This is a genomic window from Actinoplanes sp. NBC_00393, assembly GCF_036053395.1.
In the GTDB taxonomy this organism is placed as follows: Bacteria; Actinomycetota; Actinomycetes; order Mycobacteriales; family Micromonosporaceae; genus Actinoplanes.
The window spans coordinates 1600284-1656479 of record NZ_CP107942.1 but is presented as its reverse complement, the minus strand read 5'-3'; the positions used below and the strand labels follow the sequence as shown (position 1 = coordinate 1656479).

General features: G+C 71.2%; 53 protein-coding genes and 1 pseudogene (1 of these 54 cut by a window edge). 32 read left to right on the top strand and 22 right to left on the bottom strand.

Going from position 1 to position 56196, the window contains the following annotated elements; all coding sequences use genetic code 11:
• Positions 1 to 58: 58 nt before the first annotated feature.
• Entirely contained in the window at positions 59 to 694 is a 636-nt protein-coding gene (locus OHA21_RS07540; protein ID WP_328471564.1) for an FMN-dependent NADH-azoreductase, read from the bottom strand.
• Positions 695 to 787: 93 nt separating this feature from the next.
• On the opposite strand from OHA21_RS07540, the gene OHA21_RS07535 reads away from it, so the two are divergent.
• Positions 788 to 1276, top strand: coding sequence for a MarR family winged helix-turn-helix transcriptional regulator (locus OHA21_RS07535; RefSeq protein ID WP_328471562.1), 489 nt, complete (start codon positions 788 to 790; stop codon positions 1274 to 1276).
• 8 nt (positions 1277 to 1284) lie between these two features.
• Here OHA21_RS07535 and OHA21_RS07530 read toward each other — a convergent pair whose 3' ends face one another.
• A complete protein-coding gene (locus tag OHA21_RS07530) occupies positions 1285 to 1731 on the bottom strand; it encodes a hemerythrin domain-containing protein (RefSeq protein ID WP_328471560.1) in 447 nt (148 codons plus the stop codon).
• Positions 1724 to 2929 (bottom strand): MFS transporter, encoded by a 1206-nt coding sequence (locus OHA21_RS07525; protein ID WP_328471558.1) that lies wholly within the window; start codon positions 2927 to 2929, stop codon positions 1724 to 1726. Before OHA21_RS07525 ends, OHA21_RS07530 begins: the two co-directional genes overlap by 8 nt.
• Positions 2930 to 3136: 207 nt before the next feature.
• Between OHA21_RS07525 and OHA21_RS07520 the strand changes: the two genes are divergently transcribed.
• The 7 genes from OHA21_RS07520 (at position 3137) to OHA21_RS07490 (ending at position 12001) form a co-directional block, all read left to right on the top strand.
• The gene (locus OHA21_RS07520) at positions 3137 to 6757 is read left to right on the top strand and encodes a nitrate reductase subunit alpha (RefSeq protein WP_328471556.1); all 3621 of its coding nucleotides are present in this window, start codon (positions 3137 to 3139) and stop codon (positions 6755 to 6757) included.
• Positions 6757 to 8403 (top strand): nitrate reductase subunit beta, encoded by a 1647-nt coding sequence (narH, locus tag OHA21_RS07515; RefSeq protein ID WP_328471554.1) that lies wholly within the window; start codon positions 6757 to 6759, stop codon positions 8401 to 8403. Before OHA21_RS07520 ends, narH begins: the two co-directional genes overlap by 1 nt.
• Positions 8400 to 8987: a nitrate reductase molybdenum cofactor assembly chaperone gene (gene narJ / locus OHA21_RS07510; RefSeq protein WP_328471552.1), complete on the top strand. Its 588-nt coding sequence runs from the start codon at positions 8400 to 8402 to the stop codon at positions 8985 to 8987. Before narH ends, narJ begins: the two co-directional genes overlap by 4 nt.
• On the top strand, positions 8984 to 9724 hold the full coding sequence (gene narI / locus OHA21_RS07505) for a respiratory nitrate reductase subunit gamma (RefSeq protein WP_328471550.1): 741 nt from the start codon (positions 8984 to 8986) through the stop codon (positions 9722 to 9724). The genes narJ and narI overlap by 4 nt, the downstream gene beginning before the upstream one ends.
• 20 nt (positions 9725 to 9744) lie before the next feature.
• A complete protein-coding gene (locus OHA21_RS07500; protein ID WP_328471548.1) occupies positions 9745 to 10077 on the top strand; it encodes a cupin domain-containing protein in 333 nt (110 codons plus the stop codon).
• Positions 10078 to 10202: 125 nt separating this feature from the next.
• A complete protein-coding gene (locus OHA21_RS07495) occupies positions 10203 to 11069 on the top strand; it encodes a hypothetical protein (protein WP_328471546.1) in 867 nt (288 codons plus the stop codon).
• A complete protein-coding gene (locus tag OHA21_RS07490; RefSeq protein WP_328471544.1) occupies positions 11066 to 12001 on the top strand; it encodes a hypothetical protein in 936 nt (311 codons plus the stop codon). The genes OHA21_RS07495 and OHA21_RS07490 overlap by 4 nt, the downstream gene beginning before the upstream one ends.
• Here OHA21_RS07490 and OHA21_RS07485 read toward each other — a convergent pair.
• Positions 11987 to 12568 carry a TetR/AcrR family transcriptional regulator gene (locus OHA21_RS07485; protein ID WP_328471542.1) on the bottom strand — a complete coding sequence of 194 codons (582 nt, stop codon included), beginning with the start codon at positions 12566 to 12568 and terminating at the stop codon, positions 11987 to 11989. The two genes, OHA21_RS07490 and OHA21_RS07485, sit on opposite strands and share 15 nt — an antisense overlap.
• Positions 12569 to 12983: 415 nt before the next feature.
• Entirely contained in the window at positions 12984 to 13937 is a 954-nt protein-coding gene (locus OHA21_RS07480; RefSeq protein ID WP_328471540.1) for an ornithine cyclodeaminase family protein, read from the bottom strand.
• Between the two features lie 160 nt (positions 13938 to 14097).
• Between OHA21_RS07480 and OHA21_RS07475 the strand changes: the two genes are divergently transcribed.
• Positions 14098 to 14688: a hypothetical protein gene (locus OHA21_RS07475; protein WP_328471538.1), complete on the top strand. Its 591-nt coding sequence runs from the start codon at positions 14098 to 14100 to the stop codon at positions 14686 to 14688.
• 59 nt (positions 14689 to 14747) lie between these two features.
• On the top strand, positions 14748 to 16013 hold the full coding sequence (locus OHA21_RS07470) for a vanadium-dependent haloperoxidase (RefSeq protein ID WP_328471536.1): 1266 nt from the start codon (positions 14748 to 14750) through the stop codon (positions 16011 to 16013).
• Between the two features lie 309 nt (positions 16014 to 16322).
• On the opposite strand, the gene OHA21_RS07465 is transcribed toward OHA21_RS07470, so the two are convergent.
• The gene (locus OHA21_RS07465; RefSeq protein ID WP_328471534.1) at positions 16323 to 16946 is read right to left on the bottom strand and encodes a LysE family translocator; all 624 of its coding nucleotides are present in this window, start codon (positions 16944 to 16946) and stop codon (positions 16323 to 16325) included.
• Between the two features lie 69 nt (positions 16947 to 17015).
• Between OHA21_RS07465 and OHA21_RS07460 the strand changes: the two genes are divergently transcribed.
• From OHA21_RS07460 to OHA21_RS07420, 9 genes are all read left to right on the top strand, one after another.
• Entirely contained in the window at positions 17016 to 17930 is a 915-nt protein-coding gene (locus OHA21_RS07460) for a LysR family transcriptional regulator (RefSeq protein ID WP_328471532.1), read from the top strand.
• Between the two features lie 50 nt (positions 17931 to 17980).
• On the top strand, positions 17981 to 19402 hold the full coding sequence (locus tag OHA21_RS07455) for a GGDEF domain-containing protein (protein ID WP_328471530.1): 1422 nt from the start codon (positions 17981 to 17983) through the stop codon (positions 19400 to 19402).
• Positions 19403 to 19475: 73 nt separating this feature from the next.
• Entirely contained in the window at positions 19476 to 21695 is a 2220-nt protein-coding gene (locus OHA21_RS07450) for a putative bifunctional diguanylate cyclase/phosphodiesterase (RefSeq protein ID WP_328471528.1), read from the top strand.
• Positions 21696 to 21871: 176 nt separating this feature from the next.
• On the top strand, positions 21872 to 23086 hold the full coding sequence (locus OHA21_RS07445) for an acyl-CoA dehydrogenase family protein (RefSeq protein WP_328471526.1): 1215 nt from the start codon (positions 21872 to 21874) through the stop codon (positions 23084 to 23086).
• The gene (locus OHA21_RS07440) at positions 23083 to 23862 is read left to right on the top strand and encodes an SDR family NAD(P)-dependent oxidoreductase (RefSeq protein ID WP_328471524.1); all 780 of its coding nucleotides are present in this window, start codon (positions 23083 to 23085) and stop codon (positions 23860 to 23862) included. The genes OHA21_RS07445 and OHA21_RS07440 overlap by 4 nt, the downstream gene beginning before the upstream one ends.
• The gene (locus OHA21_RS07435) at positions 23859 to 24596 is read left to right on the top strand and encodes an SDR family oxidoreductase (RefSeq protein WP_328471522.1); all 738 of its coding nucleotides are present in this window, start codon (positions 23859 to 23861) and stop codon (positions 24594 to 24596) included. The genes OHA21_RS07440 and OHA21_RS07435 overlap by 4 nt, the downstream gene beginning before the upstream one ends.
• Complete coding sequence (locus tag OHA21_RS07430; protein WP_328471520.1) at positions 24593 to 25612, top strand: phosphotransferase family protein; 1020 nt, start codon at positions 24593 to 24595, stop codon at positions 25610 to 25612. The genes OHA21_RS07435 and OHA21_RS07430 overlap by 4 nt, the downstream gene beginning before the upstream one ends.
• A 2-nt stretch (positions 25613 to 25614) precedes the next feature.
• Positions 25615 to 26328, top strand: coding sequence for a histidine phosphatase family protein (locus OHA21_RS07425; RefSeq protein ID WP_328471518.1), 714 nt, complete (start codon positions 25615 to 25617; stop codon positions 26326 to 26328).
• A gap of 10 nt (positions 26329 to 26338) precedes the next feature.
• The gene (locus OHA21_RS07420; RefSeq protein WP_328471516.1) at positions 26339 to 27322 is read left to right on the top strand and encodes an SMP-30/gluconolactonase/LRE family protein; all 984 of its coding nucleotides are present in this window, start codon (positions 26339 to 26341) and stop codon (positions 27320 to 27322) included.
• A 51-nt stretch (positions 27323 to 27373) separates the two neighbouring features.
• Here the strand turns inward: OHA21_RS07420 and OHA21_RS07415 are convergent.
• From OHA21_RS07415 to OHA21_RS07395, 5 genes and pseudogenes are all read right to left on the bottom strand, one after another.
• Positions 27374 to 28261 (bottom strand): annotated as a pseudogene (locus tag OHA21_RS07415) (AraC family transcriptional regulator ligand-binding domain-containing protein); the annotation flags it as partial.
• A gap of 63 nt (positions 28262 to 28324) precedes the next feature.
• Positions 28325 to 29332, bottom strand: a complete 1008-nt coding sequence (locus OHA21_RS07410) for a GGDEF domain-containing protein (protein ID WP_328471515.1) — start codon at positions 29330 to 29332, stop codon at positions 28325 to 28327.
• A gap of 54 nt (positions 29333 to 29386) precedes the next feature.
• Positions 29387 to 30097, bottom strand: a complete 711-nt coding sequence (locus tag OHA21_RS07405) for a hypothetical protein (protein ID WP_328471513.1) — start codon at positions 30095 to 30097, stop codon at positions 29387 to 29389.
• Between the two features lie 17 nt (positions 30098 to 30114).
• Complete coding sequence (locus tag OHA21_RS07400; RefSeq protein WP_328471511.1) at positions 30115 to 32274, bottom strand: glycoside hydrolase family 3 C-terminal domain-containing protein; 2160 nt, start codon at positions 32272 to 32274, stop codon at positions 30115 to 30117.
• A gap of 112 nt (positions 32275 to 32386) precedes the next feature.
• Positions 32387 to 32575 (bottom strand): hypothetical protein, encoded by a 189-nt coding sequence (locus OHA21_RS07395; RefSeq protein WP_328471509.1) that lies wholly within the window; start codon positions 32573 to 32575, stop codon positions 32387 to 32389.
• Between the two features lie 239 nt (positions 32576 to 32814).
• Here OHA21_RS07395 and hppD point away from each other — a divergent pair, with 239 nt between their 5' ends.
• From hppD to fahA, 4 genes are read left to right on the top strand one after another with little or no spacing between them, the layout of a single operon-like run.
• Positions 32815 to 34020 (top strand): 4-hydroxyphenylpyruvate dioxygenase, encoded by a 1206-nt coding sequence (hppD, locus tag OHA21_RS07390; protein WP_328471507.1) that lies wholly within the window; start codon positions 32815 to 32817, stop codon positions 34018 to 34020.
• Positions 34021 to 34044: 24 nt separating this feature from the next.
• Complete coding sequence (locus OHA21_RS07385; protein WP_328471505.1) at positions 34045 to 35250, top strand: homogentisate 1,2-dioxygenase; 1206 nt, start codon at positions 34045 to 34047, stop codon at positions 35248 to 35250.
• Positions 35247 to 36005, top strand: coding sequence for a hypothetical protein (locus OHA21_RS07380; protein ID WP_328471503.1), 759 nt, complete (start codon positions 35247 to 35249; stop codon positions 36003 to 36005). Before OHA21_RS07385 ends, OHA21_RS07380 begins: the two co-directional genes overlap by 4 nt.
• The gene (gene fahA, locus OHA21_RS07375; protein WP_328471501.1) at positions 36002 to 37219 is read left to right on the top strand and encodes a fumarylacetoacetase; all 1218 of its coding nucleotides are present in this window, start codon (positions 36002 to 36004) and stop codon (positions 37217 to 37219) included. The genes OHA21_RS07380 and fahA overlap by 4 nt, the downstream gene beginning before the upstream one ends.
• Here the strand turns inward: fahA and OHA21_RS07370 are convergent.
• Positions 37197 to 39347 carry a tetratricopeptide repeat protein gene (locus OHA21_RS07370; protein WP_328471499.1) on the bottom strand — a complete coding sequence of 717 codons (2151 nt, stop codon included), beginning with the start codon at positions 39345 to 39347 and terminating at the stop codon, positions 37197 to 37199. The two genes, fahA and OHA21_RS07370, sit on opposite strands and share 23 nt — an antisense overlap.
• 132 nt (positions 39348 to 39479) lie before the next feature.
• Between OHA21_RS07370 and OHA21_RS07365 the strand changes: the two genes are divergently transcribed.
• Positions 39480 to 39881, top strand: a complete 402-nt coding sequence (locus tag OHA21_RS07365; protein ID WP_328471497.1) for a hypothetical protein — start codon at positions 39480 to 39482, stop codon at positions 39879 to 39881.
• Positions 39875 to 40486 (top strand): hypothetical protein, encoded by a 612-nt coding sequence (locus OHA21_RS07360; protein ID WP_328471495.1) that lies wholly within the window; start codon positions 39875 to 39877, stop codon positions 40484 to 40486. Before OHA21_RS07365 ends, OHA21_RS07360 begins: the two co-directional genes overlap by 7 nt.
• On the opposite strand, the gene OHA21_RS07355 is transcribed toward OHA21_RS07360, so the two are convergent.
• From OHA21_RS07355 to OHA21_RS07340, 4 genes are all read right to left on the bottom strand, one after another.
• Positions 40483 to 41628: an LCP family protein gene (locus tag OHA21_RS07355; protein WP_442875156.1), complete on the bottom strand. Its 1146-nt coding sequence runs from the start codon at positions 41626 to 41628 to the stop codon at positions 40483 to 40485. The two genes, OHA21_RS07360 and OHA21_RS07355, sit on opposite strands and share 4 nt — an antisense overlap.
• Positions 41629 to 42465: 837 nt before the next feature.
• Positions 42466 to 43059 carry a YdeI/OmpD-associated family protein gene (locus OHA21_RS07350; RefSeq protein WP_328471491.1) on the bottom strand — a complete coding sequence of 198 codons (594 nt, stop codon included), beginning with the start codon at positions 43057 to 43059 and terminating at the stop codon, positions 42466 to 42468.
• A 389-nt stretch (positions 43060 to 43448) separates the two neighbouring features.
• Positions 43449 to 45758: a rhamnogalacturonan lyase family protein gene (locus OHA21_RS07345; protein WP_328471489.1), complete on the bottom strand. Its 2310-nt coding sequence runs from the start codon at positions 45756 to 45758 to the stop codon at positions 43449 to 43451.
• 93 nt (positions 45759 to 45851) lie between these two features.
• Positions 45852 to 47189, bottom strand: a complete 1338-nt coding sequence (locus tag OHA21_RS07340) for a methionine--tRNA ligase (protein ID WP_328471487.1) — start codon at positions 47187 to 47189, stop codon at positions 45852 to 45854.
• Positions 47190 to 47375: 186 nt separating this feature from the next.
• Between OHA21_RS07340 and OHA21_RS07335 the strand changes: the two genes are divergently transcribed.
• The 5 genes from OHA21_RS07335 (at position 47376) to OHA21_RS07315 (ending at position 50783) form a co-directional block, all read left to right on the top strand.
• Positions 47376 to 47960 (top strand): hypothetical protein, encoded by a 585-nt coding sequence (locus OHA21_RS07335; RefSeq protein ID WP_328471485.1) that lies wholly within the window; start codon positions 47376 to 47378, stop codon positions 47958 to 47960.
• Between the two features lie 66 nt (positions 47961 to 48026).
• The gene (locus tag OHA21_RS07330; RefSeq protein ID WP_328471483.1) at positions 48027 to 48614 is read left to right on the top strand and encodes a dihydrofolate reductase family protein; all 588 of its coding nucleotides are present in this window, start codon (positions 48027 to 48029) and stop codon (positions 48612 to 48614) included.
• A gap of 49 nt (positions 48615 to 48663) precedes the next feature.
• Positions 48664 to 49656, top strand: coding sequence for an AraC family transcriptional regulator (locus tag OHA21_RS07325; protein ID WP_328471481.1), 993 nt, complete (start codon positions 48664 to 48666; stop codon positions 49654 to 49656).
• 105 nt (positions 49657 to 49761) lie between these two features.
• On the top strand, positions 49762 to 50142 hold the full coding sequence (locus OHA21_RS07320; RefSeq protein ID WP_328471479.1) for an STAS domain-containing protein: 381 nt from the start codon (positions 49762 to 49764) through the stop codon (positions 50140 to 50142).
• A 227-nt stretch (positions 50143 to 50369) separates the two neighbouring features.
• Complete coding sequence (locus tag OHA21_RS07315; RefSeq protein WP_328471477.1) at positions 50370 to 50783, top strand: GNAT family N-acetyltransferase; 414 nt, start codon at positions 50370 to 50372, stop codon at positions 50781 to 50783.
• 458 nt (positions 50784 to 51241) lie between these two features.
• On the opposite strand, the gene OHA21_RS07310 is transcribed toward OHA21_RS07315, so the two are convergent.
• The 5 genes from OHA21_RS07310 to rpmB all read right to left on the bottom strand — a co-directional run bounded on the left by OHA21_RS07310 (position 51242) and on the right by rpmB (position 53735).
• Positions 51242 to 52396 (bottom strand): lycopene cyclase family protein, encoded by a 1155-nt coding sequence (locus OHA21_RS07310; protein WP_328471475.1) that lies wholly within the window; start codon positions 52394 to 52396, stop codon positions 51242 to 51244.
• 15 nt (positions 52397 to 52411) lie between these two features.
• Positions 52412 to 52951: a dihydrofolate reductase family protein gene (locus OHA21_RS07305; protein ID WP_328471473.1), complete on the bottom strand. Its 540-nt coding sequence runs from the start codon at positions 52949 to 52951 to the stop codon at positions 52412 to 52414.
• Positions 52952 to 53029: 78 nt separating this feature from the next.
• Complete coding sequence (rpsN, locus tag OHA21_RS07300; RefSeq protein WP_328471471.1) at positions 53030 to 53335, bottom strand: 30S ribosomal protein S14; 306 nt, start codon at positions 53333 to 53335, stop codon at positions 53030 to 53032.
• Positions 53335 to 53502, bottom strand: a complete 168-nt coding sequence (gene rpmG, locus OHA21_RS07295; protein WP_328471469.1) for a 50S ribosomal protein L33 — start codon at positions 53500 to 53502, stop codon at positions 53335 to 53337. Before rpmG ends, rpsN begins: the two co-directional genes overlap by 1 nt.
• Positions 53502 to 53735 carry a 50S ribosomal protein L28 gene (gene rpmB, locus OHA21_RS07290; protein WP_328471467.1) on the bottom strand — a complete coding sequence of 78 codons (234 nt, stop codon included), beginning with the start codon at positions 53733 to 53735 and terminating at the stop codon, positions 53502 to 53504. Before rpmB ends, rpmG begins: the two co-directional genes overlap by 1 nt.
• Positions 53736 to 53780: 45 nt before the next feature.
• Between rpmB and OHA21_RS07285 the strand changes: the two genes are divergently transcribed.
• Complete coding sequence (locus OHA21_RS07285) at positions 53781 to 55013, top strand: CobW family GTP-binding protein (protein WP_328471465.1); 1233 nt, start codon at positions 53781 to 53783, stop codon at positions 55011 to 55013.
• Here the strand turns inward: OHA21_RS07285 and OHA21_RS07280 are convergent.
• On the bottom strand, positions 54997 to 55869 hold the full coding sequence (locus OHA21_RS07280; RefSeq protein ID WP_328471462.1) for an NAD(P)-dependent oxidoreductase: 873 nt from the start codon (positions 55867 to 55869) through the stop codon (positions 54997 to 54999). The two genes, OHA21_RS07285 and OHA21_RS07280, sit on opposite strands and share 17 nt — an antisense overlap.
• Before the next feature lie 196 nt (positions 55870 to 56065).
• Between OHA21_RS07280 and OHA21_RS07275 the strand changes: the two genes are divergently transcribed.
• Positions 56066 to 56196, top strand: partial view of a winged helix-turn-helix transcriptional regulator gene (locus OHA21_RS07275; RefSeq protein ID WP_328471460.1) — the 5' end (the start) only. It continues 235 nt past the right edge of the window; 131 of the gene's 366 nt are visible here — the first part of the coding sequence; the start codon lies at positions 56066 to 56068; its stop codon lies off the right edge, out of view.

Sequence of the window (56196 nt, the reverse complement as noted above, 5' to 3'; positions counted from 1 at the left end):
GCCGCCGGAGGGTACGGCCGGGTCCGCGACCGTAGGGGCCGCGGACCCGGCGGTGGGATCAGACGCGGGTCGCGAGGGTGCGGCCGACCGTCACGGCGGCCTCGTGAGCGGTCTTGCGCATCAGCGCGGCGGTCTCGGTGAAGGCGTCCAGCGCCGGGTTCACGCCGACCAGGGTGAACTCGCGCTCGATCAGGGTCAGCTCGGCGCCCCAGATGTCGGCGACGACGCGGCGCAGGTACGCGGTGTTGTGGTCCCAGCCGTCGCGGGGCGTGCCCGGCCCGTACGCGCCGCCGCGGGTGGTCAGCACCACGGCCGGCTTGCCGTCGAGCAGCTTCTCGCCGTTCTCGCCACCGGCCATGGCCAGGTCGATCCACACCTTGGCGTGCTGCGAGATGCCGTAGTTGTAGAGCGGCAGCGCCAGGATCACCGCGTCGGCGGCGCGCAGCTCCCCGGCCAGCTCGCCGGCGAGGTTCACCGCGCCGTGCTGGGCCTCGGTCCGCTGGTCGGCCGGCACGTAGCCGGCGTGGATCGCGTTCGCCCAGGCGTCGGCGGGCAGCGGCTCGGCGCCGAGGTGGCGGCGCTTGATCTCGGTGCCGGGGCGCGCGGCGGTCCATTCCTTCTCGACCAGGTCGGCGAGCTCGGTGCTCGCGGAGTTCGGTCCCAGGATGCTGGCGTCGATACGCAGGACGGCCATGGTTCTCCTCAGCTGGCAACTTGAATGTTCAACACGAGAGTGGCACGGTCTTGTTGAATGTTCAAGTACGCTGGTCAGGTATCGTGCTGACTCGTGAGCGATCCCACAGACGTCCCCTGGCTGTCCGACGGCGAACGGCATGCCTGGATGGCGCTCACGACCGTGCTGATGAGCCTGCCGCCGGCCATCGACGCGCAGCTCAAGCGGGACGCCGGGATCAACTTCTTCGAGTACCAGATCCTGTCCTCGCTGTCCCAGGCCGCCGACCGCTCGGTGCGGATGAGCCTGCTCGCCCACCTGGCCGGCGGCTCGCTCTCCCGGCTCTCGCACGCGGTCAGCCGCCTGGAGCGGCAGGGCTGGGTCGAGCGCCGCAACATGGACACCACCGAGGTTCGCTGCGTGGTCGCGGTCCTCACCGACGCCGGCCTGGCGATGGTCGAGCAGACAGCGCCGGGCCACGTACGCGAGGCCCGGCGCCTGGTGTTCGACGCGCTCACCGAGGAGCAGGTGGCGCAGCTGGAGAAGATCGGTCACCAGCTGATCGCGTCAGCGGCCCCGCATCTGATCTCCTGCCTGCGATAGCAGAAGCCTCAGACAGCGCTGCCCGCCCGGCGCCGGGCGGCGTCCACCGCGTCCCAGTCGTCGCCGCTCAGGGCGGTCAGGGCCGCCGGGAAGACGCCGTCCTGCTCCTTCAGAATGTGCTCGCGCAGCATCTCCAGGGCCGCCAGCAACTCCTCCGGCCAGCGCGGGTCGTCCGGGGAGCCGGCCAGCACCTTCTCCATCCGGCGGTGCTCGTCCTCCAGGGCGGCCACCTGATCGGGGAAGTCGCCGGAGAGCAGCGGGAACAGGCCGTGCTCCTCGACCTCGGTGTGCGGGCCGAGGATGGCGGCGATGCGCTCGGCGGTCCGGGCCATCGCGGGGACGTCGCCGCGGGCGTGGGCGGCACGGACGTCGCCGATCAGGTTGACCACGGCGTCGTGTTCGCGGGTGAGCTCGGCGATGGCCTCGACGTCCTGGCAGCCGCAGTACTCACACATGGGCCACACTGCCCGAGCGGTTCCGGCCGACCGAGAGGACGTCCAGCAGCAGGGCGGCGAGGGCGACCACGGCGAGCAGGGCGAGGCCGAGGGCGTACGACTGGAACTGGCCGTAGATGGTGCCCATCACCAGCGGCGGGACGAACCCGCCGAGTCCGCCGGCCGCGCCGACGACGCCGGTCACCGAACCCACCTGGTTGGCCGGGGCGTTCTGGGCGACCAGGGCGAAGGTGGCGCCGCTGCCCGCGCCGAGTGCGGCGGCCATGGCCAGGAACGCGATGGTGCCGATCGGGGCCAGGCCCGGGGTGAACGACTGCACGACAGCACCGGCGATGACCACGCTCAGCGAGACGGCCAGGACCCGGGTGGGCGCGACCTTGTCGGAGAGCCAGCCGCCGACCGGGCGCATGATCACGGCGAGCAGCACGAACCCGGCCATCCGGTTGGCGGCGTCGGCCTGGGTCAGGCCGTATGCGGTCTTGAGGTAGGCGGGCAGGTAGACCGAGAAGGCGACGTAGCCACCGAAGGCGACGGCGTACAGGGCGGAGGCCTGCCAGGTGATCTTCAGGCGCAGGGTGGCGGCAAGACGCTGGGACAGCGGCGCGGTGGGCACCGGACGGTCCGGGGCGTCGCGCAGGACCAGCCAGGCGACGACGGCGTAGACGGCGAGCACGGCGGCGGTCAGCAGGAACGGGGTGGCGGTGCTGCCCGCGTCGACCAGCTTGACCGTGGTGAGTGCGCTGACCGCGGTGCCGCCCATGCCGGCGCCGAAGACACCGACGGCGAAACCGCGCCGGTGCGGCGGGAACCAGGCGTTGACGAACGGGACGCCGACCGCGAAGGCCGTACCGCCGATGCCGAGGAAGAACCCGCCGATCAGCAGCGACGCCAGGGCGTTGTGGCCCCAGAGACCCAGGTAGAGCACCGGGACGATGGTGGCGAGGGAGACCAGCGGGAACATCACCCGGCCGCCGAACCTGTCGGTCAGGGCCCCGACCGGGATCCGGCCGACCGAGCCGACGACCACCGGCACCGCCACGAGCAGCGCCTGCTGGAACGAGGTCAGTCCCAGCTCGGTCGTGAACCGCACGGCCAAGGGGCTGAGCAGCGCCCAGGCCCAGAAGTTGACCACGAAGCCGACGGTGGCCAGGGCGAGCATGAGATTCGCGCGGCGAGGTGTCGCCGAGGGTGTGCTCATCAGATTCTCCGCTGTCGCACAGGATATTTCGTCATCACCAACGGTCCCGGACGGCGAGCCCGGCGGATAGGGACTTTGTACCCGCCCGAGGGGCCCACATTCCCGGAAAAGGCCAGGTCTTCGGACACCAAAACTGCCATTCGAGTTGCACGGACCACGAGGTCATACAAATGTGAGATCCGGGTCCTCAACCGGAAGGCGAGCGCGATGGCGAACGGAGCCGGGAAAGCGTTGTTGCAGGTCGGCGGGCTCCTACGCCGAGCCGAGGTGTCCGACGACAGTCGGGCGCTCTACCAGATCGGCGGACGCGAGGCGGACGCCTTCTACCGCGACCGATGGTCCTACGACAAGGTGGTCCGGTCCACGCACGGGGTGAACTGCACCGGCTCCTGCTCGTGGAAGGTCTACGTCCGCGACGGGATCATCACCTGGGAGCAGCAGCAGACCGACTACCCCAGCGTCGGTCCCGACAAGCCGGAGTACGAGCCGCGCGGTTGTCCCCGTGGAGCGGCGTTCTCCTGGTACACCTACTCGCCGACGCGCGTGCGGTACCCGTACGCCCGCGGTGTTCTTCTCGAGATGTTCCGGGAGGCGCGGCAGCGGCTCGGTGACCCGGTGGCCGCGTGGGCCGAGATCCAGGACGATCCGGTGAAGCGGCGCAGCTACCAGAAGGCCCGCGGCAAGGGTGGCCTGGTCCGGGTGACCTGGGACGAGGCCCTGGAGCTGGTCGCCGCCGCGCATGTGCACGCGATCAAGAAGTACGGGCCGGACCGGGTGGCCGGCTTCTCCCCCATTCCCGCGATGTCGATGGTGTCGCACGCGGTCGGGGCCCGGTTCATGAGCCTGATCGGCGGCACGATGCTGTCGTTCTACGACTGGTACGCGGACCTGCCGGTGGCCTCGCCGCAGGTGTTCGGCGATCAGACCGACGTGCCCGAGTCGGGCGACTGGTGGGATGCGTCGTACCTGATGATGTGGGGTTCGAACGTGCCGGTGACGCGCACGCCGGACGCGCATTGGATGGCCGAGGCCCGCTACCGGGGACAGAAGGTCGTGGTGGTCAGCCCGGACTTCGCCGACAACGTGAAGTTCGCCGACGAGTGGATGCCCGCCCAGCCCGGCACCGACGGCGCCCTGGCGATGGCGATGGGCCACGTGATCCTCAAGGAGTTCTTCGTCGACCGGCGCACCCCGCAGTTCGTCGACTACGTCCGCAAGTACACCGACCTGCCGTATCTGATCACCCTGGAGCCGTTCGAGGGCGGCTACCGGCCGGGCAAGTTCCTCACCGCCGCGGACGACGCCTTCAAGACCGTGCTCTGGGACTCGGCGACCAACGAACCGGCCGTCCCCCGCGGTTCGCTCGGGCACCGCTGGGGCGCCGAGGCCGGCCAGTGGAACCTCGACCTGGGCGACATCGAGCCGGCCCTGACCTGCCTGGGCGCGGGTGATCCGGTCGAGGTCAGCCTGCCGCGCTTCGACGGGGACAACCCTGGCGTGCTGCGCCGGGGCGTGCCCACCCGGACCGTCGACGGCAAGCTGGTGACCACCGTCTTCGACCTGATGCTGGCCCAGTACGGGGTGGCCCGCGACGGCCTGCCCGGCGACTGGCCGACCGGGTACGACGACGCCTCCAACCCGTACACACCGGCCTGGCAGGAGCCGCACACCGGAGTTCCGGCCGCGCAGGTGGCCCGGGTGGCCCGCGAGTTCGCCGACAACGCGGAACGCTCGGGTGGCCGGTCGATGATCCTGCTCGGGGCCGGCACCAACCACTGGTTCCACTCCGACACCACGTACCGGGCGATCCTCGCGCTGGTCACGCTGACCGGTTGCCAGGGTGTCAACGGTGGCGGCTGGGCACACTACGTCGGTCAGGAGAAGTGCCGCCCGGCCACCGGCTGGCAGCAGCTCGCGTCCGCGCTGGACTGGTCCCGGCCACCGCGGCAGATGATCGGCACCGCGTTCTGGTACACGCACACCGACCAGTGGCGCTACGACACGTACAGCGCCGACACGGTCTCCTCGCCGACCGGGGACGGGTTGTTCGCCGGCAAGCACACGATGGACCTGCTGGCCCAGTCGGTGCGTTCCGGCTGGATGCCGTCGATGCCGACCTTCGACCGCAACCCGCTCGACCTGGCCGACGAGGCCGGCGACGACCCGGCCGGCTACGTCGCGAACGCGCTGCACGAGAAGCGCCTCAAGTTCGCGTGCACCGATCCGGACGCGCCGCAGAACTGGCCGCGGGTGCTGACGGTGTGGCGGGCGAACCTGCTCGGCTCGTCGGCGAAGGGCAACGAGTACTTCCTGCGGCACCTGCTCGGCACGGACAGCAACCTGCGGGCCACCGAGGCGTCCCCCGAGCAGCGGCCGGACGACGTGGCCTGGCAGGAGCAGGCGCCGGAAGGCAAGCTGGATCTGCTGCTCAACATGGACTTCCGGATGACGTCGACGACGCTGCTCTCCGACGTGGTGCTACCGGCCGCCACCTGGTACGAGAAGCACGACCTCAACACCACCGACATGCACCCGTTCGTGCACGCGTTCACCCCGGCGATCAACCCGCCCTGGCAGACCCGGACAGACTTCGACATCTTCCACGGCCTGGCCCGCACGTTCTCCAAGCTCGCCCGCAAGCACCTCGGCATCCGCAAGGACGTGGTCGCCGCGCCGCTGCTGCACGACACCCCGGACGCGATGGCCACCCCGCACGGGCGGGTCCGCGACTGGCAGGCCGAGGGCGAGAAACCGGTGCCGGGCCGGACCATGCCGAAGATCGTGGTGGTGGAACGCGATTACGGCGCGGTCGCCGACAAGATGGCCGCGCTCGGCCCGCTGCTCGACACGCTCGGCACCACGATCAAGGGCTACTCGGTCGACGTCAGTCCCGAGATCGACTACCTGCGGCACAAGAACGGCGCGATCCGCGGCGGGGTCGCCGACGGCCGCCCGTCGCTGGCGAAGGACGTCCACGCCTGCGAGGCGATCCTCGCGCTCTCCGGCACCACGAACGGCCGGGTCGCCACCGAGGGCTTCCACGACGTGGAGAAACGCACCGGCGTGAAACTGGCCGACCTGTCCGCCGAGCACGAGGGCAAGCAGATCACCTTCGCCGACACCCAGTCCCGGCCGGTCCCGGTGATCACCAGCCCGGAGTGGTCCGGCAGCGAGACCGGCGGCCGCCGCTACTCGCCGTTCACCATCAACGTGGAGCGGCTCAAGCCGTGGCACACGCTGACCGGGCGGCAGCACTTCTTCCTCGACCACGACTGGATGCACGAGGCCGGCGAGGCGCTGCCGATCTTCCGGCCGCCGCTGGACATGCACAAACTGTTCGGCGAGCCGCGCCTGGGCCGCAACGGCGAACTCGAGATCACCCTGCGGTACCTCACGCCGCACTCGAAGTGGTCGATCCACTCCGAGTACCAGGACAACCTGATCATGCTGACGCTGTCCCGCGGTGGCCCGACCATGTGGATGAGCGAGGAGGACGCCGCCAAGATCAGCGTCAAGGACAACGACTGGATCGAGGCGGTCAACCGGAACGGCGTAGTGGTCTGCCGGGCCATCGTGAGCCACAAGATGCCCGAGGGCACGGTGTACATGTACCACGCCCAGGAACGGGTGATCGACGTGCCGAAGGCCGAGGTCAACGGCCGGCGCGGCGGCATCCACAACTCGCTGACCCGGCTGCTGGTCAAGCCCACCCACATCATCGGCGGGTACGCCCAGCTGGCGTTCGCGTTCAACTATCTCGGCCCGACCGGCAACCAGCGCGACGAGGTCACGGTCATCCGCCGCCGCTCGCAGGAGGTGCAGTACTGATGCGTGTGATGGCGCAGGTCGCGATGGTCATGAACCTGGACAAGTGCATCGGTTGCCACACCTGCTCGGTGACGTGCAAGCAGGCGTGGACCAACCGCTCCGGGGTCGAGTACGTGTGGTTCAACAACGTCGAGTCCCGGCCCGGGCTGGGCTACCCGCGCACCTACCAGGACCAGGACAGATGGCAGGGCGGCTGGGTGCGTACCGTGACCGGCGGCCTCAAACCGCGCGCCGGCGGCCGGGTGAAGAAGCTGCTCAGCATCTTCGCCAACCCGATCCTGCCGTCGATGCAGGACTACTACGAGCCGTGGACCTACGACTACGAGCACCTGCTCGCCGCCCCCGCCGGTGAGGACCTGCCGGTGGCCCGGCCGAAGTCGCTGCTCACCGGCGAGGACACCAAGGTGACCTGGTCGGCGAACTGGGACGACTCGCTGGGCGGCGGCAACGAGGTGCTGGCCGGCGACCCGATCCTGCAGCAGGTCTCCGACCAGGTCCGCCAGGAGTACGAGAAGGCGTTCCTGTTCTTCCTGCCGCGGATCTGCGAGCACTGCCTCAACCCGTCCTGTGCTGCTTCGTGTCCCTCGGGCGCGATCTACAAACGGGCCGAGGACGGCATCGTGCTCGTCGACCAGGACCGGTGCCGGGGCTGGCGGATGTGTGTGACGGGCTGCCCGTACAAGAAGGTGTATTTCAACCACCGCACCGGCAAGGCCGAGAAGTGCACGTTCTGCTTCCCGCGCATCGAGATCGGCCAGCCGACCATCTGCTCCGAGACCTGCGTGGGCCGGTTGCGCTACATCGGCGTGATGCTCTACGACGCCGACCGGGTGGCCAAGGCCGCGGCCACCAGATACGAGCATGATCTGTACGACGCCCAGCGCTCGGTCTTCCTCGACCCGAACGACCCGGCGGTGGTCCGCGCCGCGCTCAAGGCCGGCATCCCGGAGGACTGGCTCGACGCGGCCCGGCGCTCGCCGGTCTGGGATCTGATCATGAAGTACGAGGTGGCGCTGCCGCTGCATCCGGAGTACCGGACCATGCCGATGGTCTGGTACATCCCGCCGCTCTCCCCCGTCGTCGACGTGCTGCGCGACACCGGCCACGACGGCGAGGACCCGCACAACCTGTTCGGCGCGGTCGACGCCCTGCGCATCCCGGTCGAATACCTGGCCGGGCTGTTCACCGCCGGCGACACCGAACCGGTCCGGGCCGTGCTCAACCGGCTCGCCGCGATGCGCTCCTACCAGCGGCGGATCAACCTGGGTGAGAAGCCGGACGCCTCGATCCCGGCGGCGGTCGGGATGACCGCCGAGGAGATGGACGAGATGTACCGGCTGCTCGCCATCGCCAAGTACGAGCAGCGCTACGTCATCCCGACCGCGCACGCCGAGGACGCCCACCGCCTCGAACAGCTCGGCACCGAGTGCTCGCTGGACTATGACGGCGGGCCGGGCATGTACCAGACCGGGCCGTTCGGCGAGGCCTCCGGCACGCCGGTGCCGGTCCAGGTGGAGACGTTCCACATGCTGCGCGACCGGCAGACCGCGGACGAGCCACGGCGGCTCAACCTGCTCAACTGGGACGGCAAGGGTACGCCCGAAGGGCTCTTCCCCCCGCGGCGCGACTCCGGGGACCAGTCATGATCGCCGTCGCCGCCCGGGCCGCCTCGCTGCTGCTGCGCTACCCCGACGACGGCGTGATGGACGCCCTGCCGCTGGTGGTCGACGCGCTGCCCGGCATGCCGGCCGACGTCGCCGAGCAGTTGCGCCCGGTCGCCGAGCACCGGGCCGGCACCGAGATCGGCCGGCTGCGCCGCGAGTACGTCGACCTCTTCGACTTCCGCCGCCGCTGCTGCCTGCACCTGACCTACTACACCTGCGGCGACACCCGCAAACGCGGCGAGGCCCTGGCCGGCTTCGCCGGAACGTTCAAGGCCGCCGGCTTCGAGGTGGTCGGCGGGGAACTGCCCGACTACCTGCCCGCAGTCCTCGACCTCGCGGCCGCCGACGATTCCGGGTGGCGGCTGCTGCGGGACAACCGGGTCGGCCTCGACCTGCTCGTGCAGTCCCTGGACAGGGACCGGTCGGTGTACCGGCACGCGGTCGAGGCAGTCCGGCGGCTGCTCCCGGCGCCGAGTTCCCGCGATCTCTCCGCCGCCGCCCATCTGGCCCGCACCGGCCCGCCCGCCGAGCAGGTCGGCCTGCAACCTTTCGGGAGCGTCCGATGAACACCTTCCTCTGGGTGATCTTCCCGTACCTGGCTATCGCGGTCCTGATCGGCGGGACCGTCTGGCGATACCGCTACGACAAGTTCGGCTGGACCACCCGCTCCTCCCAGCTCTACGAGTCCAACTATCTGCGCTGGGGCAGCCCGATGTTCCACTTCGGGGTGCTGTTCGTGCTGATCGGGCACGTCATCGGGCTGCTCATCCCCAAGTCGTGGACCGAGGCGGTGGGGATCACCGAGCACGCATACCACCTGATGGCGGTCTTCGTCGGCACCGTGGCCGGGCTGTGCACCCTGATCGGCATGGCCATCCTCATCCTCCGGCGCCGGCTGACCGGCCCGGTCTTCGCTGCCACCACCAAGAATGACAAGGCGATGTACGTCGTACTGGCCGGCGTCATCCTCTGCGGCCTCTGGGCCACCGTGCGGGCGAATATCGCCGGGGACGGCTACGACTACCGCGAAACCGTCTCCCCGTGGCTGCGCTCGCTGTTCTACTTCCAGCCGGACGCCGAGCTGATGGCCGCGGTGCCGGCCACCTTCAAAATTCACATCATCGCGGCGTTCGTGCTGTTCGCCTTCTGGCCGTTCACCCGGCTCGTCCACGCCTTCAGCGCCCCGGTCGGCTATCTGACCCGCCCGTACGTCGTCTACCGCTACCGCGACACCCGCGGCGGCCTGCGCCCGGACCGCCCCGGCTGGGAAGGCCCGCCCCGGGCGCCCGCCTCGCGCCGCTGAGAACCCCCGGAAGGACGATCATGGAGAAGACCTCGCTCGCCGAACTGACCGAGCAGCACCTCGCCGCCGCCCGGACCGCATCCGGCGGGCGCAGCGCACACACCGTCCTCGGCGGGCACGCCGCCACCCTGCGCCAGACGCTGATCGCCCTGGCCGCCGGGCAGCAGCTCGACGAACACGAGAGCCCGGGCGAGGCGACCCTGCAGGTGCTGCGCGGCCGGGTCCGGCTGGTGGCCGGCGCCGACAGCGCCGACGCCTCGACCGGCGAACTGCTCGTCATCCCGGATGCCCGGCACAGTCTCGACGCCCTGCAGGACAGCGTCGTTCTGCTCACCGTCGCGAAGACGGCCTAGATCGGGGCCCGCTGGGCGGGTCGAACAGCCGATCGGTGGTACGCCGAAAACCCGGTTGGTGCCGGGCTGCCCCCGTGCTACCCAGAAAGTGACAGGACGCCCGGGCTTGACGAGAGGGGGCGGCCATGTTCGCGAATCGTCGGGTGCTGGTGGCCGTCGTGGCGGCGTTCGCCCTCATCTTCGCGCTGGGTGTGGGCTGGCTGGTGCGTACCGCGGCCGCCGACGACCCCACATCGACCAGCGCCGACACGTCAACGTCTTCCTCTTCATCCTCGTCTGACTCCGGTTCGGATACGGCCGACGGCAGTGTTCCGCAGGACGATCTCGCACTTCCTGACTCCGAGTCCGATACCGATACCGATACCGGGCAGCCGGACAGCGGTGAGGGTGGCGAGGAGCCCGGGACCACCGACGACAACAATGAGGCGCCCCGGCCGGCGAAGACGGTCCGGGTCAACGGGCCGCAGGGTGGCGGCGCGATGGAGGACTCCTGCCGGTTCTTCGTCAACCAGTTCAGCGTCACCATGAAGGTGAAGAAGGTCTTCCTGAACGGGGCCGACGACGGGTTGTATCGCGCGGCGGGACACTGTCCGCTGAGCACCAACCCCGAGCTGCCGTCCGGGTCGAAGCCGTGCTCGACGGCGACCCGGCTCGACACCAGCGAGGGCTGTTACACCGGTGTGCAGCTCGAGAAGGAGCTGCGGCGGGGCGACGGCGAGAACGAGGGCGAGCCCAAGAAGTACGAGGCGCGGGTGACGGTTGTGTTCGGCGGCGTCTGCGAGTCGGCGAACGGGGCGCCCTGCTCGGAGGAGAGCGTCGCCCGGGAGAAGCCGTCCGGGAGCCGGCCCGTGCCGGTCGAGTGGAAGGCGACGACCGAGGTGCTCGTCGTGTACGGCAAGTCGGAGGCGGAGAAGTCGTCGCCCTCCCCCTCGGCGTCCGCGTCGGTTTCCGCGTCCGCCTCGGCGTCGGCGTCTCCGTCACCCGAGACATGACCGCCCCGCCGGAGGATGCCGCTCCCGTGCAGCGCACCCTCGGCGCCCGCCTCGCCGAGATCGCCAACTTCCTGGCGCCGACCACGGTGATCACTGCGCTGCTGATCTACTTCGGGGCGGTCTACACCGACGGGCGGCTGGCGTACTACGGCATCCAGCTCGGACTCGCCGACCTCTCCACGCAGGACCTCGTCCTGTACGGCACCGAGGCGATCTTCGGCCCGCTCGCGGTGCTGCTGATCGCGGTCCTGCTGGTCCTGCTCGGCCACTCCACGGTCACCTGGTTGCTTGCCGACCCGTCCCGGGCACAGGCCGGATTGCTGACCGCCGCCGGGGTGACGCTCGTCGGGGTGCTGCTCACCGCCCGCGCGGTCCTGGGCCTGCTGTCGTCGCGGGTCTACGAGCGGGAGACGACGGCGACGACACCGCTCGCTCTGGCTGTGGGGCCGGCGCTGCTGGCGTACGCTGCCTGGATTGTCGCTCGTGTGCTCAGCCGCGACCCGGACAGCAGGCTGCATCGCTGGTATGCGGCCGATCATTCGGCCCGGCTGCGCCGGGCGATGATCGCCGCAGTCGTGGTGCTGGCGCTGGCCGGGCTGTTCTGGGCGACCAACCGGGTGGCATTCTTCCTCGGGCTGACCCGCAGCTACCAGGAGGCGACGGATCGCGGCGGCGCGTACGCCGTGGTCCTCGACACCCGGCAACGTCTCGCCGGGCTGCCGGCCGGCGTGGTCGAGGAGAAACTGCCGGATCCGGGCGAGGACGGGTACGCGTACCGCTACCGCGGCCTGCGCCTGGTCCTCGAATCCGGCGGCCGGCTGTTCCTGGTGCCGCAGCGGTGGACCCGTGACGGGCGCACCCTGGTCGTCGCCTACGACAGCGGCATCCGCCTCGAGGTGATCCCGCCGCCGAAGAACCTAGCCCCGCGCTGACCCCAACATCGCCTCGATCACCTTACGTAGCGGATCGGCGAGCTCCTCGGGGCCGGCGGCGGTGAGCGGCTGCAGCCCGGCCGAACGCAGAATCACGATGCCCAGCGCAGTCGAGAGCACGACCTGGGCGTTGAGCATGACGCTCTCGTCGTCGGGGCTGCTCCCGGCGGCCGTGGCGAGCCGGCGGGCCAGCGAGTTCAGGACGTCCAGGCGGATCCGGTCGGCGTTCGCTTCGCCGGAGGAGCGCAGCAGGAGCAGCAGTTGGTTCGGCTCCTTGGAGGGTTGGCCGGCCAGCCGCTCGGCGATCAGCCGGGGCGCATCGGCCAGCGGCATGTCCTCGAAGACGCTGCGCTTGAGCTCGTCGACGGTGCCACGCAGGCAGGCGCGGAACAGGCCCTCCTTGGACTCGAAGTAGCGGCTGATCAACGCCACGTTGACGCCGGCCTCGGTCGCGATGTCGCGCACCGAGGTGGCGGTGTAGCCGTCGGCGGCGAACCGGCGCCGGGCAGCGGTGAGCAGCGCCTGCCGGGTGGCGGCAGCATCGCGGCGGCGCGGTTCCACAGACATGCCCCCTACCTTAGCGATCACAGCACGTAACGTAAACAACCGTTTACTAACTCTGGCCGGCTGACGCACACGGCTGCATCCCGCGCCGCGAAGCAGCACTCGCTGTCAGCCCACCCGGCCGGCTGACGCGCACGGTTGCATCCCGGGCTTGGAGGCAGCACTGGCCGTCAGCTCGCCCGGTCGGCTGACGCGCACGGCTGCAACCCGGGCCGGGAGGCAGCACTGGCCGTCAGCTCGCCCGGCCGGCTGACGCGCACGGCTGCAACCCGGGCCGGGAGGCAGCACTGGCCGTCAGCTCGCCCGGCCGGCTGACGCGCACGGCTGTATTCCGGGCCGGGAGGCAGCGCTGGCCGTCAGCCTGTTTGGCCGGCTGACGCGCACGGCTGCATCCGGGGGCGGGAGGCAGCGCTGGGAGTCAGCTGCGTAGGGGGACCTGGGTGCCGATGCCGGCGGAGAGAGCGTTGCGCACGGCGGCGCGGGCGGCGAACAGGTCCTGTACTGCCAGGCCTACCGATTTGAACAGGGTGATGTCCGCCGGCGAAGTGCGCCCCGGGGTTCCGAGCAGCACCTCGCCCAGTGAGGCGGCGATCGGCGCCCGTTGGCCGCCGGAGATGATCAGGTCCTCGGCCTCCGCGAGAGCGGACTCGCGGCTGTCGACGATGATTCGGCAGCGCGCGACCAGGTCGGGTGACAGCTCGCGGGCACCCGGCCGACTGGCGCCGACGGCATTGATGTGGGCGCCGGGTCGGGCATCTGGCAGCACCGGTGACGGCGAGGCGGTCACCGTGCAGATGAGGTCGGCGTCGCCCGGGGAGGAGGCTGCGGTCACCGGCACGTCGAAGTGGCCGCTCGCCCACTGGACGAAATCGGTCACGCGGGAAGGCGTACGGCCGCAGATCCGTACCGCTGAGATCTGCCGGACCGCAAGCATCGCCTCCAGATGCGTGCGCGCCTGCGCGCCGGTGCCGATGATCGCCAGGGTGGCCGCGCCGGGGCGCGCCAGCGCGTCGGTGGCCACCGCCGAGACCGCCGCCGTGCGGATCTCGGTGATCACGGCCGCGTCCACGGCGGCCGCCGGCAGGCCGGTGTCACCGTCGAAGAGCAGCACGAGCCCGTTGTGCGTCGGCAGGCCGCGGGCCGGATTGCCGGGCTTCACCACGATCGTCTTGACGCCGAACAGCGCCTCCGCCGGGTCGGCCAGGCACACCGGCATGGCCCCGAGAAACCCGGCCTGACCAGCATCGATCACCGTACGCAACGGCTGGCGCAGGTGCTCACCGGCGGTCGCCCGCATGGCTTCGCGCGCGGCACCGATCGCTGCCGCCATCGGCAGCGCCGCCCGGGCGTCGGGCCCGTCCAGCACGATCATCAGCGCGCCTCCTTCCTCGCCGCATGCGGCGACATCAACCCCCAGCACGGTACGACGTGAGCCGCACCCCGCACGCGAGAGTGACCGCTGTCAGCGAGCCGACACAGACGGTGCTCGGGCGGGCGTACCGTCCTCGGCAGTCCGGCGTTCGGGAGGCGCAATGGCGGAACCGGTGACGTGGGCGGTGCTGGGCACGGTCGCGCTGACCCAGGGCATAGCCTTTCTCTACAACCAGGCGGGCGAGCTGATCAAAATCCGCCGCGAACGGAAGAAAGCGGCGGCGAAGGAGCCACTGCTCACGCCCGCGGTGTCCGACCCGGTGCTGGCCGGTCAGCTGCAACCGCTGCCGGTCGACGAGAAGGTCGTCGACGAGCGCAGCGAAGAGTTGATCACCCTCCAGGAGGGCCTGGTCTCGTACACCAACGGCAACCGCGAGGTCGATCCGGCCAGCGCCGAGCTGGTCGCCAAGGTTGAGGCGCTGCGCGGTCTGCTCGAGCTGGCCTATCAGCAGCGGATCACGTTCCGTGGAGAGGAGCGCGAGCCGTCCGGCAGCCAGGTGGACGTCGTCGCGACCGCGAAACGGGTCGAGGGACACCTGGTCGCGGCACGCATCGATCACGTGGGGGCCGGCGGCCGGGTCAACGTCGACCTCGATGTCGATGAGGTCACCGCCGGTGGCCGGGTGATCGGATTCGAGGGCAAGTCCATCGGTGGCGGACCGCCGCAACGGCCGGCGCCCGGACCACGCTGAAGCGTCCGATCAACGACCCATCGACAGCACCTGATGCCTAGCGGGCGCAGGGTGGGACGGTGAACAAACTGGTGTACGTCGCAGCACTGACGCTGATCGGCATGCCGGTGGTCACCGCCGAACCGGTCCGCGCCGACATCGACGCCGTACGGGTGTGGAACGGGTTCGCGCTCGACGCCGTGCGCACCGCCCGGGCCACCGACGCCGACGCCGCCCGTCTCTACGCGATGGTCAACGTCGCGATCTACGACGCCGTGAACGGACTGGCCGGCGGGCGGACCCACGCGCTGGTCCCAGGGCCGGGACCCCGGGGCGGCAATCCGCAGGCCGCCGCGGCCTCCGCCGCGCACGCGGTGCTGGTACGTCTCGTCCCGCCCCACACCGCCGACTACGACACCCGGCTTGCCACGGACCTGGCCCGCCTGCACGGCGGCGTGACCAGCGGCGCGGAGTGGGGCCGCGAAGTCGGCGAGTCGGTGGTCACGGCCCGGACCGGCGACGGCTCCACGCCGGTCGAGTCCCAGCCGGCCGGCACCGGGCCCGGAGTGTTCCGGGCGGCCTGGTCGGGCACGCAATACCGCAACGTACGCCCGTTCGCGGTGGCCGACCCGGCGCGATACATCCCCGGCCCACCTCCGGCGCTGACCAGCCTCCCCTACGCTGCCGCGTACGCCGAGGTCGCCGTCCTGGGCAACGCCGCACTGCCGGACGCCGAACTGCTCGCCACCTACCAGTACTGGTCGCTGCCCGCCGGTTCGGATCAGCCGCCCGGGGAATGGCTGCGCATCGGGTTGACCGTCGCGGCCGACCGGCACCTGCCGCTCGCCGAACAGGCCCGGCTCACCGCGCTGCTGTCCATGTCGCTCGCGGACACGACCGTGGCGACCGTGGGCACCAAGTACGCGTACCGTCACTGGCGCCCGACCACCGCGATCCGCGAGGGAGACACCGACGGCAACCCGGTCACCGTACCGGATCCGGCCTGGTCGGCGCGGGCCGGCAGCGTCGGCGGGACACCGGAGTACGTGTCCGGGCACAGTTCGTACAGCGGGGCCGGCGCGGCCGTGCTGGCCGGCTTCTTCTGCCGCGACGCGATCCCGTTCAGTCACGTCACCGACTCGGCGCCCGGCGGCGCGGCGCGCAGCTACCGGAGCTTCACGGCCGCGGCCGCGGAGACCGGCCGATCCCGGGTGTACGGCGGCCAGCACTTCGAATTCAGCAACCAGGCCGGGTTGAGCGTGGGCCGCGCCGTCGCCGACGAGGTCCTGGCAACCGAACTGCTGCGCCGCTCCGGCCCCACCCACTTCGGCGCCTGCCCGCGCTGACCCCTCCACTCGCTAACGCCCACCCGCGCCGGCCGATGATGCCCGCTCGCGCCGGCCAAACCGGACGGCCTGACCCGGTGCCAGCTGAGGGGGCCGCCGCCGGGGCGGTCACGTGATGGCTGGCCGGTTCGACGCCGCGGTTGTCAATCTTGGGCGCGCGACCACCCCTGAGCGTGGCAAATCGCCCAAGATCGCCACGGATGCAGCGGAGAAGGAGAACGGCAGGCACGGCAGGCGCGGCAGCTGGGACGCGGGAGGCAATTGCGCGGAAGAGGCAGGCCCCGCCGCGGGGCGCGGCAGCGCGAGGGGCTACTGGTCCAGGGCGAGGCGGAAGCCGAGGGCGATGAGGATGCCGCCGGTGGCGGTGTCGATGCGGCGGGCCAGGGTGCGGCGGTGGCGCAGCCACGTGCCGATGTGGCCGGCGAAGAGGCCCACCGAGCCGTCGATCAGGAACTCCAGGCTGATCAGGATGGCGCCGAGCACAGCGAACTGGAGCCCGACCGGCCCGAGGGACGGGTCGACGAACTGGGGCAGGAAGGCCACCGAGAAGGCGATCATCTTGGGGTTGGTGAGGTTGGTCAGAAAGCCCATCAGGTAGGCGCGCCGGTCGGACAGCGCCGGGGCTGCGATCAGCAGGGTGGCACCCCGGCGGCGGATCATCTGGATACCCAGGTAGGCGAGGTAGACCGCGCCCGCTACGCGCAGGACCGTGAAAGCCTGCGGGACCGCGGTGAACAACGCGGTCAGGCCGGCCGCGGCGACTGCGACGTGGACGACCTCGCTGGTGGCCAGGCCGGCGGTGGCGAGCAACCCGGACCGGGGGCCGCCGCGCATCCCGCAGCTCAGCACGAACAGCATGTCCGGACCGGGCGAGAGAGTGGCGATGACGGTGACCACGGTGAACGCGATGAGCAGATGCGGATCGAGAGGCACCGGCTCAGGCTGCCGCGCGCTCAGCGCAACAACAATGGGCCACAACAGCGCTGAGCGTAAGTTCAGCTTATGCTCGATTCTCGCCGCCTGAGCCTGCTCCGGGACGTAGCGATCACCGGAACCATCGCAGCCGCTGCAGCCCGGGCCGGGTGTACGGCCGCTGCCGCGTCGCAACAGCTGGCGGCGCTGGAACGCGAGCTCGGCGCCACGCTGCTGGAACGCTCAGCCCGCAGCGTCCGGCTCACCGAGGCCGGCCGGGTCCTCGCCGAGCACGCCGAACCCCTGCTGGCCTCGCTCGCCGAGGCGGAGCGGGCCGTCCGCGACGTCGCCGAGCTGCGCGGTGGCCGGGTCAGCGTCGCGGCCTTCGCCACGGCCGGCATCAGTTTCGTCATTCCGGCGCTGAACACGTTCCGGCGGCGGCACCCCGATGTCGAGCTGCACTTCGCCGAACTGGAGTCGAACGAGGCCCTCCCCCGGGTCCGCAGCGGCGAGATCGACCTTGCCGTCACCCACGAGTACACGCCGCTGTCCCGCCCCGACCTGCGGGGGTTCACCCAACGGCCGCTCTACCGGGAGCCGATGCTGCTCGCCGTACCCCGAAGTCTGATGCCGGCCGAACCGGCCCCGGTGGCCTTGACCGACTTCGCCGCCGCGGACTGGGTGGGCGCGCTGACCAGCACCGGCTTTCAGGCCGCGACCGAGATGGCGTGCCGCGCGGCCGGTTTCGAGCCGCGGATCAGCGTACGCGTGCACAGCTACCCGATGGTCCTGGCGATGGTCGCCGCCGGGTTCGGTGTCTCGCTGGTGCCGCAGCTCGCCGCCACCGCCCAGCGGGGCCTCGGCTACCTGCCGATCGACCGGCCGGGCGGGCTGGCCCGGCAGATCTACGCCACCACCCGCACCGGCGGCCGCTCCCCCGCCGTCCAGCAGCTGCTGCGGTGCCTGACCGAGGCGCTGGCCCGCAGGACGACTTCCCTCAGCTGACCGGCGGAACCGCCGATCAGAGCGGGTCGGAGTCGTGGGAGGGAGACCGCATGGGCCGGCTGCGTGCCACCGCCCCCGCCTGGGCCGTGCACGTCTTCTTCGTGGTCTGCGCGGTGGCCGCCACTCTCGCGTACCGGTGGGCCGGCCACACCGGTCAGCCGGTCGTGCAGACCCTGGTCGCCGCGACCCCCACGGTGACTTTCGTGCTGGCGCTGCGCTCCGGGAACCTGCCGCTGCGGCGCCCCTGGCTGATGGCCGTCGGCGGCCTGGCCCTGCTGCTGATCACCCAGCTGTGCTGGCCGGCCTGGGTCCGGGACGGGCATCTCGGCCGGGCCGAGGGTGACCTGCCGGACCTGATCCTGTCCAGCGCGCACGGCCTGTTCCTGTTCGGCGCCGCCCTCGGCCTGCGCCGTCGGATGGCCGAGGACGCCGGCGGCATCCTGGACGCCGCCCTGGTCGGCCTCTGCGCCGGCGGCCCGGTGTGGGTCTGGGGCATCCAGCCGCACCTGCCGGCCGGCGCCTCGACCACCGGCCAGGTCCTGATGCTGATCGACGTCCTGGTGCTGTGCGGGGTGGTCGGTTGCCTGATCCGGATGGTCCGCACGGCCGGCCCGGCCCGCGCTCCGCTCGCCTACCTGCTGGTAACCGCCACGATCACGCTGGTGGCGATCAGCAGCGGCTCGCCGCAGCCGGCCTTGGCGGCGCAGCTGTGGCCGCTCGCCTTCCTCACCCTGGCCGCCGCGTCCCTGCACCCGGGCGTCTTCGCCGTCACCGAACCGCAGCCCGGCGCCGCACCGGTCGGCAACGGCCGTCCGGATCTCGGCTGGCTGGCCGCCGCGCTGGCGATCAATCCGCTGCTCACCGCGGTGCAGACGTTCCGGGGCAACGACTCGGCCAACCTGCTGCTGCCGATCGGCACGCTGCTGGTCATCCCGCTGGTGCTGCTGCGCATCCACCGGCTCACCGTGCAGCGGGAGAACGCCGAACGGACCCTGGCCTACCAGGCCTCGCACGACGAGCTGACCGGTCTGTGCAACCGGCGGCAGGTGATGGCCGAGATCGACCGGGCGCTGGCCGGGGTGCATCGGGGCGAGTTGCCCGGCGTGACGGTCCTGCTCTGTGACCTGAACGGATTCAAGCCGATCAACGACCGGTACGGGCATCTGGTCGGCGACGAGGCGCTGAAGGTGGTCGCGCAGCGGCTGAAGGACGTCACCACCTGCGGTGACCTGGTGGCGCGGCTCGGCGGCGACGAGTTCCTGGTGGTCCGCCGGGAGGTGGACGGCGGCGATCTGGCCGAGTGGATTCAGGACGCGTTGCGCGTACCGATGCGGTTGTCGGTGGGTCCGGTCTCGGTCGGCGTGACCATCGGCGCCGCCCATGCGCGACCAGGCGACGCAGTCGACCGGGAGGCCCTGATCGCCCGGGCCGACGCCGCCATGTACGCGGGCAAGACCAGCCGTGCGGCCTGAGCTTCTCTCAACCCGGCGGATCGGTGGCCGATATACCGAACGCGCGTGGCGGATACGGGTCGAAGGAGACGGCATGAGGGTCGGTGCGGCCGCTGTGGCCGCCGCGGCGTCGATGCTGGCGGAGATCGGCCTCATCGCCCTCGGTACGCAGATCAGCCTGCCCAAGGTGCTGGTCTGGATCGTCGCCGCCTTCGGACTGATCGTCGCCTTCGTCATCTGCCGGCACGCCGCCCGGACCGTCGACGGACCGCTGCGCGCGTTCTGGAAGCGCTTCTCGCTGGCGGTGGCCGGCATGCTGGCCGCCGCGGTCAGCCAGACGATCGACGTGCTGACCCTGCCGAACACCGGTGTGCCGCCGGTCAGCGTCCGCACCATGGTGATCTACATGATCGCCTCGGCGGTGGCCGCCACCACGATGGTGCGCCTGCCCGCCGGCAAGCGGACCTGGCGGCAGCGGGCCACCGCGGTTCTGGACGTGGCCGTCGTCGCGCTGGCCGCTGGCATGGCCGCCTCGGAGTACCTCGCCTGGTTCGGCCGCCACCTCGCCGGCGAGCCGTCCGCGGTGCGCCTAAACATCGCGGTCCTGGCGATCACCGGCGCCGGCATGGTCATCGTGCTGAAGGCGATGATGTCGCGCAGCAACCCGATGCCGTGGCCGGCGCTGTGGTTCCTGAGCCCGATCGCCGTGGCGGCGCCGCTGTCGGTCATCCTCATCGAGGTCCTGCGGCCGTGGCCGTACCTCAACGGCAGCGCCGCCGTGCTCCCGGCCGCCGCACCGATGTGCGCCCTCGCCTGGGCTCTGACCAGTCGATCCTCGGCGCCGGCCGACCCGCAGCTCGCCTACCGGCGCGGCACCATCATGCCGCTGCTGGCCAGCGTCCTGGCCGGCGCGCTGGTGGTGACCGTCTTCGTCGTGACCGGGCGGATCGGCGGCCTGCTGGTGGGCGGCGCCGCGCTGATGCTGGTGCTGGTCGCCGCCCGCCAGGCGTTCGCGCTGGCGGACAACAACATCCTGCTCAACGCGGTGACCCACCGTGCCGAGCACGACGAGCTGACCGGCCTGCACAACCGGCGGCACCTGGCCGCGGCGATCAGCGACCGCACGGGCCCGCGGACGGTCGCGCTGATCGACCTGATCGGGTTCCGCTCGGTCAACGAGAGCCTCGGCACCACCGCCGGCGACATGCTGCTCTCCACGTTCGCGGCCCGGCTGACCGCGGTGGCCGGGACCGAGGCCGTGGTGGCCCGGGTCGGCGGCGACGAGTTCGGCCTGCTGCTGCCCGGCGCGGCGGAGCAGGACCAGATCGACCGGCTGCTCGCCCTGGGCCGCGAACCGCTGCACGTCGACGGGCAGGAGGTGCTGATCGACGTCGCGGTCGGCCTCGCCGACGGCCGCAGCGCCGAGGCGCCCGACCTGTACCGGCGGGCCGGCATCGCGCTGCGCGCCGCCATGGACGGGGTCGGTCCGGTCGCGGTCCGCTACGACGCCGCTTTGGAACAGCAGGTGACCCGGCACAGCCAGATGGCCGCCGACCTGCGCCGCGGCCTCGCCGACGGCGAGTTCCACCTGCTCTACCAGCCGATCGTGACGCTGCCCGGCGGGCAGATCTCCAGCGTGGAGGCGCTGATCCGGTGGACCCGGCGGGACGGCCGCACGGTGTCACCGGCCGAGTTCATCCCGGTCGCCGAGGACACCGGCGCCATCACCGACCTGGGCATGTGGATCCTGGAGACGGCGTGCGCGCAGGCCGCGGCCTGGCAGCGGCAGCACGGCCCGGCCGCGCCCCGGGTCGGTGTGAACGTCTCCGCCCGGCAGCTGCTCGACCCGCGCCTGCCCGCCACCGTGGCCGCGGTGCTGGCCCGGCACGACCTGCCGCCGGCCAGCCTGACGGTCGAGGTCACCGAGACCGCGGTCTTCGGCGGCGGCCACGCGCTGGCCACCGTCGCCGCGCTCTCCGCGCAGGGCATCACCATCGCCCTCGACGACTTCGGCACCGGGCACTCCTCGCTGGGCCTGCTGCGTACCTGCCCGGTCGACACCATCAAGGTCGACAAGTCGTTCGTGGACGGGCTCGGCGGCACCCCGCAGCAGGAGGCCATCGTCACGGCGCTGGCCGGCATCGCCGCGACCATGCGCCTGGACCTGGTGGCCGAGGGCGTGGAGACCGAGGAGCAGGCCCGGCGGCTGGTCGAGCTGGGCTATCCGCACGCGCAGGGCTTCCATTTCGCCCGGCCGATGCCGGCCGAGGCGATCGACGCGATGATCGATGCGGGTCACCGCCAGGCCGCATGACCAGCGGGGTACGCGCGACGAAGAGTCCCGCCCAGCCCATGCGACCGGCCACGGGGAGACGCCCCAGCGCCGCCGCCGCGCTCAGGCAGATGGTCACCCGGGGCGTGTCGCGCGGGATCAAATGCTTGTCGCTCCGGATCAAGTCCTCGTGGCCGTTGAGGCCCTAGCGTGAGCGCATGGATTTCACCCCGTCCGAGCGCGCGGCCGAGCTGACCGAGGCGGTCCGGGCCTTCGTCCGCGACGAGATCGAACCGGTCGAGCAGGAGCTGCGCCGTGCGCGCGGTGACCGCTGGCAGGTCCCCGAGCAGGTCCGCGAGCTGCAGCGCCGGGCCCGCGCCCAGGGCCTGTGGAACCTGTTCCTGCCGCACGACTACGACGGCCCGCACGGCACCGGCCTGACGAACGTCGAGTACGCGCCGATCGCCGAGGCCACCGGCTGGTCCCACCTCGCGCCGTACGTCTTCAACTGCAACGCCCCCGACACCGGCAACGCCGAGGTGCTGCTCCGCTACGGCTCCCCCGAGCAGCAGGAACAGTGGCTCGACCCGCTGCTGGACGGGCGGATCCGCAGCGCCTTCGCGATGACCGAGCCCGGCGTGGCCTCCTCCGACGCCACCAACATGGAGCTCACCGCGGTCGTCGACGGCGACGAGGTCGTTCTGGACGGCCGCAAGTGGTGGACCACCGGCGTCGGCCACCCGGACTGCAAGGTTTTGATCGTGATGGGCCTGACCGACCCGGAGGCCCACCGCTACGCCCGGCACTCGATGGTCCTGGTCCCGATCGACCACCCCGGCGTCCAGGTCGAACGGATGCTCGACACGATGGGCTTCTTCGACGAACCCTTCGGGCACGGCGAGGTGTCGTTCACCGGCGTACGCGTCCCCCTGTCGAACGTCATCGCCGGCCCCGGCCGCGCCTTCGAGATCGCGCAGGGCCGGCTCGGCCCGGGCCGCGTGCACCACGCCATGCGCCTGGTCGGGCTCGCCGAACGGGCCCTGCACCTGGCCTGCGAGCGCGGCCTGTCCCGGGTCGCCTTCGGCAAGCCTCTCGTGAACCTGGGCGGCAACCGGGAACGCATCGCCGAGGCCCGGATCGCCATCAACTCGCTGCGGCTGCTGATCATGCACGCCGCCTGGAAGCTCGACACCGAGGGCCCGCTCGCCTCGCTGTCGGAGGTCAGCCAGATCAAGGTGGCCGCGCCGCGGGTCGCCCAGGACGTCATCGACTTCGCCATGCAGATCCACGGCGGCGCCGGGCTGTCCAGTGACTTCCCGCTCGCGTCGGCGTGGACCGCGGCCCGGGCGATCCGGCTCGCCGACGGCCCGGACGAGGTGCACCGCGGTGTGATCGCCCGGATCGAGCTCGTCCAGCACGGAGCGAGCCGGTGAGGCGCGTATTGATCACCGGCGGCGCGTCCGGCCTGGGCGCCGCCCTCGCCGCCCGCTGCGCGGAACGCGGCGACCAGGTGCTGATCACGGACGTGAAGGAACCGGACGTCCTGCCGGACGGCGCGGTCTCGTTCCAGCCCCTCGACATCACCTCCGAGGCCGACTGGGCGGGCGCGTTGCTGCGGGTGCGTAAACAGTTCGAGGGCCTCGACCTGCTGGTCAACAACGCGGGCATCGCCGCCGGCGGCCGGATCGACCGGCTCGGCGCCGAGCACTGGCAACGGGTCCTGAACGTCAACGTGCTCGGCGCGGTCACCGGCTGCCGCACCTTCACCCCGCTGTTCAAGGAGCAGCGCGGCGGCCACATCGTGAACGTGGCCTCGGCCGCCGGGCTGGTGCACGCGCCCGCGATGAGCTCCTACAATGCGTCGAAAGCGGCGGTCGTCGCGCTCTCCGAGACGCTGCGGCACGAGCTGCATCCGTACGGCATAGGCGTCTCGGTCGTCTGCCCCACGTTCTTCCGCACCAACCTGGCGGCGTCGATGTCCGCCGACGACCCGATGATGGTGCAGGTCGCCACCCGACTGATCAACAAGGCGCCGCTGGGCGCGGACGAGATCGCCGCCCGGGTTCTGCAGGCCGTGGACGCCCGCAAGTTTCTGATCATGCCCGACCGCCCGGCCCGGATCGCCTTCTGGACCAAGCGGCTCGCGCGTGTCCTCTACGACCGCCGGATGTTCGCCACCGGCACGAAGATCATGGAGTCGAACGAATGAGCAAGGGCGTAGTCCTGATCACCGGTGCGAGCGCCGGGCTGGGCGAGGAGATGGCACGGCAGTTCGCCGCGCTCGGCTACGACCTGGCGCTGTGTGCGCGGCGCACCGATCGCCTCGAGAAACTGCGGGACGAACTGAGCGGGGTCCGGGTGAGTGTCCGGGCGCTCGACGTCACCGACGACGAGGCCGTGTTCCGGGTGTTCCGGGAGTTCGCGGCGGAGTTCGGCGCCATCGACCGGGTCGTCGTGAACGCCGGTCTCGGCAAGGGCGCTCCGCTCGGCAGTGGCCGGTGGGACGCCAACCGGGCCACCGCGATGGTCAACTTCGTGGGGGCGCTGGCCCAGACCGAGGCGGCTCTGGAGATCTTCCGGGCGCAGCAGCGCGGTCACCTCGTACTGATCTCCTCGATGTCGGCGCTGCGCGGTATGCGCAAGTCGATGACCACCTACGCGGCCACCAAGGCCGGCGTCGCCGCGATCGCCGAGGGGGTGCGCTCGGAACGGATCCGTGGCGTGGACGTGTCGGTGATCTACCCCGGGTACATCCGCTCGGAGATGAACGCGCACGTCCAGCAGAAGACGCCGTTCATGGTGGACACGCCGGTCGGTGTCCGCGCGATGGTCGCCGCCATCGAGAAGCGCAAGGTCAAGGCGTACGTCCCGGCCTGGCCCTGGGTTCCGATCGGTGTCGCCATGCGGGCGCTGCCGTTGTCGGTCGTGCGGAGAATGGCTTGACCGGCCCCCGGCCGGTCCGTGCGGAGGACGCCTTCGACGTCGCCGCGGTCGCCCGCTGGCTGGGCCTCGACGCGGTGCCGGAGGTCAAGCAGTTCACCGGTGGCGCCTCGAACCTCACCTACCAGCTCGGCGACGACCTGATCCTGCGCCGCCCGCCGGCCGGCACCAAGGCGGCGGGCGCCCACGACATGGGCCGCGAATACCGGATCCAGTCTGCGCTGGCGCCGGTCTTCGCGTACGTGCCGGAGATGGTCGCGTACTGCGAGGACGAGTCGGTGATCGGCTCGCCGTTCTACGTGATGAGGCGGGTCGCCGGCTTCATTCCCCGCAAGAACCTCGACCTGCCTCCGGACCAGGTGAGGCAGCTCTGCACCGGGGTCCTCGACCTGCTGGCCGATCTGCACTCGGTGGACCCGGAGGCCGCCGGTCTCGCCGATCTGGGCAAGGGCGCCGGTTACGTGTCCCGGCAGGTCGACGGCTGGAGTCGCCGCTATCGGGCGGCACGCACGCGCAACGTCGGCTCGTTCGAGAAGGTGATGGCCTGGCTGCGCGACAACCAGCCGGAGGACCGGGGCATCTGCCTGATCCACAACGATTTCCGCCTCGACAACGTGGTCTTCGACCCCTCGATGAAGCCGGTGGCCCTGCTCGACTGGGAGATGGCGACCCTCGGCGACCCGCTGATGGACCTCGGCGGCGCCCTCGCCTACTGGGTGCAGGCCGACGACGGGCCGCTGTTCCGGGCGTTCCGGCGCCAGCCCACGCACACGCCCGGCATGCTGACCCGCCGCGAGGTCGTCGACTACTACTGCGCCCGCCGCGGCTTCGAGCTCACCGACCGGGAGTGGGCGTTCTACGAGGTGTTCGGCCTGTTCCGGCTGGCCGTCATCGTGCAGCAGATCTACTACCGCTACCACCACCGGCAGACCACGAACCCCGCGTTCCGCTACTACTGGGTAGCCTGCCTCATGCTCGAAGCACGATGCCGGCGGATCATCCGCCGGGCGGGGAGGTAGGCGTGGGGCGGCTGCTGCTGGTCCGGCACGGTCAGGCGTCGTTCGGCGCGGACGACTACGACGCGCTGTCCGAGCTGGGCGGTGAGCAGGCCCGCGTGCTCGGCAAGTCGTTCGCCGAGCGCGGTCTGCGGCCGGATCTGGTGCTGTGCGGGTCGCTGCGCCGGCATCAGGGCACGGTCGGCGGGATCCTCGACGGACTCGGCGGGCCGGCCGTGCCGGTGCACACCGACCCGGGCTGGGACGAGTTCGACTTCCAGCACGTCGTGGAGGTTCATCGTCCGGCGTACCGGGATCGGGCGTACCTCGCGGCCGAACTGGCCGGCAGCGAACAGCCCGGCCGTGCGTTCCAGGAGATCTTCGAGGCGGCCACCGGCCGCTGGTGCTCCGGCGAGTTCGACACCGAGTACGCCGAGTCGTTCCCGGGTTTCCGGCAGCGGATCGCCGGCGCCCTGGAACGTGCCGGTGAGCTGCTGCGACAGCACCGCGACATCGTCGCGGTCAGCTCCGGCGGGCCGATCGCGCTGGCCGTCGCGACGCTGACCGCGGGCCGCGACGCGGACCCGGCCACGCTCGCCACCGTGTGGGCCGCGCTGAACCGGGTCGCCGTCAACACCGGCGTCACGAAACTGGTCTCCGGGCGGCGCGGGCTGTGGATGTCCACCTACAACGAGCACACCCACCTGGAATCAGATCCGCGCCTGCTCACCTACCGCTGAGGAGCCCCGCATGGCCCGTCGCCTGATCAGCCCGCGCCGCTGGGCGCCCCCGGCCATCGCCGACCGCGGACCGACCGGCCCGCTCAAGGTCTTACGCCGGCTGCCGGCCGGCGGGCACGGGCCCGAGGATGTGGTCTTCGACCACGCCGGGCGGATCATCGCGGGCACCGAGGACGGGCGCGTGGTCCGCATCGATCCGGCGAGCGGCGAGCGTACGGTCCTGGCCGAGACCGGCGGCCGCCCGCTGGGTCTGCACGCCCGCGCCGACGGCGGCGTCCTGGTCTGCGACCACGACAAAGGCCTCTTGGAGGTACGCCCGGACGGCACGATCGACGTCCTGGTGCAGACCCCGTTCCCCAGCAACGTCGTCCAGAGCCGCGACGACACCATCTGGTTCACCTCGTCCTCGCTGCGCTGGGACCTGGAGAACCACCTCGGCGACGTCTTCGAACACTCCTGCACCGGCCGGCTGCTGCGCCGCGACCCGGACGGCACGGTCACCACCCTGCTGGACGACCTGAAGTTCGGCAACGGCCTGGTCCTCGCCCCCGACGAATCCCACCTGATCTTCGCCGAAACGGCCGGCTACCGGATCCGCCGGCACTGGCTGACCGGCGCGAAAGCGGGCACCACCGAGGTGCTGGTGGACAACCTGCCCGGCTTCCCCGACAACATGTACCTGGGCAGCGACGGCCTGCTCTGGGTCGGCATCGTCGCACCCCGCAATCCGCTGCTCGACCGTCTGCTCCCGCTACCCGGCCTCCTGCGGGTGCTGGTCTGGAACCTGCCCGACGCGGTACGCCCCAAGGCCACCATCCTCGCCTGGGTGATGGCCTTCGACCTCTCCGGCAACCCGGTCCACGATCTGCGCGCCGACGACGGCTCCTACGGTTTCGTCACCTCGGTGGCCGAGCACGACGGCACGCTCGTCCTCGGCAGCCTCATCGAGAACGATGTGGCCGTCGTGGAACTGCCGGCGGGCGGCGGCGCGTAACGCCGACGGGCTCGTGCCCCACCACCGGCGGGCGCACCGGCTCAGCACCGCCTGCTCGGCGAAGCCCAGCAGGCGGCTCACCTGGGTCAGCGGCATGTCGGTCGTGGTCAGGTAGGCGCGGGCCCGGGACCGGCGCAGCCCGTCCAGAACGGCCGCGAACGTCTGCCCCTCGGCGGCGAGCTCACGCTGCAGGGTGCGCGGGTGCACGGCCAGCAGCCGGGCGACGTCGGCCAGCTCGGTCGACCCGGTGCCCAGCGCCTGCGCGAGCACCGCGCGGACCCGCGAGGCCATCGCTGTGCCCGCACCCGGCGCCTGCCGGGACAGGAACGCCAGGGCCAGGCCGCGCAGCGTGGCATCCACACCTTCCAGCGGCCGGTTGAGCAGGCTCGCCGGCACCCGCAGCAGCGCCTCCGGCCGCCCGAACCGGACCGCCGCGCCGAACGCCTCCGCATACCGTTCCCGCGGCGCGGCCGGCTCGTGCGGCAGGTCCACCGAGCGCAACCCGTACTGCCCGCCGACCAGGAACCGCACCGCCCGGTGCAGGAACAGCATGGTCATGTCGGTGGCCTGCGGCAGCGGCCGCACCCCGGCGCCGAACACGTACCGCACGCCGCGCACCCCCGCGACACCCTGCGGGTCGGCGATCAGCGCGATGTGCATGTCCCGCGCATGCACGAACATGTAGCGCGAGGTGCACTCCAGGGCGTCGCCGACCGAGGGCGAGTGCTGGATGGCCACGGCCAGCGGCCCGAGCAGGCTCAGATCCTGCGCCGCCGCCACCCGCAGCCCCAGGTCCGGACAACGCAGCGCCGCCGCCGCGATCTCCAGCACGGCCGCCAGCGCGGTGTCCTGAATCAGCAGGTCATCAGCATCCAGGGCGTCGACGGGCAGGCCGGCCTGCCGCGCGAAGAGCGCCGGATCGCCGCCCAGTCCCTCCACGGTCTCCCGGAACTTCTGCAGACCAGCGGAACGGACGAGCGACACGGTCGAAGGATATCGGTCTCAGGCGGCTCGGCGGCTGACCGGTTTGGCCTTCTTCGCGGTGTACATGGCGTGGTCGGCGGCAGCGATCAGGTCCTCGGCGTCCATGCCGGTGCCGACGGCGACGCCGACGCTGCCGTGCACCGGGGTGCCGTCGGCCGCGTGCAGCTGGTTGAGGCGGTGTTCGAGGTGGTCGGCTACGGCGCGGGCGGTGGGCAGGTCGGTGTTCGGCAGCAGCAGGACGAACTCGTCGCCGGCGAGGCGGCAGGGCAGGTCGGCGTACCCCGGGCGGGTGTGGGCCCGCAGCGCCGCGCTCACCTGGACCAGCACCTGGTCGCCGGCCGCATGGCCGAGGCGGTCGTTGATCTGCTTGAAGCCGTCCAGGTCGAGGAAGAGCACGGCGACCGGTTCGGGGCGGGCGCAGTGCTCGTGCAGGGCGCTGGTGAAGACTGTGCGGTTCGGCAGGCCGGTGAGCGGGTCCTGGTGGGCGAGCTGCTGCAGCCGGCGCTGGAGGCGGCGCATCCGCTCGGTGCGCCAGGCGAGGACCTCGCCGACGGCGAGGTAGATCGGCAGGGCGTAGCTGATCGAGGCGAGGTCGGCCGCCGACTTGCCGTCGGCCAGCAGCGGGCCGAGGTACGCGACCGCCAGGAACGGGCTCATCTTGAGGCTCAGACCGCGTGCCTCGCACAGGCCGGCCCAGAGAAACACCAGGAAGAAGAACATCGTGTAGCGGTAGGCGTCCTGGCCGGCGGCGATGTTGTGCAGAGCGATCACCGCCATCGCCGCCGGCCCGTTGGCGAGCCGCAGCAGGTGTGGGATCCGCGCCCAGGGCAGCACCATCGCGACCAGGCCCCAGACCAGCGCGACCACGGCGATCAGGGCCACCGACGCCGGCTGGAACCCGGCCGGGGTCGGAAGCAGCATCGTGACGAAGGTGTAGATTCCGGCCAGCGTGAACAACAGGCCCAGGGTGAAGCCGCTGACCACCGCGGGGTTGTCAGCGCGGCCGCCGGCTACCACGCGGCGCACGTACCTTCGGATCACCCCGTTGGAATCGGTCCCGGCGGAGGCGGTCTGAGCTTTTCAGCCGACGGTGACGGCCGTCTCGAAAGCGGCGCCGTCGCGCAGCCGGTCGATGAGGTCGAGGACGGCCGCCGGTCCGCCGTTGTCGTCGACCCACTTGGCGACCACGCACCCGGCCTGCAGGTAGTGGTGGTCGACGGCGCCGCCGGTCGGCGCCGACCAGTCGGTGGTGACGACCGGGAGGGCCTCGGCGAGCGGCAGGCGGCAGCGGGCCTCGCCGCGGCCGGCCTGCAGGTAGCGGGCGTCGTCGGAGACCAGGACGGCGAGCCCTTCGTCGAACCACTGCGGCACCCGGTCGCGGGCTGAGCCGAGTCGCTGGTGGAACTCGCCGTGGGAGAGCTCGTGGGTGGCGATGGTCTCGTTCGCCCCGTTCGGCGAGAGCAGCAGGGCCCAGGTCCGGATCGTGCGGCCCTTCTCGCCGCCGCCGCCGATCCGGCGGTAGCAGTCGCCGGTCGTGCAGATCAGGATCCGCGGCTGCACGGTGCGGCTGCCGTAGAAGGCGGCGATGCGCCGGTCCGCCGCGTCGAGCATCGGGCGGTGGGCGGGGTCGTCGCGGTCGCTGTACAGGCCGCCGCCGCGGGCGGTGAGGCCGTAGCACTGCGGGCAGGCAGCCGCGGTGACCGTGGGGGCAGCGAGGGCGGCGGTCGCCGTGGTGGCTCCGAGGAGCGCGGCCACGACGACCGCCGCGATGATCCATCGGCGTCGGCGCATCCGACGATGTTAAGGCGTCAGCGCACCCGGAACGTGCCGCTCTGGGCGGTCTCGGACGATCCGCCGACGTGCACCCGGTACGTGCCGGAAGCCGTCTTCCAGCCGCCCGCCCAGTATTCGAGCAGGTGCAGGTCCTTCAGATCGCCCCGGTCGAGCTTGATCTCGACGGTGCGCTGCTGACCCGGCGCGAGGGTCACCCGCTCCCAGCCGACCAGGCGCCGGAACGGCTCACCGGCGGCCGACGGCAGGGTCACGTAGGCCTGGGCGACCTCGGTGCCCGTACGCCGCCCGGTGTTGGACAGCTGGAACCTGATGCGCAGCTCGCTGCGCCCGTCCCCGCTGACGCGCACGTCGCGGTATTTGAACGTGGTGTAGGACAGGCCGTGGCCGAAGGCGAAGAGCGGGTCGATGCCCTGGGCCTGGTACCAGCGGTAGCCGACCTGAAGGCCCTCGCTGTAGGACACCTGCCGGATCGGGTCGCCCTCGGCGCGGATGCCGGGGTAGCGTGCCGGGTCGCCGGCGGTCGGGGTGTCGGCGAGCGAGCGCGGGAAGGTCATCGGCAGCCTGCCGGACGGGTTGGTGTCGCCGAAGAGCAGCGCGGCGATGGCCGGGCCCATCTGCTCGCCGCCGTACCAGCTCTCCAGCACCGCGGGCACCCGGGCGATCCAGGGCATCTCGACCGCGCTGCCGGTCTGCAGGACCACCACGGTACGCGGATTCGCCGCGGCCACCGCACTGATCAGCGCGTCCCCGTTGCCCTGCAGCCGCAGGTCGGGCAGGTCGTTGAACTCGCCGGCCCGCTGATATCCGAAGACCACCGCCACGTCGGCGTTCGCCGCTGCCGCAGCCGCTGCCGCCGGGTCGCTGCCGTTGTCGAAGGTGACCGTCGCACCGGCCCGGGCCGCCCGGTCGCGGATGCCGGTCTCCGGCGAGATCAGATCCTCGCACTGCAGGGTCTGCGGGTTGCCGAAGCGCCACGACAGGCTGCACACCGAGTTCGCGCTGATCCCGTCGGTGGGCGTGGACGACGCGGTCGGCCCGATCACCGCGATGGTGTCGCCGGCCTTCGGCCGCAGCGGCAGCAGCCTGTCGTTCTTCAGCAGCACCGAGCCCTGCTCGGCCACCTGCCGGGCGACGGCCTTGTGCGCGGCGGTGGAGGCGTCCGGCACCGGGGTGGCGGGCAGCGGGTGATCGAAGAGACCACCGCGGAGGTACGACCGAACCACCCGGAACGCCGCCGCATCGATCTGCCGCTGGGTGATCTCACCGGCCGCCAGGGCCGCGTCGAGGCGGGCCGGGGTGAACCAGATCGGCCGGTTCAGTTCCTGGTCGAGGCCGTTGACCAGGCTCGGCGCGGTGGAGTGCACCGAACCGAAGTCGGACATCACGTAGCCGTCGAAGCCGATGTCGCCCTTGAGCACCTCGTTCAGGCGTTCGTTCTCGCAGGCGTACACGCCGTTGATCTGGTTGTAGGAGCACATCACGCTCTCCGGCCGCCCCCGGTCGATGGCGATCTCGAAGGGCAGGTCGTAGATCTGGCGCAGGGTGCGCTCGTCGGCGTTCGACGAGCTGGTCTGCCGGTCGAGTTCCTGCTCGTTGGCGACGTAGTGCTTGAGCGTGGCGAGGACCCTGTCGTCCTTCTGGATGCCGCGGGTGCCGGCCGCCGCGATCAGGCCGGTGAGCAGCGGGTCCTCGCCGAGGTACTCGGGGGTGCGGCCGGAGAGCGGGGTGCGCCCGCTGGCCAGGCCGGGCGCGAGCAGCACGTTCTTGCCCTTGTCGAAGGCCTCGGCGCCCTGGGCGGCGCCCTTGGCGTAGGCGAGCGGCTGGTTCCAGGTCGCGGCGGTGGCGATGGTCGCCGGGAACGCGGTGACACCGGGCGTGAACCGTACGCCGTCCGGGCCGTCGGAGTAGACCACGGTCGGCGTGCACGGCACCTGGACGGGATAGACGACGTCGCCGGGCCAGGTCGTCTGTTGCGGGCTGTTGGCGGGCTGCTCGACCAGCCAGCGGTACTTCTGGTGCTGGGTGCTGGCCGCGAGCAGCGCCTGAGCGCGTTTCTCGGGCGATTTGCGGACGTCCATCCACGGGACAGTGGAGCAGTCGTCGGCGGCGTGGGCCGGCGTGGCCGGGACCACGATGAAGGTGAGTGGGAGCAGGAGCAGGCTGATACGTTTCATCACGGACGTCCTCCTTGACGGCCGACCGAGCACGGGATCGCTTCATCCTCAGCGCGCAGTGACGGTCACCGATAGGACGTCATGAACGAGAACTAGCACAGAACAGACCTGGTTACAGGTCGACTTCCTCCGTGGAAGTGAGAACCGGATCGATGGTGCCGCCGTCGTCGGGGACGACGTAGATCACCGGCGCCGGCCCGCGTTCCGGCTCGCACGCGAGGGAGGTATGGCCGACCGCGACCCCGGCCGCGACGGCGACACCGGCCGCCAGCAGACCCATCACCGTGGCGATGCGCATCATCGACTCCCCTCGCTGATGCCTAAGTCAAGCACGAATGCCGCCGGACCGGGGAAACCAGTCAGGCATCCGCCAACCTAGCCAACCGGGTCAACACTTGAGCAGATTGCTCAGTGTTCGCCGGTGTGACGTGGTGATTTTGAGCAAACTGCCCGCTCGAAACTGTGCTTGTTGTGCAGCTCACGGCGCTTCAGCAAGCTGGGACACGTCAGTCGGCCCAGTGCTCAAGGAGGCGCCGCACCATGTCCGTCCACGACACCCTCACCAACGAAGAGCGGCTCGCCGAGCTCGATCTCGGCACGCTCAAGCAGCTCGTCGGGCTGGTCGAGTACGACTCGGTCAACGACCCGTTCCCGGTGACCGGGTGGGACGCGATCGTCTGGGCGGTCGGCAACGCCACTCAGACCGCGCACTTCTTCCAGTCCGCGTTCGGCATGGAGCTGATCGCGTACTCCGGCCCCGAGACCGGCAACCGCGACCACATGTCGTTCGTGCTCAAGAGCGGCGCCATCCGCTTCGTGATCCAGGGCGGCGTGGACCCGGACAGCTGGATCATCGGCCACCACGCGCGGCACGGCGACGGCGTCACCGACATCGCGCTGCAGGTCCCCGACGTCGACAAGTGCATCGAGCACGCCCGCGCGCAGGGCGCCACCATCCTGGAGGAGCCCCACGACCTGTCCGACGAGTTCGGCACGGTCAGGATCGCCGCGATCGCCGCGTACGGTGAGACCCGCCACACGCTGATCAACCGGGATCACTACACCGGCCCGTACCTGCCGGGTTACGTCGCCCGCACCTCCACCTTCCAGAAGCGCGAGGGCGCCCCGAAGCGGGTCTTCCAAGCGCTGGACCACATCGTCGGCAACGTCGAGCTCGGCAACATGGACGAGTGGGTCGACTTCTACAACCGGGTCATGGGCTTCACCAACATGGCCGAGTTCATCGGCGACGACATCGCCACCGACTACTCGGCGCTGATGTCCAAGGTCGTCGCCTCCGGCAACCACCGGGTGAAGTTCCCGCTCAACGAGCCGGCGATGGGCAAGAAGAAGTCGCAGATCGACGAGTACCTGGAGTTCTACCGCGGCCCGGGCGCCCAGCACCTGGCGCTGGCCACCAACGACATCCTGCGCACCGTCGACGTGCTGCGCGCCGAGGGCATCGAGTTCCTCAGCACACCGGACTCGTACTACGAGGACCCCGAGCTGCGGGCCCGGATCGGCAACGTCCGGGTGCCGATCGAGGAGCTGCAGAAGCGCGGCATCCTGGTCGACCGGGACGAGGACGGCTACCTGCTGCAGATCTTCACCAAGCCGACCGGTGACCGGCCTACCGTGTTCTTCGAGTTCATCGAGCGGCACGGCTCGCTCGGCTTCGGGAAGGGCAACTTCAAGGCGCTGTTCGAGGCGATCGAGCGCGAGCAGGAGCGCCGGGGCAACTTCTAGAGGATCCGAGGGGAGGAGTTCGAGATGGCGCACTACCAGCGGGCCGGAAACATCCCGCCCAAGCGGCACACCCAGCACCGCGACCCCGACGGCCGCCTCTACTACGAGGAGCTGATGGGTGAGGAGGGCTTCTCCTCGGACTCCTCCCTGCTCTACCACCGGCACGTCCCGTCGGCGGTGGTCGGCGCCCGGATCTGGCAGCTGCCGGACCAGGCCACCACGTCCAACCAGCCGCTGCTGCCCCGGCACCTGAAGCTGCACGACCTGTTCCCCGGCGAGGAGTGGAAGTCCTGCGACGCGGTCCGGGACCGGCGGCTGGTCCTGGGCAACGCGGACGTGCGGATCAACTACGTGGTGTGCGGCACGGCGTCTCCGCTGTACCGCAACGCGACCGGCGACGAATGCGTCTACGTCGAGGCCGGCGAGGGCGTGGTGGAGACGGTCTTCGGTGACCTGGAGGTGGCCATCGGCGACTACGTGATCATCCCGCGGGCCACCACGCACCGATGGGTGCCGGGCGGTCACGAGCCGCTGCGGCTCTACGCGATCGAGGCGAACAGCCACATCGCCCCGCCGAAGCGCTACCTCTCCCGGTACGGGCAGTTCCTCGAGCACTCGCCGTACTGCGAGCGGGACCTGCGGCTGCCGAGCGCGCCGCAGCAGGTGAACGAGCGGGACGTCGAGGTCTACATCAAGCACCGCGGCGACGGGCCGGGTGGGCTCGCCGGCAGCGTGCACATCCTGCCGGACCACCCGTTCGACGTGGTCGGGTGGGACGGGTGCCTGTACCCGTACGCGTTCAACATCGCCGACTACGAGCCGATCACCGGCCGCATCCACCAGCCGCCGCCGGTGCACCAGGTCTTCGAGGGCAACAACTTCGTGATCTGCAACTTCGTGCCGCGCAAGGTCGACTACCACCCGCTCGCGGTGCCGGTCCCCTACTACCACTCGAACGTCGACAGCGACGAGGTGATGTTCTACGTCGGCGGCGACTACGAGGCCCGCAAGGGCTCCGGGATCAATGTCGGCTCGATCTCGCTGCACCCCGGCGGTTACCCGCACGGCCCGCAGCCGAGCGCGATCGAGGCCAGCCTGGGCGCGGAGCAGTTCGACGAGACCGCGGTCATGGTCGACACGTTCCGGCCGCTCGGCCTTGGCGAGGGTGGCAGCCTCAGCGACGACGGGAAGTACGCCTGGACCTGGGCCGGGCGGGGCCCGAAGTCGTGAACCCGCTGTTCCTGCGGCTGTTCGACGACGCCGCGATCTTCCCGCCCGGCAACGTGCCGATGGCTGCAGCGGTCGCGGCGCACCGCGAGCGTCGCGGGTCACCCCTGGAGCCGATGCTCGGCCCGTTCATCTGCTCCCTGGCCCGCTGGGACGAACTCGTCGCGGCGGCGGCGGGCGGACCCCCGCTCGCGGTCTCGCTGGTCACGACTTCGCCCGAGCTGCCGGCGGCGCCGGAGATCGACATCGTCGCCGTCGAGATGGTGGGCGCGACCGAGGCGGGAGCGGTCACCACGTACGCCGAGGTGCCGTGCGGGGAGATCACCGCGACGCGCGTCGCGGCCCTGCGGGATGCCGGCTTGCGCCTGAAGATCAGGACCGGTGGGGTACGCGCGGACGCGTTCCCCAGCGAGGCGGAGCTGGCCCGCGCGCTCTGGGCGGCGGTCCGCGGCGGCATCGCGTTCAAGCTGACCGCGGGCCTGCACGACCCGATCCGGCACCGCGACCCGGCCACCGGCTTCGAGCACCACGGCTACCTGAACGTCATCCTGGCCACCGCCCAGGCCCTGCAGGGCTACGACATCGAGCGGGCCCTCGCCGACCAGGACGCCGAACGGGTCGCCGCCGCGGTCGCCCGCATCGACGAGGTCCTCGCCAAGGCGGTCCGGCACCATTTCATCAGTTTCGGCACCTGCAGCATCAGCGAGCCGGTCGGCGGCCTGCTCAGTCTCGGACTTCTCCCGGAGGACCTTCGGTGACCTGGCTCGACGTTCCCGCTGACCACCCGTTCGGCGTCGCCACCCTGCCGTACGGGGTGTTCAGCACGCCTGCCGACCCGCACCCGCGGGTCGGTGTCGCGATCGGCGACCGGATCCTCGACCTGCCCGCGGCGATCCGCAACCTGGCCCCGGAACTCGCCGCTGCCGTCGCCGGTCCGTCGCTCGACGCGCTGCTCGCCGCCGGGCCGCGCACCTGGGCCGACGTGCGGGCCCGGATCACCACCTGGCTCACCGACGAGGTCTACCGGGAGCTGCTCGACGGCCATCTCGTGCCGGCCGGGGACGCACGGATGCATCTGCCGTTCACGGTCGCCGACTACGTCGACTTCTACGCCTCGGAGAACCACGCCACCAACCTGGGCCGGATGTTCCGGCCCGGCCAGGACCCGCTCACACCGAACTGGAAGCACCTGCCGATCGGATACCACGGCCGGGCCGGCACCGTCGTCGTCTCCGGCACCGAGGTGGTCCGCCCGTGCGGCCAGCGGCGCAGCCCGGACGGCGAGATCAGCTTCGGGCCGTCCCAGCGCCTCGACATCGAGGCCGAACTCGGCTTCGTCGTCGGCACCCCCTCAGCGCTGGGCCGGCCCGTCGAGCTGACCGCCTTCGACCAGCACGTCTTCGGCGTGTGCCTGGTCAACGACTGGTCGGCGCGTGACATCCAGGCCTGGGAGTACGTGCCGCTCGGCCCGTTCCTGGGCAAGTCGTTCGCCACCTCGATCTCGCCGTGGATCGTCCCGCTGGCCGCCCTCGACCGGGCCCGGGTCACCCCGCCGGCCCGGACCGTGCCACTGCTGCCCTACCTGGACGACGCGTCGACCGAACCCTGGGGCTTCGACATCCACCTGGAGGTCCGGCTCAACGGCCACATCGTGTCCCGGCCCGAGTTCGCCGGCATGTACTGGACCGGCGCCCAGATGCTGGCCCACCTGACCGCCAACGGCGCCTCGCTGCGCACCGGCGACCTGTACGCCTCCGGCACCATCAGCGGCGAGGACCCCGACCAGCGCGGCTCCCTGATCGAGCTGTCCTGGGGCGGCCAGGAGCCGGTCAAACTGCCGGACGGCGCCACCCGCACGTTTTTGGAGGACGGCGACGAGGTCGTGATCACCGCGACCGCGCCCGGCCCGGCCGGCGCCGTGATCGGCCTCGGCGAACTGCGCGGCCGGATCACCGCGGCGAACCGGGACTGAGCCGCCGCCGCAGGTCGTCCGCGGCGGGCACCTCGAGGTCGTCGAAGATCAGCAGCGCGGCGCGCCACGCCTCGACGGCGGCCGCCCGGTCCCCGGCGCCCATCCTGATGTCGCCCAGCCGGCTCAGCGTCTCGGCCTCGTGGTAGCGGTCCCCGGAAGCCCGGAACAGCCCGATCGCCTCCTCGGCAGCGGCCGTCGCCTCCTCGTTGTGGCCCAGACCGTCGTACGCGATGGCCAGGCTGTCCAGCGTGGCCGCCTGCCCGTTGCGGTCGCCGCGGGTGCGTTGCACCGCCAGCGCCGCCGAGCAGCAGGCGACCGCCTCGTCGAACTCCCCGGCCAGCGCGTGCAGCCAGCCGAGAGCGTTGAGGGAGCGGGCCTCGCCGTCGAGGTCACCGGTCTCGCGGCGCAACCGGACCGCCTCGAAGGCTGCCTCGATGGCCTCGGCGGAGCGGCCGGACATCTGCAGCACCTCGGTGAGGTTGTGCAGGACCTGCGCCTGCCCACCCGGATCGGCCAGCCGGCCGTACAGGTCGTGGGCGTCCCGCAGGTGCCGCTCGGCATCGGGCAGTCGGTTGCGGCGGATCTCGGCGCGGGCGAGCAATCGGCTGGCGGTCGCCGCCCCGGCGTCGTCGCCGGTGGCCCGGGACACCTCCAGGGCGAGCCGTTGCAGCACCTCGTGCGCTGCCCAGCGGCCGCTCGGGGCGTACCACGCCGCCAGGGCCCAGGCCAGCTGCCACGTGTAGCCGGCGGCGCAGCGCTCGGCGGCCTGGCGCACGACGGCGGCGAGCACCTGATGCTCGGCGTCGAAGTAGGCGCGGGCCTGCTCGGTGGACGGCAAGTGCTGCGGGCGCGGGATCGGGACCACCCACTGCGGCTGGTAGGCGACCGCGGCGGCGCCTGCCTCGGTGAGGTAGTGCCGGTACAGCCGCTCGTACCGCGACGGTTCCGGATCGGCGATCGCGGCGGCGTAGTCCCGGACCAGATCGTGCAGCAGGAAACGGCCCGGCCGGTGTTCGATGAGCAGATGCAGCCGGGCCAGCTCGGTCAGCCGCGGGGCGATCTCGGCCTCCGGCTCACCGGCGAGCGCGGCCGCCGCGGGCGCGGTCACGTCGGGACCCGGATGCGACCCGAGCGCCCGGAACAGCCGGGCCGTCGGCGGCGCAAGCGCTCGGTACGACCAGGAGAACACCCGCTGCAGATCAGCCGTGACGCCCAGGTCGTCGGCGAACGCGGCGAGCGGGAAGTCCGGGTGCACGGCGATCCGGGCGGCGACCATGGTCAGCGCCAGCGGCAGGCCGGCCGTGGCGCCGACGATCCGCGTCACCGCCTCCGGGTCGGCGACCAGCCGCGTCGTGCCGACCCGCGCGGCGAGCAACGTGTGCGCCTCGTGCCCGGTCAGCACGCCGAGCGTCAGCGGCTGCGCGCCGGCCGCCGCAATCAGCCCCGGGAGCTGGTCCCGGCTGGTCACCAGCACCCCGCTGGCGCCGGCGCCGGGCAGCAGGGGCAGCACCTGTTCCTCGTCGCGGGCGTTGTCCAGCACGACGAGCATCCGCCGGTCGCAGAGCAGCCCGCGGTAGAGGGCGGCGCGGGCGTCCGTACCGGCCGGGATGCGTGCGGCCGGCACGTCGAGGGCCTCCAGGAAGCCCCGCAGCACCTCGGCCGGGTCGGCGACCGACGGCGCCGGATCGAACCCGCGCAGGTTGGCGTAGAGCTGGCCGTCGGGGAACCGGCCGGCGCACCGGTGTGCCCAGTGCACGGCCAGCGCGGTCTTGCCTACCCCGGCGAGACCACCGACGGCCGCCAGCACGACTGTCGCCGCCGACTGCGCCAGCAGAGCGTCGAGGGCGGCGAGCTCGTCGTCGCGGCCGGAGAAGCCCGGCACGTCCAGCGGCAGCTGACGCGGCCCAGCAGCCGGCGGCGGATGCGCGGCCGCCAGGAACCGCTCCCGTTCCACGGCCGACAGCGCGAACGCGTCGGACAGCAGCTTCAGAGTGGACGGGCGCGGCCGGGCCACCCGGCCGGCCTCCAGGTCCCGGATGCTGCGCACGCTCAGACCGGTCCGCTCGGCCAGATCCTCCTGGGTGAGGTTGGCCCGCCGCCGATGTCCTGTGAGCATCTTCGCGAACACGCGGCCCACGATACGACCCGTCACCCAAGGTGATCTTCCGCTTAACTGCCGGGTAACTTCCTGGCCCGCACATATCGACCTGAGTCACCGTGTTCTCCAGGACGACAACGTCACTGAACTGGGGGGACAGTTTTGAGAACACGACGGATGCTGGTCGCGGCAGCCACCGCGGCCACCCTGCTCACCGGTGGTCTGGTGACCGCCACGAGCAGTCCGGCGGTCGCGGGGTGTGACGCGATCTCGGTCGGCAAGCCGTACAAGTCGGGGGCGTACGTGCGGGCACGTGCGTCGGCATGCCTACCCAAGTACTGGCACGCGCTCGCCGAGTTGCAGCGCTACAAGGGCCTCGGCTGGTGGCAGACCAAGAACAAGCGGGTCATCTACGGGGTGAAGGCCGGCAAGACCGTGCAGGGGCCGCTCGCCTGGAAGTGCAAGGGCACCGGCACCTACACGTACCGGGGGAAGATCTGGGCCACCAACAACATCATCAACGAGCCGCACGAGTACTCGGCGAAGCACCGGTTCAAGTGCTGACCCGTCCCTGGGGTGCGCGCCCGGTCCTCGTACCGGGCGCGCTTGCCGCTGTCCTGCTGGCCGGTTGCACCGCCGCCCCGGCGCCTTTCGACGTGGTCGACCCGGCCTGGAGCCGGGCCCGGGTGCTGGAGGTCTCCTGGGTGGCCGACCAGTCCGGCGAACCGGCCGCGCGGGTCCGGACCGTGCTGACCCTCGACGCCGACGGCAGGGTGAGCAGCATGGACACCGCCGAGGTCAGTGACGGCGTGGTCGCGTACCGCGGCGCCTGGAGCCGCGACGGCGGCACCAGCATCGCCGAAGCGCCCGGCTGCGCCGCCGAGACCGACGAAGTCGACGTCCCGGACCGCCTGCCGGCGCTGCTCGCCGAAGCGTTCGGCCCGGTGGACGCCGCCACCACCGACGGGTGGACCGTCACCGACGGCGTGGCCTCACGCCCCGGTCCCGGCGGCGACACCGTGGAGAGCGTGCCGCTGGCGCCGCTGCACGGCCGCGCCCTCACCGAGACCGAGAACGACACCGGCCGCGTGGTGGCCCGGACCCGCGACATCACCGTGCGAACCCTGGCCACCGCGCCCGCGTTGCCGGCCTGCGGCGCCGCGGCCTAGCCCTCCTTGTTGACGAACTCGGGGTGGTCGAGCAGGAACTCGCCCACCTCGTCCTTCGCCACCGCCTCGAAGAAGCCGTCGACCGAGTCGGCGAACTGCTCGCCCTTGTAGTTGCTGCCGGTGCCCAGGCCACCGCCGGGCAGGTTCACCGTGACCATGTCGTCGGTGTTCATGTCCTTGAGCTCGAGGGCCCAGTCGATGATGCTGTGGTCGCCGCCGGCGAAGGTCAGCGAGTCGCCGGCCGCGCCCATCACCTTGGTCAGCTTCGACGGGTTCGTCACCACGTCCTTGCTCATCGCCTGCTTCGCCATGGCCTTGATGAACTGCTGCTGGTGGCGCTGGCGGTCGTAGTCGGTGCGGGGCAGGCCGTAGCGCTGGCGCACGTAGTCGAGCGCCTCCCAGGCTTCCAGGTGCACCGGCTTGCTGCTCTTCTTGTACTCCTTCTGCGGCCCGGTGTACGGCCGGGAGCAGCGGTGGTGTCCCTGGCACTGCGGCAGCCGGTCGCGGCCGGTGCCGTCCGGCTTGAGGTGCTCGGACTTCACGTTCTGGTCGATCACCATGTTGACGCCGCCGAGCGCTTCGACGATCTTCTTGAAGCCGCCGAAGTTGATGATCGCGCCGGCGTCGAACTTCTTGATCCCGGTGTGGTTGCGGACCGTCTTGGAGAGCAGCTGGAAGCCGGAGGCCACGTCCGGCTTCTCCTTGCCGGTCTGGCTGCCCAGCGACATCGCCGCGTTGATCTTGGCGTGGTGGGACCGGACGTTGGCGGCCGGGAACTCGGGAATCTCCACATACAGGTCGCGGGGCATGGAGAACAGGTACGCCCGAGACCGGTCGGCGGGGATGTGTGCCACGATGATCGAGTCGGACAGCGGCGGGGTGGTCTCGTCCCGCGGGTCGATGCCGACGAGCAGAATGTTCAGCGCGCCCTTGAGATTGGTCTTGGGGACGGCGGCCTCGGCCGCCTGGTCCGTCAGGAGGCTGTTGTCGGTGACCGCGCCCGTGTACTTGGCGATCAGCGCCTGCCCGGTGACAGCGGTGCCCCCACTGGCCACCAGAACGACCGCACCGCCGGCCACACAGAGCCGAGCCCACAGCGGTGCGCGACGCTTCTTCGCGGTTTCAGCCACCCGTTCCCCCATTACCGGTCCGACCAACGACCCAGCATGATCGCATCACCAGGCAAACGCCGCGACAACACCCGGACAACAAGATCCATTCGTCCGGGTTGAGGCCTGATTGACAGAGGGTTGCTGATCCATCCTATGAGGACGGCCGCCCAGCCGCCGGGTAGAGGCCGATGCCCGTTTTCGCCACCGGCGGAGGTCATCGATTGGCGTCAATAGACTCTCCGGATATCCGTCTACGAGACCGCCCCGGCAGTCCTCGACCGCGCGGCACCCGCAGCCTCGCCATGGTGCAGGGCGAGGTGTACGACGCGATTGCCGGCAGCCCGTACGAGCCTTGTCTCGTCGCACCCCACGCCCGGCAGCGGGACTCGGCGGCGGTGGCTGGCGGGACAGAGGCGGGCCACGTCTCCTCCGGGTCGGGCCGGTTGAGCGCCCCAGAACCTGCCTTCGGCGCCACCCGGTGGGCAGGTACCGGGGGCCCGGCGACATATGGGTTCCCGAACGCCGGCACACCCGTAGCGGGTGTAGGTACACCCGCTACGGGTGTGGCCGCTGATCCGGAAGGTCTCCCCCGCAGAGAGCCGGCCGCCGCGCGCACGGTGCTCTGCCAGCCGGGGCGGGTCCGGCCGGCTCGAAAGCAGGGCGGGCTGGTGCGCGCGGTCGGCCGCCCAATGCAGGGATTGGGCGGCCACACGGGGCGGTCAGACGAGGTAGAACTGCTGCGCCCGGTTGCCGGCGACGCCCGGGACCCAGGTCGAGCAATCCCACACGCTGATTTCAGCGCCCGGCGCCGTCGTGAAGTTCGACAGGTCCATACATCGGCCATCGCGGCACCCGGCCCGGCGCAGGCTAAGGCTTGGCCTTCTGTGGGTAGATGGTCTCCTGCCGGGCCAGCATCGCGACGAACTCGCGGATCTTCCGCTCCCGGGTCTCGGCCCGCTTGACCGCGTTGAGGCGGTGGATCAGCGCGAACCGGTTGGCCTTGGTGAGCACGTCGAACATCGCCTGCGCTGCCGGATCGACGGCGATCGCCGCGGCCAGGTCGTCCGGAACCTCGGCCTCCGACGGCGGCGCATAGGCGGCTGCCCACCGCCCGTCCGCCTTCGCCGCCTCCACCGCCGCGCGGCCCGCCGGCTGCATCAGCCCCTGCTCCTCGAGCCTGGCCACGTGTCCGACGTTGCGCTGCGACCAGGAGCTGCGGGCCCGGCGCGGAGTGAACCGGATCCACGACGAAGCCTCGTCGCGCCGGCGGGCCTGGCCGTCGATCCAGCCGAAACACAGAGCCTGGTCCACCGCCTGCTGCCAAGTCAGCGTGGTGACGGCGCCGCCCTTCCTGGTGAGGGCGAGCCACACCCCGGGCGAGGTGGCATGGTGCTCCAGCATCCACCCGCGCAGCGCCGCGGCGTCGGCGACGATCAGTTCCTCGAGCTCCGCAGTCCCCATAGCGGGCAGGCTATCGAGTGGGTACGGCCTGCGAAATCCCAGGCGAACACCATCAACGCGTGCGCTCCACGTTCCCCACGCGCCGAGGGCACGTCGGCGGTCGCGGCGCGGAGGCGCCCAACCTCGTCCAGCCGCAGCCGTTATCCGCCTCGTCGGCGCGCTCCCGGCCGAACGCCCGGCCGGGCTCGCCCACCTCAGCCGGCCGCGCCCACCCACTACAGGCAGCACTCAGCGACAGCCGAGCAACACAGCTGACGCCCAGCGTCGCCTCCCCGCCCCAGAGGCAGCACTCGGCGTCAGCCGGGGTGCGCGGCCGACGGCCAGCGTCGCCTTTCAGGTGCGAGGCAGCGCTGAACGTCAGCCGCGGGTGCGGGGCCCAGCCCCAGGGGTCAGCGGACGTAGATGGCGGGCTGGGGCGGCGTGGTCATGCCGTTGCCCAGGAAGAACGACGGGTGCGGCGGCTGGTTGTAGGCGGTGTTCTGCCAGGCCACAGCCACCCGGTACTGGGAGTCGTGCATCAGCGTCGTGATGCGCCGGTCGGTGACCGTCGGGGTGCTGTAGATGCGCAACGCCGACGAGTCGGACAAGCGCCAGACGATCTCCTCGCGCCAGTCGCCGAACAGGTCGCCGGAGACCGCCGGTGTCTGCTTGGTGCTGTTGTTGGAGGCCACCCCGGAGCCGGTGAGCAGGCGGGTGTCGCCGCTGGTGCCGTACTTGTCGACGCGGGTGGCGTCGACGAGTTCGCGGACCGGGTCGGCGTCCCACCAGGCCAGGAAGTTGGTCGAGGACGGCTTGCGGCCGATGTTGGCGCCGCTAGTGTTGGACAGGCCGTCGACCGACGAGGACCAGGCTTCGGCGCCGGCGCTTCCGGCGTACACGTCGCCGGCAACCGCCCGGCCGTTGTCGCAGCCGCAGGCCGCGTGCGACCAGATGATCGCGCCGGTCTTGGCGTCGAGCATGGCGTCGGTGCGCTGGGTGGTGCTCTCCGACGGGCGGTAGACCTCCAGGCCGGCGCGGGACGGGATGAAGTCGCCGACGTGCAGGGCGTCGCCGTGGCCGAGGCCGCTGCGCCACAGCAGCTTGCCGTCGTCGTTGATCGCCGCGGCGCCGTACATGATCTCGTCCTTGCCGTCCTGATCCGCATCCGCGATGGACAGCTGGTGGTTGCCCTGCCCGTAGGCGCCGGTGTTGCTGGTGCCCGAGTCGTAGACCCAGCGCTGGGTCAGCGTGCCGTTGCGAAAGTCCCAGGCGGCCACCACCGCGCGGGTGTAGTAGCCGCGGGCCATGATCAGGCTGGGCCGCTGGCCGTCCAGGTACGCGGTGCCGGCCAGGAACCGGTCGACCCGGTTGCCGTACGAGTCACCCCACGACGAAACCGTCCCCCGGGCCGGCGTGTAGTTGACCGTCGACATCGCGGCCCCGGTCTGCCCGTTGAACATGGTCAGGTATTCCGGCCCGCTCAGGACGTAGCCCGACGAGTTGCGGTAGTCGGCGGAAGACGACCCGATCACCACGCCGGTGCCGGACTTCGTGCCGTCCGCGGTCTTCATGGCGACTTCGGCCTTGCCGTCGCCGTCATAGTCGTACACCTGGAACTGGGTGTAATGCGCCCCGGCCCGGATGTTGCGGCCCAGGTCGATGCGCCACAGCCGGGTGCCGTCCAGCCGGTACGCGTCGACGAACACGTTCCCGGTGACCCCGGACTGCGAGTTGTCCTTGGCGTTCGACGGATCCCACTTCAGCACGATCTCGTAGTCGCCGTCGCCGTCCAGGTCACCGACCGACGCGTCGTTGGCCGAGTAGGTGTAGTCGCTGCCCGCCGGCGGCACCTGCAGTTTCACGTCCAGGTAGCCGTTGGCGAAGGTCAGCGACGCCGGCGAGTCGGCCTGCTCGGCGCCGTTCACCACCGCCCGGACCGTGTACGACGCGTTCGCCGCCGCACCCGAGTCCAGGTAGTTCGTCGAGTTCGTGATCGGCGAGGAGTTCAGCTTCGTCCCGGACCGGTAGACGTTGAACCCGGTCGACGCGGCTTCGGTGCCGAGCAGGCGCCACGACACGAGGTTCGCGCTTCCCGAGCGTACGCTGATCAGCCCTCGGTCCAGGTCTTCCATCTGGCGGCCGTTGGCCGGCGGCGCAGAGGTGGGCGCTGTGGTCGGCCCGGAGACGTAGCTGAAGGACCACTGCATGCGGGAGATGTCCGAACAGGTCTCCTGCACGATCGGGTTGTTGCCGGCCGTCGACCCGTCCTTGTTGCTGATGCACAACCCGGTCGCCACGCTTTTGACCAGGTATTTCCCGGACGCCGCCGACGACGCGGTGAAGGTCCACTGCTGGTTCGTCTTCAGTCCGTCGCCGCAGCCGTACTGCTGCAGCTGCGTGCCGGAGACCGTCGAGGCACTGGGCACGTCGATGCACCGGCCGCTGTTGACGTTGGCCAGATTGAACTGGGCGCTGACCTTCCACTGCTGGTCGGTGGCGGCCGCGTTGCAGGCGACCTGGACGAGCAGGGCCGAGTTGGCAGTGGACGCGCCGGTGACGTCGACGCACTTGCCGCTCGCTCCCGACGCCAGCGTGTAGACGCCGCCCGCGACCGGGGCCACCGCGGCGGCCGCCGGCATCATCGAGATCGCCACCATGCCGACCGGCACGGCCACGACGACCGCGCCGGCGGCGATCATCATCTTCGTTCTCTTGAGCATGAAGCTCCTTCCGAGGGGATGTGCCCCGGCCGGGGAAAGCCGGAGGTCCGCAGCAGTAGATGCCGCCGCCGGCGCGCGACAACAGAAATGTCGCTACCGGATCCGGGGGAAGAACTGCCGGGCGGCGCCGGTGGGAAGGAACGGCGCCACCTCGCGGGTGAGCAGCCGGCAGGTCGCGTCGAGCCGGGCCAGGACCGGGCCGGGGTCGGCGAGTTTCCACGGCTGCTCGCGCTCGGCGTACCGGTTGGCCTCGGTGACGACATCGACGATCGCGCCGGTCGCGGCCCGGAAGTCGAAGGCCGCCAGCGCCCGGTCGATCCGCTCCGGCAGGTCCGGCCCGAGCGGTTCACCAGGAACAACGGAAGAAGATCGAGAGACCAGAGCGAGCGTACGCCGTAACAGGTTCCCGAGTCCGTTGGCCAGATCCTGGTGATACCGGGTGAGCAGGCGCTCCTCGGTGAAGTCGGTGTCGCCCACCCGCGCGACGTCGCGGAGCAGCCACCAGCGCAGGGCGTCGTCGCCGTACCTCTCCGCCAACTGCCCCGGATCGACGGCGTTGCCGGCGCTCTTCGAGATCTTCGCCCCGTCCACGGTCAGGTAGTCGTGCACGAAGATCGCGGTGGGCAACGGGTGACCGGTGGAGAGCAGCAGCGCCGGCCAGTACACAGCGTGGAACCGGACGATGCCCTTGCCGATGACGTGCACGCGTTCGGCCGCCCCGGCCCACCGCTGCGGATCGGCGGTCAGATAGTTGGCCAGCGCGTCCCACCAGACGTACACGACCTGTTCCGGATCGTCCGGCACCGGGATCCCCCAGCCACCGGACCGTGCGGCCGGCCGGGAGACGCTGATGTCGGTCAGGCCGGCCCGAACGAACGACAGCACCTCGTTGCGGCGGGCGGCCGGCTCGACGCGGATCCGCCCCGATTCCAGCGCGTCGAGGACGGCGCCGGCATAGCGGGACAGCCGGAAGAACCAGTTCGTCTCGGTCACCTGCTCCAGAGCCGCACCGTGCTCCGGGCAGCGCCCGGCGGCGTCGTAGAACTGCTCGCAGCCGGTGCAGTACCAGCCTTCGTAGCTGCGCCGGTCGAAGTCGCCGCGGGCAGCGCTGGCCCGCCACAGCGCCTGCACACCTTCGCGGTGCCGCGGGTCGCTGCTGGTCCGGATGAAGTCGTCGAAGGACAGCGACAGCGGGCCGGCCAGCGCGGCGAACCGGGCGGCGTTCGCTGCGACGAACGAGGCGACGTCCCGAGAACCGGCCGCGGTCACGTTCTTCGAAGCGTTCTCGTCCGTGCCGGTCAGGAAACGCACCCGGTCGCCGCGCAGGCGCCGGTGCCGGGCGAGCACGTCGGCCTGCACGAATTCCAGGGCGTGGCCGAGGTGGGGTGCCGCGTTGACGTACGGAATGGCGGTGGTGACGTAGAAGGTCATGACAGTCCCCGATCCGCCCCCGGCCAGCAGTCCCTGTCGCCAGGGGCTGCTGGTAGCGGATTTCAGCGCATGCCGACGAGCCCCGGGAGGGGGCACATCATCCGTACGGCGCGCTGAGACATGCGGCCAGGATGTCATCCGCCGAGGGGGAGGCGCACGCCGTTTCGAACCGGTGCGATGGACCCGATGTGGATGGCGTTGTTCTTCGCCCTCGGGTCGACGTGTTTCCTCGTCGGCCCGATACCCGCGTACGCCGACCTGGTCGGGCCGACCGCGGACGCGGTGACCTTTTTCGTCGGGTCGATCCTTTTCACGTGCGGCGGCGCCCTGCAGACGTGGGGTGCGCGTTCCGACCGGCGGGCGCCGGCGTGGTGGGCGGCGCTCATCCAGTCGGCCGGGACGCTGTTCTTCAACGTCACCACGTTCCAGGCGCTGCAGGTCGCGATGTCCAGCACCGACTACGACCGGCTGGTCTGGCGGCCCGACGCGTTCGGTTCCATCTGCTTCCTGGTTTCCGGCGTCATCGCGTACGTCGCCTCTGATCGTCACGGCTGGCTGCCGGCGCGCGGCCCGGCCGGATGGTGGCAGCCCGCGGTGAACCTGCTGGGCTGCATCTTCTTCGGCATCTCGGCTCTCGGCGCCTACGTGCTGCCCGGCACCGACTCGATGGTCAACGTGGCCGTCGCCAACGCCAACACCTGCCTCGGCGCGGCCTGTTTCCTGGCCTGCGCGCTGCCCGGCCTGCGTCCCCGCCGGACCGTCCCGGTCTGATCCGCACCGATGAGAATCGCGGGGCCGGGTGGTCTTAGCCTCAGGACGACCAGAGGGAGCGAAGCTATGTCGGTATCAGTCCTCTACATGTCGATGTCTCTCGACGGCTACATCTCCGGTCCGAACGACGGGCCGGACAATCCCGGCGGTGACGGGTTCGAGCGGCTGCACGAGTGGTTCTTCGGGCCGGACGGGGAGTTCGCCCGGCCCGAAGGTGCGGCCGGCGACCTGTTCGACCGGGTCTTCGCCACCGGCGCGGTCCTCGTCGGGCGGCGCACCGCCGAGCAGGTCGACCACTGGGGCGGCGACCACCACGGGCGGGGCGTACGGATCTTCGTGCCGAGTCACCGCCCGCCCGGCCCGACGGTGGCGAACTATCCGCTGGTCACGTATGTCAATGACGGCATCGAGTCGGCGATGGAGCAGGCCAAGGCGGCCGCCGGGGACCGTGAGGTGCTGGTGCACGGCGCCTACACCGCGCAGCGGGCACTGGAGGCCGGCGTCCTGGACGAGATCCAGATCCACCAGATCCCGGTGCTGTTCGGAGGCGGGCAGCGGCTGTTCGGCACGGCGAAATCCCGCGTCGAACTCGACATCGTGCAGGTGATCGACACGCCCGAGGTCACCCACATCCGCTACCGGGTCCGCCGCTGAACCGCGTTCCGGTTGCCGGACTCCGGGTCACCGGCGACCATTAACGGCGATGGATTCACATCTCGGCCATATCCGGCCGGCCGTATCGGTTCGGACACGTGATCCGGATGAGGCCCGCGCGGTCTGCGGCGAGCATCTGTACCCGCGGTCGATGCGCCTGCTCGAGCCGGGGGCGATGCTGGACGCCCGGTTCGCGTTCCTGCACCTCGGCTCGCTGACCGTGGCCGACGTCCGGTACGGCGCAGCCGTCGCCGGGGTCACCGAAGGGCTGGACAGCTACCACGTCAACGTGGCCCGGGCCGGGCGGTTCTCGGCGTGCCAGGGCCGGCGACCGATCAGCGGCGGACCGGACCACGCCGCGGTCTACCGGCCGGTCGGCGACACCGAACTGCACTACGCCAGCGCCGACTGCCACCTGCTCGCCGTCAAGGTGGACCGGCTCGCACTGGAGGCGCACCTGAGTTCCATCCTCGATCTCACCGTCCGCGACACCATCCGGCTGTCCGGCCGGATCGAGGCCGGGCAGGCCGCCGGGCGTACGGTCACCGGCCTGGTCCGCTTCCTCGGCGCGGAGATCGAGAACGCGAACAGCATGTTCTACGAGCCGATCGTGGCCGCGCCGCTGGAGGAGGCGGTGCTGACCTCGCTGCTGATGGCCGCCGACCACCAGTACCGCGACCGGCTGCGGGACCGGGTGCCGTGGCGGCACGCGCCGCGCAGCATCCTGCCGGCGGTCGACGCGATCCACGCCGAGCCGCGCCGGGCGTACACGGTCGCGGCGCTCGCCGAGACCGCGGGCATCAGCCACGGCCAGCTGCGCCTCGAGTTCGGGCGGCAGTTCGGGATGACACCGATGGCGTACGTCCGGGAGGTCCGGCTGGTGGCCGCCCACGCCGAGTTGCGCGCCGCCGACCCGGATGACACGTCGGTGAACGCTGTCACCCGTCGGTGGGGTTTCGCCAGCCCGGCCGCCTTCGCGGCCCGCTACCAGGCACGTTTCCACGTCCCGCCCGGCGAGACGCTGCGTCGTCGGCACGGGTGAGCGCCGCCCGCCAAACCCGGAGCGCGATCCGGATAGTGGGTGCGCACAACAGCTAGCACAGCATCACGATGCGCCTACTCTGTGCGAACGACCATTGGAGCACGGATGCGCAATGACACCGGTTTCGAGGACTACCTGCTGGCGTACGCCCGGTTGGAGGAGCCCCCGGAGGTGGCGATCACCGCCCGGTCCACCGCCCGCGTGCTGACGATCGCGATTTCCGGCAGCATCGACGTGCAGGCCTGTGCCACGCTCTCCCGGCGCCTCGAACGCCTGATCGCCGACGCTCCCGGCCGCCGCGTGGTGCTCGACCTGTCCGGCGTGGAGTTCTGCGACTGCGCGGGCGTCCGGGTCCTGCTGGCCGTGCACGAGACGGTCACCGCCGCCGGTCTGACCTGCACGGTCGACGGCGTACGCCCGCACGTCCGCTGGCTCCTGCACTTCACCGGCGCTTCCGCCGTCATGAGTCTCACTCCGCCGGGGTGATCCGCCGCCGGCTGCGGCCGTGCAGCGTGGCCCCATGGGCTATCTGATGTGGGGACTGATCCTTCCGGTGCTGCTGATCGTGGCCGGCATCATCACCATCCGCCGCCGCAACCGCCGCTGACGCTTCCGCCACCCCACGGCGGAGCCCTCTCGCCGCCACCCGATGGCCTCTCGCCGCCACCCGATGGCAGAGGCCTCGCCGCCACCCGATGGCGGATCATGAGGGCATGCTGCAGATCCGGGAGTTCCAGTGGTCCGACTACGACACGGTGGCCGCGGTGTGGGCCGCCGCCGGCCGTGAGGTCGTCCCCCGCGCCGAGTTGGCGGCAAAGCTGACCCGCGACCCCGAGCTGTTCCTGGTGGGCCTGTCGGACGATGCGGTCGTCGCGGTCGTGATGGGCACCTACGACGGCCGGCGCGGCTGGATCCTGCGCCTCGCCGTCGACCCGTCGCACCGCCGCCGAGGCTTCGCCTCCCGCATGGTCGCCGAACTGGAGTCACGCCTGCAAAAGCTGGGCTGTCCACGGGTCAACCTGCTGGTCATGCCGGACAACGAGGCCGGCCTGCGCTTCTGGCAGGCGCTCGGCTACCTCCCGATGCCGGACGTCCTGTGCACCAAGCCCCTGCCAACGCCCACCTGACCAACCCGCCGCCCAACCACCTGCCGCTGCCCGCCTTTCGGCTGACGGCCAGGGCTGCCTCCAGGCCCTTGAAGCAGCAGTGGAGGTCAGCCGAGCAAACGAGCTGACCCCCAGCGTCGCCTCCCAGCCCCTGAAGCAACATTGAGCGTCAGCCGAACAAACGAGCTGACGCCCAACGTCGCCTCCCAACCCCTGAAGCAACAGTGAGCGTCAGCCGAACAAACGAGCTGACCCCCAGCGTCGCCTCCCAGCCCCTGAAGCAACATTGAGCGTCAGCCGAACAAACGAGCTGACGCCCAACGTCGCCTCCCAACCCCTGAAGCAACAGTGAGCGTCAGCCGAACAAACGAGCTGACCCCCAGCGTCGCCTCCCAGCCCCTGAAGCAACAGTGAGCGTCAGCCGAGCAAACGAGCTGACCCCCAGCGTCGCCTCCCAGCCGCTGAAGCAGCAGTGGAGGTCAGCTGCGGGTTTGCAGGCGGGCCAGCAGGTCGCCGGCGGCGGCGCGGGTCATCGGGAGCAGCGGGGTGGAGGCCATCAGCGCCAGTTCCTCGGCCGGGGAGGTGAGGCCGTCGAGGAAGCGCAGCACGCGGTCGGGCGGGTTGCGGGTGAAGAGGCGTTCGAAGAACGCGGGGGCCGCGACCAGGCCACGGTCCCAGGCGCGCAGCGCGACCCCATCCATCCAGAGGTGGCGACGAGGGTACGCCGGACCCGGCACCGGATCGCCCCCGGCGGCCAGGGCGGCGGCGATCTGGTCGGCCTGCCGCCGCATCGCCGAGAAGGTGTACCCGGTGGACGGCCGGGTCGCCCCACCGGCGGTGCCCAGCCGCACCACGCGCGGGGACGGCCGGACGGCGAACGGGGCGTCGGTCATCGGGATCGCCCCGTCCTCGACCTTCTCGACAGTCAATTCCGGAAGATCAAGAAGCTGGAGGTACGCCCGGAGCGCCCGCGAATACCCGGCGTCGTCGAGGCGTGCCGGGGAGAACTCGGTGTACTCGATCAGCGCGGTCCGACGCCCGGTCGGCAGCACGTAGCCGAAGGACACGCCGTGGGCCGGCTGCCGGGTCCGGAAGTCCATCAGGATCGCCGACGCCGGGTCGAAGACGTCGGTGTCCGCCCGCACCCACCAGCCCCGGAAATGCTGCAACCAGAACGTGCGCCCGGGTCGTGCCGGCGCGGCGGGTCGCGAGTCCAGCGCCCACTGCGCCCGGATGATCGTTTTGCCGTCGTCGTCGCGTACCGTGACGATCTTGCCGTTGTCGGAGAGCGCGGCCGCGCTCGCCGTGACGACCTTGACGCCCAGCCGGGCCGCGGCCTCGTCGGCGCGCTGGAAGACCGGCCCGGACTGGACCATCGCGTAGCGCATCGGCGCGAGCGCGAGCTGCCGCAAACCGGACGGCCCGTAGAGATCGACCTGCGACCAGGCGGCGTCCAGGACCGGATCGAGTTCGTCCTCGGCACCCGTCCAGAACGCCCACGTGCGGTGATGGCCGTGTGCCGGCTCCGGGTCGACCGTGGCGATCCGCAGCCCGCGTACCCCACGCCGATCGAGGGCGCTGAGCAGCAACGACGTGGCGCCGCCGAATCCGATCAGGGCAAGGTCGACGTCCACCGCGCCATTATGTCGTCAGTGCCGGACCGTGTAGTCGGCCAGGACCGCCCCGGACGGGGTGGCCTGCGCCCGGGTGAGCGTGAGGCGGCGCTGGGAGTCGCCGTTCTCGAAGAGTTTGCGGCCGTGGCCGAGCACCGTCGGCGCGATGACCAGCCGCAACTCGTCGACGACGTCGGCGGCGAGCAGCGAGCGGGCCAGGCGGATGCTGCCGTGGACGCCGATGTCGCCGCCGGGCTGCTCCTTGAGGTCGCGGACGTACTTGGCGGCGGGCTCGGCCACCACCGTGGTTCCGGCCCACGGCACGTCCGGCTCGGTGGCGGTGAAGACGTACTTGCGGACGCCGTTGATGAAACTCGCGAACGGCTCGTGCTCGGCGGCCGGCCAGTAGGAGGCCCACTCGTCGTAGCTGCACCGGCCGAGCAGCACCGCGTCCTGGGTGCCGATGACCTCGGCGAGATTGGCGTCCATCACGTCGTCCCAGTCGAACACGTAGTCGTCCGGGGACTCGGCGACGCCGTCCGTGGACAGCAGCGAGTAGAGCACGACCTTGCGCATGGTTCCTCCTCGAAGTGGTCCCTCCGGGGTAGGACCATCGGGCGGGCCGGAACTCATCGGTCCGGCCCGCCCGGGGATTCACCAGGACGCTTTGCGTACGCCGGGCAGCTCGCCGCGCAGCGCCAGCTCCCGGAAGCGGACCCGGGACAGGCCGAAGCGGGAGAGCACGCCACGCGGCCGGCCGTCGATCTGGTCACGGTTGCGACGGCGCGACGGGCTGGAGTCGCGGGGCAGGGAGGAGAGCCGGCGTACGGCGTCCGCGCGCACGCCCGGGTCGGTGCCGGGTGCGGAGATCAGCCGTTTCAGTTCGGCGCGCCGGTCGGCGTAGTGGCCGGCCAGCTCGGTGCGGCGCTTCTCACGCTCGGTGAGGCTGCGGCGGGCCATCAGCGGTCCTCCCGGAAGTCGACGTGCCGGCGGACCAGCGGGTCGTATTTGCGCAGCACCAGCCGGTCCGGGTTGGTGCGGCGGTTCTTGCGGGTGACGTACGTGTAGCCGGTCCCAGCCGTGCTGCGCAGCTTGATCACGGGCCGGATGTCGGTGCTCCTGGCCATCAGATCTGCACCCCGCGGGCGCGGAGCCGGGCCACGACCGAGTCGATGCCGTCCCGGTCGATGATCTTGATTCCGGTGGTGCTGACGTTGAGCCGGACGGTGCGCCCGTCGGCGAGGCGGAAGCGGCGGCGCTGGACGTTGGGGTTCCAGCGGCGCCGGGTGCGGCGGTGTGAGTGGGACACGGCGTTGCCGAAGCTCGGCGCTTTGCCGGTCACGTCGCAGACGTTGGACATGGTGGCGACTTTACAATGAAAACCGTTTCCAATAACAATGGGGCGGTGAGTAGCAACCCGATGACCCCAGTGCTGCCCGCGCCGGTGGACCAACGGACAGCGGTGACCGTGCTGTCCGGCTTCTCCCCCGGCGCGGTGCAGGCCGCCGCCCGTGCCCTGCTGATCGCCGACGAGCGTCTCGTCGCGGTCGGCCACGACATCGCCGACATCCGCGACGGCGTGGTCCGCCGCCGGGTGGAGACCGCGACCGCCGTCCTGGGGCAGGCCGACGTCGAACTCCAGCACGGCTGTGTCTCCTGCACGCTGCGCGAGGACGTGCTGCCGACCCTGGTACGCCTCGCGCGTACCCGTCCCGGCAGTGATCTCCTGCTCGTCCTGCCTTCCACGGTGGAACCGGAAGCGGTCGCCTCGGCCTGCGCGCCGGTGCTCGACGCGCTGCGGTTCGACTCGTATGTGACGGTGGTCGACGCGGACCGCTTCCTCGACGACCTGGCCAGCACCGACGACCTGCGCCACCGTGACCTGCACGCCGCCGAGGACGACCACCGCGCGGTCGCCGAGGTGGTCGCGCACCAGGTCGAGTTCTGCGACACCGTGATCCTCTGGAACCGGCCGGACACCGATCAGCACGAGTCGCACCGGCTCGCCACGCTGGTGCACCGGCTGGCGCCGTGGGCGGTGCAGGTCCACGTGGGACCGTCGCCGACGCTGGACTGCACCGCGCTGCACGCCAACGTCCGGCGCACCGGCCGGCACGACCCGGAGCGGCCGGGCATGCTCGGCCTGGCGCTCGAGGGACGCCCGATCGCCGTGCACGACCCGGACGCCGACGGGGTGGCCTCGATCCTGTTCCGGACCCGCCGGCCGTTCCACCCGCAGCGCCTGCACGACGCCCTGGAGCAGCTGACCGAGCACGCCCTGCGCGGGCGGGGCCAGTTCTGGCTGGCCAGCCAGCCGGACGCGGTGCTCGCCTTCGAGTGCGCCGGTGGCGGGGTCAGCCTCGGCACGCTCGGCTACTGGCTGGCCGCCCTGCCGGTGGAGCGCTGGACCGAGACGAGCGACCAGCGCCGGCTCGCCGCCGACCTGGACTGGGACCCGTACTACGGCGACCGGCAGACCACCCTCGCCCTGATCGGCCTGCACCTGGACCACACCTGGATCACCGGCCTGCTGGACGCCTGCCTGCTGAGCGACGACGAGCTGGCCGACGGGTCGGACGCCTGGCGGCAGCTGCCCGACCCGTTCGCCGGCTGCTTCCCGCTCAGCCCCGAGCCCTGATCACCTCGTACAGGGCGGTCCAGTCGCGCTTGCCGAGGCCGGCCGCGATCGCCCGGTCGTAGTGCGACTTGACCGCGGCCGGCAGCTCGCGGTCGACGCCGGCCTTCTCGCTGGTGCGCAGGATGTGGTCGGCGGTGGCGCCCATCATCAGGGCGTTGCTCAGGTCGCCCGGGTGTTCGCCTGCCGTCAGGACGGCGGCCAGTTCGGCGCCGCTGCCGACCATCGCCGGGATGTCGGTGAGGGTGGTCATCGCGTCGGTCAGGAAGTCCGACGCGGGGACGCCCGCCGCGGTCACCAGGGCGGTCGCGTGCAGCAGGCCGGAGAGTGCGGTGAGGAAGACGTCGAGGTGGGCCTGGTAGAAGAGCTGGGCCAGGCCCGGGTCCGCGCCGAGGTAGCGCGGTTCGCCGATCAGTCGCAGCGCCGCCTCGTGGGCCATGAACAGCTCGCCGGGGCCGCTGTAGTAGACGTACGCCCCGGGGTTGCCGACTGCCGGGGCCGGCACCATGATGCCGCCGGTGAGGAAGCGGGCGCCGCGCCCGGCGGCCCACGCGGCAGCCTCCCGGGACGAGTCAGGGGTGTCCGAGCTGAGGTTGACCAGGTCCCGGCCGGTCAGGTCGGCGCCGTCGAGGATCTGGTACATCGCGGCGTAGTCGGTGAGGCTCAGAATGGTCACCGGGCTGGCCGCCACCGCGTCACCCGGCGTGGCCGCCAGCGTCGCTCCGGCTTCGACCAGGTCGTCGGCGCGTCCGGGCGTACGGTTCCAGACGGTCGTCGGGTGACCGCCACGCAGCAGGGTGGTGGCCATGGCCCGGCCCATCGGGCCGAGACCGATCACGGTGACTGGTTCCTGGCTCATCGGGTGCTCCTCAGTTCCTCGCGGTGCTCGGTGAAGACGGCTTCCGAGCCGCTGCAGAAGAGCGCGGCGCCGGGCCGACCAGGGCCGTGCCCATCGCTCCCAGGCCCAGAAAGATTGACATGCCCTCATGGTTCGCGAGTACCGTCAGGCCGAACAAGTACCCACTAAATAGTGCGGTACTTACCTGGAGGTAAGCATGGGCAGGCGCGGGCCGTACATCTGTGGGATCGACGCCGGGATGGACGTGGTCACCGGCAAGTGGAAGTCGCTGATCCTCTGGGAGCTGGACAACTACCGGACCCGGCGCTTCGGGGAGCTGCGCCGGGC

What these genes read in the sequence shown, in the direction of transcription:
- OHA21_RS07540 (WP_328471564.1), bottom strand. Translation starts at nt 694, where the DNA reads ATGGCCGTCCTGCGTATCGACGCCAGCATCCTGGGACCGAACTCCGCG.
- OHA21_RS07530 (WP_328471560.1), bottom strand. Translation starts at nt 1,731, where the DNA reads ATGTGTGAGTACTGCGGCTGCCAGGACGTCGAGGCCATCGCCGAGCTC.
- OHA21_RS07525 (WP_328471558.1), bottom strand. Translation starts at nt 2,929, where the DNA reads ATGAGCACACCCTCGGCGACACCTCGCCGCGCGAATCTCATGCTCGCC.
- OHA21_RS07520 (WP_328471556.1), top strand. Translation starts at nt 3,137, where the DNA reads ATGGCGAACGGAGCCGGGAAAGCGTTGTTGCAGGTCGGCGGGCTCCTA.
- narH (WP_328471554.1), top strand. Translation starts at nt 6,757, where the DNA reads ATGCGTGTGATGGCGCAGGTCGCGATGGTCATGAACCTGGACAAGTGC.
- narJ (WP_328471552.1), top strand. Translation starts at nt 8,400, where the DNA reads ATGATCGCCGTCGCCGCCCGGGCCGCCTCGCTGCTGCTGCGCTACCCC.
- narI (WP_328471550.1), top strand. Translation starts at nt 8,984, where the DNA reads ATGAACACCTTCCTCTGGGTGATCTTCCCGTACCTGGCTATCGCGGTC.
- OHA21_RS07500 (WP_328471548.1), top strand. Translation starts at nt 9,745, where the DNA reads ATGGAGAAGACCTCGCTCGCCGAACTGACCGAGCAGCACCTCGCCGCC.
- OHA21_RS07495 (WP_328471546.1), top strand. Translation starts at nt 10,203, where the DNA reads ATGTTCGCGAATCGTCGGGTGCTGGTGGCCGTCGTGGCGGCGTTCGCC.
- OHA21_RS07490 (WP_328471544.1), top strand. Translation starts at nt 11,066, where the DNA reads ATGACCGCCCCGCCGGAGGATGCCGCTCCCGTGCAGCGCACCCTCGGC.
- OHA21_RS07485 (WP_328471542.1), bottom strand. Translation starts at nt 12,568, where the DNA reads ATGTCTGTGGAACCGCGCCGCCGCGATGCTGCCGCCACCCGGCAGGCG.
- OHA21_RS07480 (WP_328471540.1), bottom strand. Translation starts at nt 13,937, where the DNA reads ATGATCGTGCTGGACGGGCCCGACGCCCGGGCGGCGCTGCCGATGGCG.
- OHA21_RS07475 (WP_328471538.1), top strand. Translation starts at nt 14,098, where the DNA reads ATGGCGGAACCGGTGACGTGGGCGGTGCTGGGCACGGTCGCGCTGACC.
- OHA21_RS07460 (WP_328471532.1), top strand. Translation starts at nt 17,016, where the DNA reads ATGCTCGATTCTCGCCGCCTGAGCCTGCTCCGGGACGTAGCGATCACC.
- OHA21_RS07455 (WP_328471530.1), top strand. Translation starts at nt 17,981, where the DNA reads ATGGGCCGGCTGCGTGCCACCGCCCCCGCCTGGGCCGTGCACGTCTTC.
- OHA21_RS07450 (WP_328471528.1), top strand. Translation starts at nt 19,476, where the DNA reads ATGAGGGTCGGTGCGGCCGCTGTGGCCGCCGCGGCGTCGATGCTGGCG.
- OHA21_RS07445 (WP_328471526.1), top strand. Translation starts at nt 21,872, where the DNA reads ATGGATTTCACCCCGTCCGAGCGCGCGGCCGAGCTGACCGAGGCGGTC.
- OHA21_RS07435 (WP_328471522.1), top strand. Translation starts at nt 23,859, where the DNA reads ATGAGCAAGGGCGTAGTCCTGATCACCGGTGCGAGCGCCGGGCTGGGC.
- OHA21_RS07420 (WP_328471516.1), top strand. Translation starts at nt 26,339, where the DNA reads ATGGCCCGTCGCCTGATCAGCCCGCGCCGCTGGGCGCCCCCGGCCATC.
- OHA21_RS07405 (WP_328471513.1), bottom strand. Translation starts at nt 30,097, where the DNA reads ATGCGCCGACGCCGATGGATCATCGCGGCGGTCGTCGTGGCCGCGCTC.
- OHA21_RS07400 (WP_328471511.1), bottom strand. Translation starts at nt 32,274, where the DNA reads ATGAAACGTATCAGCCTGCTCCTGCTCCCACTCACCTTCATCGTGGTC.
- OHA21_RS07395 (WP_328471509.1), bottom strand. Translation starts at nt 32,575, where the DNA reads ATGATGCGCATCGCCACGGTGATGGGTCTGCTGGCGGCCGGTGTCGCC.
- hppD (WP_328471507.1), top strand. Translation starts at nt 32,815, where the DNA reads ATGTCCGTCCACGACACCCTCACCAACGAAGAGCGGCTCGCCGAGCTC.
- OHA21_RS07385 (WP_328471505.1), top strand. Translation starts at nt 34,045, where the DNA reads ATGGCGCACTACCAGCGGGCCGGAAACATCCCGCCCAAGCGGCACACC.
- OHA21_RS07355 (WP_442875156.1), bottom strand. Translation starts at nt 41,628, where the DNA reads ATGGGGGAACGGGTGGCTGAAACCGCGAAGAAGCGTCGCGCACCGCTG.
- OHA21_RS07350 (WP_328471491.1), bottom strand. Translation starts at nt 43,059, where the DNA reads ATGGGGACTGCGGAGCTCGAGGAACTGATCGTCGCCGACGCCGCGGCG.
- OHA21_RS07345 (WP_328471489.1), bottom strand. Translation starts at nt 45,758, where the DNA reads ATGCTCAAGAGAACGAAGATGATGATCGCCGCCGGCGCGGTCGTCGTG.
- OHA21_RS07340 (WP_328471487.1), bottom strand. Translation starts at nt 47,189, where the DNA reads ATGACCTTCTACGTCACCACCGCCATTCCGTACGTCAACGCGGCACCC.
- OHA21_RS07335 (WP_328471485.1), top strand. Translation starts at nt 47,376, where the DNA reads ATGTGGATGGCGTTGTTCTTCGCCCTCGGGTCGACGTGTTTCCTCGTC.
- OHA21_RS07330 (WP_328471483.1), top strand. Translation starts at nt 48,027, where the DNA reads ATGTCGGTATCAGTCCTCTACATGTCGATGTCTCTCGACGGCTACATC.
- OHA21_RS07325 (WP_328471481.1), top strand. Translation starts at nt 48,664, where the DNA reads ATGGATTCACATCTCGGCCATATCCGGCCGGCCGTATCGGTTCGGACA.
- OHA21_RS07320 (WP_328471479.1), top strand. Translation starts at nt 49,762, where the DNA reads ATGCGCAATGACACCGGTTTCGAGGACTACCTGCTGGCGTACGCCCGG.
- OHA21_RS07315 (WP_328471477.1), top strand. Translation starts at nt 50,370, where the DNA reads ATGCTGCAGATCCGGGAGTTCCAGTGGTCCGACTACGACACGGTGGCC.
- OHA21_RS07305 (WP_328471473.1), bottom strand. Translation starts at nt 52,951, where the DNA reads ATGCGCAAGGTCGTGCTCTACTCGCTGCTGTCCACGGACGGCGTCGCC.
- rpsN (WP_328471471.1), bottom strand. Translation starts at nt 53,335, where the DNA reads ATGGCCCGCCGCAGCCTCACCGAGCGTGAGAAGCGCCGCACCGAGCTG.
- rpmG (WP_328471469.1), bottom strand. Translation starts at nt 53,502, where the DNA reads ATGGCCAGGAGCACCGACATCCGGCCCGTGATCAAGCTGCGCAGCACG.
- rpmB (WP_328471467.1), bottom strand. Translation starts at nt 53,735, where the DNA reads ATGTCCAACGTCTGCGACGTGACCGGCAAAGCGCCGAGCTTCGGCAAC.
- OHA21_RS07280 (WP_328471462.1), bottom strand. Translation starts at nt 55,869, where the DNA reads ATGAGCCAGGAACCAGTCACCGTGATCGGTCTCGGCCCGATGGGCCGG.